The sequence below is a fragment of the Methylobacterium sp. WL69 genome, assembly GCF_008039485.1.
Classification (GTDB): Bacteria; Pseudomonadota; Alphaproteobacteria; order Rhizobiales; family Beijerinckiaceae; genus Methylobacterium.
Window position 1 is genome coordinate 1 of sequence record NZ_VRUZ01000028.1, and the last position, 46,730, is coordinate 46,730.

The 46,730-nt window shown below is 67.7% G+C and carries 46 protein-coding genes, 1 tRNA gene and 2 pseudogenes; 21 read left to right on the plus strand and 28 right to left on the minus strand.

Annotated features, from left to right (window positions below):
- The coding region (locus FV218_RS10200) for a hypothetical protein (RefSeq protein ID WP_147709616.1) at positions 1-620 on the minus strand (620 nt) is incomplete at its 3' end.
- On the minus strand, positions 613-864 hold the full coding sequence (locus tag FV218_RS10205; protein WP_147709617.1) for a hypothetical protein: 252 nt from the start codon (positions 862-864) through the stop codon (positions 613-615). The genes FV218_RS10205 and FV218_RS10200, both read right to left, overlap by 8 nt.
- Before the next feature lie 185 nt (positions 865-1,049).
- Here FV218_RS10205 and FV218_RS10210 point away from each other — a divergent pair, with 185 nt between their 5' ends.
- Entirely contained in the window at positions 1,050-1,316 is a 267-nt protein-coding gene (locus tag FV218_RS10210; RefSeq protein ID WP_147709618.1) for a hypothetical protein, read from the plus strand.
- A 393-nt stretch (positions 1,317-1,709) separates the two neighbouring features.
- Here FV218_RS10210 and FV218_RS10215 read toward each other — a convergent pair whose 3' ends face one another.
- Positions 1,710-3,668 carry a hypothetical protein gene (locus FV218_RS10215; protein ID WP_147709619.1) on the minus strand — a complete coding sequence of 653 codons (1,959 nt, stop codon included), beginning with the start codon at positions 3,666-3,668 and terminating at the stop codon, positions 1,710-1,712.
- Positions 3,669-3,935: 267 nt separating this feature from the next.
- Between FV218_RS10215 and FV218_RS10220 the strand changes: the two genes are divergently transcribed.
- On the plus strand, positions 3,936-4,235 hold the full coding sequence (locus FV218_RS10220) for a hypothetical protein (protein WP_147709620.1): 300 nt from the start codon (positions 3,936-3,938) through the stop codon (positions 4,233-4,235).
- A gap of 977 nt (positions 4,236-5,212) precedes the next feature.
- On the opposite strand, the gene FV218_RS10225 is transcribed toward FV218_RS10220, so the two are convergent.
- Positions 5,213-5,629 carry a DUF1236 domain-containing protein gene (locus tag FV218_RS10225; RefSeq protein ID WP_147709621.1) on the minus strand — a complete coding sequence of 139 codons (417 nt, stop codon included), beginning with the start codon at positions 5,627-5,629 and terminating at the stop codon, positions 5,213-5,215.
- A gap of 238 nt (positions 5,630-5,867) precedes the next feature.
- Entirely contained in the window at positions 5,868-6,311 is a 444-nt protein-coding gene (locus FV218_RS10230) for a hypothetical protein (protein ID WP_246685063.1), read from the minus strand.
- 257 nt (positions 6,312-6,568) lie between these two features.
- Here FV218_RS10230 and FV218_RS10235 point away from each other — a divergent pair, with 257 nt between their 5' ends.
- On the plus strand, positions 6,569-6,838 hold the full coding sequence (locus FV218_RS10235; RefSeq protein WP_147709622.1) for a hypothetical protein: 270 nt from the start codon (positions 6,569-6,571) through the stop codon (positions 6,836-6,838).
- On the opposite strand, the gene FV218_RS10240 is transcribed toward FV218_RS10235, so the two are convergent.
- Positions 6,828-7,229 (minus strand): PRC-barrel domain-containing protein, encoded by a 402-nt coding sequence (locus FV218_RS10240; RefSeq protein WP_147709623.1) that lies wholly within the window; start codon positions 7,227-7,229, stop codon positions 6,828-6,830. The genes FV218_RS10235 and FV218_RS10240 overlap by 11 nt on opposite strands.
- 457 nt (positions 7,230-7,686) lie before the next feature.
- On the opposite strand from FV218_RS10240, the gene FV218_RS10245 reads away from it, so the two are divergent.
- The 7 genes from FV218_RS10245 to FV218_RS10275 all read left to right on the plus strand — a co-directional run bounded on the left by FV218_RS10245 (position 7,687) and on the right by FV218_RS10275 (position 11,861).
- Positions 7,687-8,148 carry a hypothetical protein gene (locus FV218_RS10245; RefSeq protein ID WP_147709624.1) on the plus strand — a complete coding sequence of 154 codons (462 nt, stop codon included), beginning with the start codon at positions 7,687-7,689 and terminating at the stop codon, positions 8,146-8,148.
- A 74-nt stretch (positions 8,149-8,222) separates the two neighbouring features.
- Entirely contained in the window at positions 8,223-8,603 is a 381-nt protein-coding gene (locus FV218_RS10250; RefSeq protein ID WP_147709625.1) for a glycosyl hydrolase, read from the plus strand.
- 7 nt (positions 8,604-8,610) lie between these two features.
- Positions 8,611-9,054, plus strand: a complete 444-nt coding sequence (locus tag FV218_RS10255) for a hypothetical protein (RefSeq protein ID WP_147709626.1) — start codon at positions 8,611-8,613, stop codon at positions 9,052-9,054.
- Between the two features lie 347 nt (positions 9,055-9,401).
- The gene (locus FV218_RS10260) at positions 9,402-9,605 is read left to right on the plus strand and encodes a CsbD family protein (protein WP_147709627.1); all 204 of its coding nucleotides are present in this window, start codon (positions 9,402-9,404) and stop codon (positions 9,603-9,605) included.
- Positions 9,606-9,762: 157 nt separating this feature from the next.
- On the plus strand, positions 9,763-10,464 hold the full coding sequence (locus tag FV218_RS10265) for a sigma-70 family RNA polymerase sigma factor (RefSeq protein WP_147709628.1): 702 nt from the start codon (positions 9,763-9,765) through the stop codon (positions 10,462-10,464).
- A 115-nt stretch (positions 10,465-10,579) separates the two neighbouring features.
- Positions 10,580-10,978 (plus strand): hypothetical protein, encoded by a 399-nt coding sequence (locus tag FV218_RS10270; RefSeq protein WP_147709629.1) that lies wholly within the window; start codon positions 10,580-10,582, stop codon positions 10,976-10,978.
- On the plus strand, positions 10,962-11,861 hold the full coding sequence (locus FV218_RS10275; protein ID WP_147709630.1) for a sigma-70 family RNA polymerase sigma factor: 900 nt from the start codon (positions 10,962-10,964) through the stop codon (positions 11,859-11,861). The genes FV218_RS10270 and FV218_RS10275 overlap by 17 nt, the downstream gene beginning before the upstream one ends.
- Positions 11,862-11,864: 3 nt before the next feature.
- Here the strand turns inward: FV218_RS10275 and FV218_RS10280 are convergent, their stop codons facing one another.
- From FV218_RS10280 to FV218_RS10300, 5 genes are all read right to left on the minus strand, one after another.
- Positions 11,865-12,305, minus strand: coding sequence for a hypothetical protein (locus FV218_RS10280; RefSeq protein WP_147709631.1), 441 nt, complete (start codon positions 12,303-12,305; stop codon positions 11,865-11,867).
- A gap of 12 nt (positions 12,306-12,317) precedes the next feature.
- A complete protein-coding gene (locus FV218_RS10285; RefSeq protein WP_147709632.1) occupies positions 12,318-13,076 on the minus strand; it encodes an SDR family oxidoreductase in 759 nt (252 codons plus the stop codon).
- Between the two features lie 207 nt (positions 13,077-13,283).
- Complete coding sequence (locus tag FV218_RS10290; RefSeq protein ID WP_147709633.1) at positions 13,284-14,231, minus strand: MBL fold metallo-hydrolase; 948 nt, start codon at positions 14,229-14,231, stop codon at positions 13,284-13,286.
- A gap of 238 nt (positions 14,232-14,469) precedes the next feature.
- Positions 14,470-17,607, minus strand: a complete 3,138-nt coding sequence (locus FV218_RS10295) for a CusA/CzcA family heavy metal efflux RND transporter (protein ID WP_147709634.1) — start codon at positions 17,605-17,607, stop codon at positions 14,470-14,472.
- A gap of 7 nt (positions 17,608-17,614) precedes the next feature.
- Positions 17,615-18,874 carry an efflux RND transporter periplasmic adaptor subunit gene (locus FV218_RS10300; RefSeq protein ID WP_246685064.1) on the minus strand — a complete coding sequence of 420 codons (1,260 nt, stop codon included), beginning with the start codon at positions 18,872-18,874 and terminating at the stop codon, positions 17,615-17,617.
- Positions 18,875-19,171: 297 nt separating this feature from the next.
- On the opposite strand from FV218_RS10300, the gene FV218_RS10305 reads away from it, so the two are divergent.
- From FV218_RS10305 to FV218_RS10325, 5 genes are all read left to right on the plus strand, one after another.
- A complete protein-coding gene (locus FV218_RS10305) occupies positions 19,172-19,849 on the plus strand; it encodes a response regulator transcription factor (RefSeq protein WP_147709636.1) in 678 nt (225 codons plus the stop codon).
- Positions 19,842-21,230, plus strand: coding sequence for an ATP-binding protein (locus FV218_RS10310; RefSeq protein ID WP_147709637.1), 1,389 nt, complete (start codon positions 19,842-19,844; stop codon positions 21,228-21,230). The genes FV218_RS10305 and FV218_RS10310 overlap by 8 nt, the downstream gene beginning before the upstream one ends.
- Positions 21,231-21,812: 582 nt before the next feature.
- Positions 21,813-22,616 (plus strand): DNA starvation/stationary phase protection protein, encoded by an 804-nt coding sequence (locus FV218_RS10315; RefSeq protein ID WP_147709638.1) that lies wholly within the window; start codon positions 21,813-21,815, stop codon positions 22,614-22,616.
- Between the two features lie 63 nt (positions 22,617-22,679).
- Positions 22,680-23,234 (plus strand): cytochrome b/b6 domain-containing protein, encoded by a 555-nt coding sequence (locus FV218_RS10320; RefSeq protein WP_147709639.1) that lies wholly within the window; start codon positions 22,680-22,682, stop codon positions 23,232-23,234.
- A 5-nt stretch (positions 23,235-23,239) separates the two neighbouring features.
- Positions 23,240-23,935, plus strand: coding sequence for a VIT family protein (locus FV218_RS10325; protein ID WP_147709640.1), 696 nt, complete (start codon positions 23,240-23,242; stop codon positions 23,933-23,935).
- 23 nt (positions 23,936-23,958) lie between these two features.
- Here the strand turns inward: FV218_RS10325 and FV218_RS10330 are convergent, their stop codons facing one another.
- From FV218_RS10330 to FV218_RS10345, 5 genes are all read right to left on the minus strand, one after another.
- The gene (locus FV218_RS10330; RefSeq protein ID WP_147709641.1) at positions 23,959-24,207 is read right to left on the minus strand and encodes a hypothetical protein; all 249 of its coding nucleotides are present in this window, start codon (positions 24,205-24,207) and stop codon (positions 23,959-23,961) included.
- A gap of 281 nt (positions 24,208-24,488) precedes the next feature.
- The gene (locus FV218_RS10335; RefSeq protein WP_147709642.1) at positions 24,489-24,686 is read right to left on the minus strand and encodes a polyhydroxyalkanoate synthesis regulator DNA-binding domain-containing protein; all 198 of its coding nucleotides are present in this window, start codon (positions 24,684-24,686) and stop codon (positions 24,489-24,491) included.
- 140 nt (positions 24,687-24,826) lie between these two features.
- Positions 24,827-25,447 (minus strand): 2,3-bisphosphoglycerate-dependent phosphoglycerate mutase, encoded by a 621-nt coding sequence (locus FV218_RS10340; protein ID WP_246685068.1) that lies wholly within the window; start codon positions 25,445-25,447, stop codon positions 24,827-24,829.
- A 77-nt stretch (positions 25,448-25,524) separates the two neighbouring features.
- Positions 25,525-25,680 (minus strand): hypothetical protein, encoded by a 156-nt coding sequence (locus tag FV218_RS22730; protein WP_187273019.1) that lies wholly within the window; start codon positions 25,678-25,680, stop codon positions 25,525-25,527.
- 720 nt (positions 25,681-26,400) lie between these two features.
- Positions 26,401-26,640 carry a hypothetical protein gene (locus FV218_RS10345; RefSeq protein WP_147709644.1) on the minus strand — a complete coding sequence of 80 codons (240 nt, stop codon included), beginning with the start codon at positions 26,638-26,640 and terminating at the stop codon, positions 26,401-26,403.
- Between the two features lie 532 nt (positions 26,641-27,172).
- Between FV218_RS10345 and FV218_RS10350 the strand changes: the two genes are divergently transcribed.
- Positions 27,173-27,448 (plus strand): hypothetical protein, encoded by a 276-nt coding sequence (locus FV218_RS10350; protein ID WP_147709645.1) that lies wholly within the window; start codon positions 27,173-27,175, stop codon positions 27,446-27,448.
- Positions 27,449-27,495: 47 nt separating this feature from the next.
- Here the strand turns inward: FV218_RS10350 and FV218_RS10355 are convergent, their stop codons facing one another.
- The 3 genes from FV218_RS10355 to FV218_RS10365 form a co-directional block, all read right to left on the minus strand.
- Positions 27,496-27,936 carry a hypothetical protein gene (locus FV218_RS10355; RefSeq protein WP_147709646.1) on the minus strand — a complete coding sequence of 147 codons (441 nt, stop codon included), beginning with the start codon at positions 27,934-27,936 and terminating at the stop codon, positions 27,496-27,498.
- Between the two features lie 1,105 nt (positions 27,937-29,041).
- The gene (locus FV218_RS10360) at positions 29,042-30,067 is read right to left on the minus strand and encodes a DUF87 domain-containing protein (protein ID WP_246685065.1); all 1,026 of its coding nucleotides are present in this window, start codon (positions 30,065-30,067) and stop codon (positions 29,042-29,044) included.
- A 229-nt stretch (positions 30,068-30,296) separates the two neighbouring features.
- Positions 30,297-31,460 carry a patatin-like phospholipase family protein gene (locus tag FV218_RS10365; RefSeq protein WP_147709647.1) on the minus strand — a complete coding sequence of 388 codons (1,164 nt, stop codon included), beginning with the start codon at positions 31,458-31,460 and terminating at the stop codon, positions 30,297-30,299.
- Positions 31,461-32,071: 611 nt separating this feature from the next.
- On the opposite strand from FV218_RS10365, the gene FV218_RS10370 reads away from it, so the two are divergent.
- The 4 genes from FV218_RS10370 (at position 32,072) to FV218_RS10385 (ending at position 36,518) form a co-directional block, all read left to right on the plus strand.
- A complete protein-coding gene (locus tag FV218_RS10370) occupies positions 32,072-34,702 on the plus strand; it encodes an MBL fold metallo-hydrolase (protein ID WP_147709648.1) in 2,631 nt (876 codons plus the stop codon).
- A gap of 24 nt (positions 34,703-34,726) precedes the next feature.
- Entirely contained in the window at positions 34,727-35,071 is a 345-nt protein-coding gene (locus tag FV218_RS10375) for a hypothetical protein (protein ID WP_187273020.1), read from the plus strand.
- 80 nt (positions 35,072-35,151) lie between these two features.
- The gene (locus FV218_RS10380; RefSeq protein WP_147709650.1) at positions 35,152-36,207 is read left to right on the plus strand and encodes a M4 family metallopeptidase; all 1,056 of its coding nucleotides are present in this window, start codon (positions 35,152-35,154) and stop codon (positions 36,205-36,207) included.
- Positions 36,207-36,518: a protealysin inhibitor emfourin gene (locus FV218_RS10385; protein WP_147709651.1), complete on the plus strand. Its 312-nt coding sequence runs from the start codon at positions 36,207-36,209 to the stop codon at positions 36,516-36,518. The genes FV218_RS10380 and FV218_RS10385 overlap by 1 nt, the downstream gene beginning before the upstream one ends.
- On the opposite strand, the gene FV218_RS10390 is transcribed toward FV218_RS10385, so the two are convergent.
- The 4 genes from FV218_RS10390 to FV218_RS10405 all read right to left on the minus strand — a co-directional run bounded on the left by FV218_RS10390 (position 36,472) and on the right by FV218_RS10405 (position 40,593).
- A complete protein-coding gene (locus FV218_RS10390) occupies positions 36,472-37,935 on the minus strand; it encodes a hypothetical protein (RefSeq protein WP_147709652.1) in 1,464 nt (487 codons plus the stop codon). The genes FV218_RS10385 and FV218_RS10390 overlap by 47 nt on opposite strands.
- Before the next feature lie 145 nt (positions 37,936-38,080).
- Positions 38,081-38,311, minus strand: coding sequence for a hypothetical protein (locus FV218_RS10395; RefSeq protein ID WP_147709653.1), 231 nt, complete (start codon positions 38,309-38,311; stop codon positions 38,081-38,083).
- A 557-nt stretch (positions 38,312-38,868) separates the two neighbouring features.
- Positions 38,869-40,014: an HNH endonuclease gene (locus FV218_RS10400; RefSeq protein ID WP_147709654.1), complete on the minus strand. Its 1,146-nt coding sequence runs from the start codon at positions 40,012-40,014 to the stop codon at positions 38,869-38,871.
- 503 nt (positions 40,015-40,517) lie between these two features.
- Positions 40,518-40,593, minus strand: a tRNA-Ile gene (locus tag FV218_RS10405).
- Between the two features lie 199 nt (positions 40,594-40,792).
- Here FV218_RS10405 and FV218_RS10410 point away from each other — a divergent pair.
- Positions 40,793-40,967: pseudogene (locus FV218_RS10410) on the plus strand (IS256 family transposase); the annotation flags it as partial.
- A gap of 130 nt (positions 40,968-41,097) precedes the next feature.
- Here the strand turns inward: FV218_RS10410 and FV218_RS10415 are convergent.
- The 5 genes and pseudogenes from FV218_RS10415 to FV218_RS10435 all read right to left on the minus strand — a co-directional run.
- Complete coding sequence (locus FV218_RS10415; RefSeq protein WP_246685066.1) at positions 41,098-42,903, minus strand: glycoside hydrolase family 15 protein; 1,806 nt, start codon at positions 42,901-42,903, stop codon at positions 41,098-41,100.
- A 516-nt stretch (positions 42,904-43,419) separates the two neighbouring features.
- Positions 43,420-43,971: a DNA starvation/stationary phase protection protein Dps gene (gene dps, locus FV218_RS10420; RefSeq protein ID WP_056092254.1), complete on the minus strand. Its 552-nt coding sequence runs from the start codon at positions 43,969-43,971 to the stop codon at positions 43,420-43,422.
- Positions 43,972-44,632: 661 nt separating this feature from the next.
- Positions 44,633-45,709 carry a catalase family protein gene (locus FV218_RS10425; RefSeq protein WP_147709657.1) on the minus strand — a complete coding sequence of 359 codons (1,077 nt, stop codon included), beginning with the start codon at positions 45,707-45,709 and terminating at the stop codon, positions 44,633-44,635.
- Between the two features lie 455 nt (positions 45,710-46,164).
- A pseudogene (locus FV218_RS10430) lies at positions 46,165-46,398 on the minus strand (IS21 family transposase); the annotation flags it as partial.
- Positions 46,395-46,730: hypothetical protein (locus FV218_RS10435; RefSeq protein ID WP_246685067.1), on the minus strand; the 336-nt coding region annotated here is incomplete at its 5' end. The gene FV218_RS10435 and the pseudogene FV218_RS10430, both read right to left, overlap by 4 nt.

The window sequence follows — 46,730 nt, forward strand, 5'->3', positions numbered from 1 at the left end:
GGGGTGGCGAACGGCGGTTTGGCGAGAGCTGGAAACACCGCCACGACGGCTGCGCGGGGGTGGTCGGCGAGGAGTTCGGCGAGGTCGGTGGAGGCCTCCGGCAGGACGTACCGGCCGAGGGGCGGCTGCTCGGGGACGAGCCCAAGGGCGAGCTTCAGGACCAGGCGTACGGCCAGCTCGTACTCGGCGATCGACTCCATCTCGGCGGCCGCGGCGGCGTCGCCGTTCCTCGCGGCGACGGACAGGGACACCCGCCGGCCGCGCTCGGCGCCCGATGCCTTCGGCATGTCCGTGAGGCCGCGTTCATGCTCGATGGGCGTCAGGCCGTCCGTGCGAATCCCGGCCGCCCTCTGCCCGGCAGTGCGACCGCCGAGGATGTAGCCGGCCTCGATGCCCACGGCCTCCTGCATGGGCGTGGTGCTGCAGGCTCTTCGGATGACCGGCTCCACCCCCAACTGGGCCCGTCCGGTGCGAGCGAGTGTCCCCAGCGTCCGGGGGTCGATCCACTGCCAGCGGGTCTCCGCGGCCTCGGGGCCGTGGGACGCGAAAAGCTGCGCCACCGCCGTCGGCTCGGGTGTCTTGTAGACGTCGCGGTCGATCGAACCGAGCGTGTCACGCATCGGAGCACTCCCTCGTCAGGACGAGGAGCCTCCCGACGCCGACGGCGCGATAGACTTGAGCCGTCGGCGCCCGGCGGCCGCCGAGTACGGACGACAGCAGGCAGTGGCTGAAGCCCAAGCGGGCCGCGGCGGCTCGTTGCGTTCCGTCGCGCGTGACCACGTCGCGCAGCATGTCGACGACGTCGTTCTCCGTGACTAGCCGCGGGGGATCGGCCGCGCACACGGGTGCGCTCGAAGAACTCATGATGGACCTCGTGAAGGAATTTGAACTTGCGATGTAAGGTTAGCTTGTATTTCAGTGCTGTCCAGTGGCCTAATGCGTTAAAAACTGAGAATTGCGGCGGGATACGGGTGCGTGTCACGTCTAATCGGGGTAAACATCAAGCATAGCACTAAAGCACTTCTTTGGTGCTTTAAGGGGGTCCTTCGATGGCGACACTCTCCTCACCCGTCCCGTTCCTCGACCTCGCCTGGATCCCAGCCGGCGACACGCGCTGGTCCGCCCGGCGCACGCACCTCTGGGACTGCGCTGCAGTCTGCGCACGCCCGGGGCTGGCCAAGGTGGGCCTCGAAGCGTCCGGCGGCCTCGTCTTCTGGGACCTCGCACGCGCCCCCGCCGAGGCCGTCCTGGCGACGAGGCTGGCCACGTACGATTGCCTCGCCCGGTACGAAGCCGCCGCCGTACAGGCTTCGTGAGGGCGCGCCTGTAGGTGAAGGCGCGCCGCATCCAGGGGGTGGGGTTCTGGAAGGCCCCGTCGAGGGCCTCCGTGGCGCGCTGCTTGGCGACCTTGGCGGTCTCCGAAATCGCCCACGCGGACGCCCGCCGGAACCGGTCGAGGCTGGCCTCCAAGAGGAACGCCTGTTTCCAAACGGCGCCGTGGTCGCAAATGTCGGCCACGACGGAGAGGGAGAGGGGCATGGCCCAAGGGTAGGGTCGATGCCGTCACGGGCTCCAGGTCACGGGCCCCGAAACGGGGACGGCCGCCGGACCCGGGGGTCGCGACGGCCGTCGAGATGTGCTGCATCTCGCCCTACGAAGGCAGAGGGATTCTACCGCGCCCCCCGCCTGGAACAAGGGGCGAACGAGCCTCACCGACCGGATGCGATGCGGTAGGACTCGGCCTCGCGCCTGAGATCGTAGGCCACGGTCTGGACGGCCCAGGCGGTGGAAACACGGGCTGACGATGGGCGATGAGCCGCTGCACGGCGGGGGCGGGTGTGGGACGCCATGAGGCGGTCCGACAGGGCTTGGCGGGCATCCTCGGCCAAGGCCACGTCGGCAGGATCCAAGGAAGCGCCGGACGCCCCCTGGACTTCCCAAACCTCGTTCCAGCCGAAGACGGGGAGCTTCGTCGTGATCCACGTCCAGCGGGCCGTTGCGGTCACGACCTCGGCATGGTGGACGGTGTGCTGGACGACCCGAACCTTGCCGGAGGCCGGAACCGAGGGCTCGGAGGCGGAGCGGGAGCCTCGCGAGGCGGAGCCCACAATATAGCGTGACGAACCGTGGACGACCGTCTGAGCCTCGGACACCTCGACGGGGCCCATCGGCTCGGTCGGTCGGGTGAGCTTGGTCGGGCCGTTGACCCGAAGGTCCTCGGCGGCCTCGGCCATTGCGCGAAGCTGGCTCGTGCGGCCGCGTCCGGTCGTGTAGCAGACCTCGGCGATCGTCCACCCCTCGGCCCGCATCCCAAGACCGAACAGGCCGTCTACGATGCGATCCTCGACGGTGTCGGTACGCGCGGAGGCATTGAGGCGGCGCCGGCGGGCTGCCTGCCGCTCGGCTGCGGTCATGGCGACCGCTCCGCCCGGGACGAGGGCCCTGAGGCATGCGGCGTCCGCCTCGTCGACCTGGACGTCGAGCAGGTCGACCATCCGGGCGGCGCTGTAGCCGTACAGGGGAGACCGCTCCGTGCCTTCCCACGTGTCCGTCTCGCCGGCCTCGTTGCGACGCTGGCGCCGGTCGAGGGACCCGAGGGCCGCGAAGGCTTCGCGCTCGGACAGGCCTGCCAGGGGTGCGAGCTCGGCGACCCAGTCCTCCCGGGATCCGCCACGAACCTGCGCGGTCGCGTTGGCCGTCAGGAACAGCCAGGTCTCGCGGCCTCCGACGCGGATCCCGACCCGATGCTCCCGAAGCGCGAGGAGGTCGGAGAGGACGGTCGGCCAGTAGCCCGAGGGGACGCGGCGGACGGCCTTCGGGGCGGCGTTGTGGTTGGCACCGACGGCCTTGGCCGCGATGCGCTCGCGGCGGCGCTCGGTCAGGGCGTGCCGGGCCACGGGAAGGATCGCGTCGGCGAGGGTGTGGAAGCTGAAGCGCGTGGCGTCCGCAAATGCGGCAGGGGCGAGCAGACGGGCCATGCGGCCGGACTTCGGGTGAATGCTGCCAACGAGGCGGACAACGCGGGCGGCATCCGTGCAGACGCGGTCGAGACCGCAGTCCCGGAAGCGGCGCCACAGCGGCAGCATGCGAGCCTCATGGGCGTCGAGCTCGGTGTCCTCGTGGCGCCGGCGCCGAATCGGCAGCCCGTTCAAGGCGAGCACGGGACCGTGGAGGGCGGCGATCGTGGCGCGGACGCGGGGCCATGCCGCCGCCTTGGCCCCGTCGAAGGCGTAGGCTGCCTGAAGGTTCCGGCCCGAGAAGATCCACACTGACGGCTGGGGGAGGCCAGCGGCCTCGAACCCCTCGACGAGGAGGGCCATGACGGCCTCGGGCTCCCAGCCGTCGTAGGGAAGGCCAGGCTGGTTGTAGTCGAAGTCGAGGGGGATCGAGCCGCAGGACTTCAGGTTCTCGCTGCTCCTGCGACGGCCCCAGAACCTATTCGCGGATAGGAGCTGCGCCGTTTCAAAGTGGGGGCTGTTGGGGGCGTCGGCCGGATCGACGGTTTCGCCCTCGAACGTCTCGCGATCGCCCTCGATGAGCTTCCGCCCGATCCAGACGCGTCCGACCGACCCCTTCGGGTTAAGCCACGCGACATGCTCGCGCCGGAGATGGGCGCGGGTCGCAGGGCAAGGGAGGGGCGAGAGGTTGACCATGTTCCGTAGGGTCATCTGAAGTCCGCAGGGCAGCACTCCTGCGAACCCTCAGATGCTACCCGCGTCGCTGGCATTCCGCAAACGGCCGTGGTTGAACCGACCCCCTGGGGGCGGCCCGCCCTGGGGAAGCCACCCCGGCCCCCGGGATTGGGGTGTCCTCGACACCGGATCGGGCGAGAATCGCCGGGGTTCCCGACTGGGATGGGAACGACCTGATTGGGCTGCCCTCGCCGAATCCCGCAGCCCAACGGAGGCTCTCTCCACAACCGCCGGAGAGCTCCCATGCGCGCTGCCCCCGCCTTCGAGACCGTCACCCCGTCGCCCCTGCTGCCCGGGGTCGAACGTAACCACTCCGCGGGTGTGTGTGTGACCCACCATGCTATCCGCCGCTGCGCCGACCGGGAGACGCTGGACGTCTTCAAGATCATCGACGTCCCGCTCCAGGCCATCCGCGACTGGATCGCCTTCTTCGGCGGCGTCGCCGTCCACCGCGGTGCGAAGTACGTCGTCCGGGATGGCATCGGCATGGTGATCGAGAGGGACCGGGTCGTGACGGTCATCTCTCAGCGGGAGGCACGCTGATGTCGCCCAGCCTGGCAGAGATCACCCGCCTGCCCGGAAAGAGCTGGACGCTGGCGGCAATCGCTGCCTTGTTCGGGGTGTCCCGGCCTTGCGTCTCGCAGATCCTGTCCGGGGCCGGGCAACCCCGCTCCCCGCCGTCCCGGCCCGCTAGGCCAGGAACGCCCGCATCATCCGGCACCGAGACGAGGGCCTGTCGAGGGAACTGATCGCGCAGCGGGCCGCGGTCTCTGTGGCGACCGTCTACCATGTCCTGAGATAGGCGCCCGCCAATCGGGGACAGGCTCGGACCGAACGGATCCCGGCTCGGGCGACCAAGTTCGAGTTGCTGCACACGGACATCCTTGACGCGTGGGCCGACTGCCTCGGGCAGTACGATCTCCATCTCTTAACGGGACGGTCCGAGGGGCGATCCGACAGATCCTGCTGCGGGCCCGGCGCCGGGGCGATCCGAGGGCGGTGCTCTTGGACAGCGCCTCTAGTAGTGGAAATCCGACGCTTAGTACCTACTCCCAACATCCGTACCGGGTGGATTACTGCCTGTCTGCTTTCGGCCGGAAAATATGTAAAGCCGACGCTTTCTCGAAGATTGACGAGATGCAAAATATTCAGTGACCGCTGGCGCTCAAGCTCGCCATCAAATTTCTGATTGGAATTGACGATGGCGCATCCAAGATCTCGGGCTTAATGATCCGTTTTCCGGACTAAATTTCCGTTTTATTAAATCTCAGGCATGACGGTGCTGCTTCTTGGGCGGAGCGGCATCGTCTACGTTTAGATCGTCCTTTTTGACGGCTACGCACTCCAGCTTTCCGAGAGTTCCTCGGCGACCCTGCCCCTACCGAAGCGTCGCAGTCTCGCCGGGCTTCAGGTGGCGGTCTGCACCATCCGTGGCGCAAACGAAATGGAGCCCGCCCGGCGATAACCGGGGGGCTCCCAAGGTAGGCGGGTGCGCCGGAACGGGTCCGGCGCGGGGTCGATTAGTCGATGACCTCGACGATGCGGCGGCTGCGGTCCACAAGCACCGGGCGCTCGTTGACGATGGTGTAGCGATAGCCCGGACGGGCCCGGTACTCGCTGGGCACGTCGTAGTAGGTGACCTCGTCGTCAGGCAGCACGGTCCCGACGCTCACCGGGCCACCCCAGCTATACGAACGGACGCCGCGCTCGCGGACGTAGGAACGGAAGCGCGGGCGATCCTCGACGCCGAGGATGCCGCCGACGGTGCCGGTGGCCGCGCCGACCGCGCCGCCAACGATGCCGCCGATGGGACCGGCCGCATCGGCACCGCGCTCGGCGCCCTCGGCGGCACCGCGCAGGGTGCCCTGTGCATGGGCGGTCATCGGGAGGGCGAACAGGCCGGCGGCGGCCATGGCGAGAAGCAGCTTGTTGGACATGGTGTCGTCTCCTTGCGCCGGAAGGACATCGGGGACTGGCGTTCGGCCCTCATGAGGGATGGCGAACCCCTCCCGCCCAACGGCGAGCCGTCGGATTTCCGCCGTAGCAACATCAAGGTCCGGAATCCGTTGCACCGCAATTTCGCGAACCCGACCTCGTCCTTAACGCCCTCGACCAATCCAACGTGGCCGACCGGTTCGGAACTCGGGTCCCTCGTATCGAGCCCGGCCGTCACCGCTAATCGGGGGATGTTTCGCCGCCATCTGGCTCGTCGTTCCCGGTGTCCTGAGGCAGACGCACTTCGGCGCCGTCCTCTGCTGGGCGGACCGGAACAATGGCCTGGGGCGCGGGGGCCGACGGCATCATCGCGGCCCCAGATGCCACCACGCCGGCCATGGCCCGAAGCTCGTCAGGTTGCCGGGGATCCTGGGCTACGCCCTCGGCCTCGGCCTGGAGGCGCAGGTTGCACGCCTTCGACGCCGGTCCGTTGTCGGGCGTGCATTCATCGTGACGGGCGCACGCCGCGTCCAGGGCATCGATGGGCGCGAGCGGGCCGTTGTTGCCCGCCCCGCAGTAGTTGCCGTGCAGGAGTACCTTGGGGGCATCGCCGGCCCGTACGCCGACCGGAGAAGCGAGGACGACCGTGACTAAGGCGTAAGCCGCCAATCGGGACGTGACCATGCACCAGCCTCGGTTCGTTTGCCCTCCAGGGCGAGTCACCTCCCTGAGCGGTCGGTGCGGACCATCGTAATCCCGAGGGCGCCAATACCGTTCCTGCCGCCTCCCCGGACCCACACAACCTCACGGCTCCCCGTCGGCGCACGGATGCCGAGGCATGTCCCTTGCAAATCGCGGATCGGTTTCGCCGCTTGCGGCGTTGTCTCGTCCATGCGAGCAGCCGGGCGAGTAACGGGATAGGTTCGCGGAGGCCGACCACCATGATCGAAGGGCACTTCCGCGTGACGCTCGTGACCCGTGACGAACGGCGCATCCTGGAGGCGAGGTCGGAGCGCGAGATCGCCCTGATGAGCGAAAGCGTCCTTCGTCGATACGACGGCCAGCCCTGGGCCGTCGGCTTCTACGTCGATGGCTGGGACCGCAGGGCCGCGCGCCGCATCGCCCTTTACCTGAACGACGTCACCCTGGAGCTCGAACTCGCCCAGGAAGCGGGAGCGACGAGCGCTCCCGCCCATGGTCTCAGCGCTTAAACTTACCGTCGTACTTGAACTCGGGGGCGGCCTTCAGCGCATCCTTGCTCGCGTTCACGGACGCCTTCCACTTCTTGGCGCCCGTGTCATAGGTCAGGGCGACGGATGACGGGTCGATCACCACGTAGCGCTCGCCCATGCCGAGGAAGCCTCCTACGGACACGATGTAGCCGGCGAGCTTGCCCTTCTCGATGACGATGTCCTTGATCTCGCCGACGTTGCTGTTGGTGCCGTCGACGACGTTCAGGCCGATCAGGTTGTAGCTCAACACCGCGTCCTGCGGGACGGGAGCGAACTTGACGGTGGCCGGAGGCGTGGGGGCTTCGTCCTTGGCGAGGACGGGGCCGGTCAGGGCGGTGACGGCGGCGAGGGCGAGAACGAAGCGACGCATGAATATTCTCCTGAGCCCGGATCGGGTGCCCAGGAATGTGCGGCGACCGCAAACCGTTCCGCCGGGAGTCTCGGGTCTCGGTGGGGCCCATTGGCGACCCCTCCAGGCCCGAACCTGACGCCCGGCTTTTCCCCGCGACAGTCCTGTCCCCCGGCTTCCGGCGACGGGAACGGTCCCGCGAGGATCGCCGTTCCTGGCCGATCTCGCATCCCCCATACGGATCGACCGAGGGATGCGATGGATCAGCCAGGAGCGAACGTCCTGGCAATCGACGGAGCGAAGAACCGTCCGCCGGGCAATGCCCCGACAGTAGATCTATGCCTGAACCAAACATACACACTGTGTTAATCTGCCATTCATTCAGGCAAATTGCTCTTCAATGCTGTATTATTTTGGAACGGTATCTCCGGGGTCTCCGTTTGTTGCTCCGTAACGACCAGCACAACCGGAGAACACCATGTTGAAGCAGCTTCGCGTCGCCGCCCTCGCCACCACCTTCGTCCTCGGCGGCGCCGCCCTGGCGGTCGCGCAGTCGTCCTCCACCGTCGGCACCGGCGGCTCGTCGGCCGGCGGCGGCACCAGCTCTTCCACCGTCGGCACGGGCGGTTCGTCCGCCGGCTCCGGCACCGGTGCGGGCACGTCCTCGACGCTGGGCACCGGCGGTTCGTCGGCGGGCGGCGGCACCAGCTCCTCGACCGTCGGCACCGGCGGCTCGTCGGCCGGTACGGGCGGCGGCTCCAACTCGACCGTGGGTACCGGCGGTTCGTCGGCCGGCAAGGGCACCAGCGGCTCGACCGTCGGCACTGGCGGCTCGTCAGCCGGTATGTCCGACGGCGCCGGGAAGTCGGGTGGCGCGGCCGGCCATGACAAGGGCGGTCACGGCAACTCCGAAAACGCGCCCGGCCACAACAAGCGCTGAGCCGGCGCGCTCCTAAAACCTCGGGCGCGGACCTACGGGACCGCGCCCCTCCCGCTTCCGAGGAGAGTTGCACCATGGCGCGCCTGATCCTGCCGCTTCTCGGCGGCGCCCTCGCCCTTGCCGGGGTCGCCGCGAGCCATGCCCAAACCAGCACCGTCACCGCGGGTCCGAACGGCGTTTCGGTCGGCACGACGGTCAACACCGGCCCCAACGGAAAGCCCTGCAAGGTCGTCCACTCCGACGACGCGAGGAACACCGGGGCGCTATCGAGTTCGGTCACTGCCGGCCCGGACGGCGTGAAGAGTTCCACGACCGGTGGCCCGTCCGTGACCACGCGATCCGCGAATGGCACGACGAGCAGCTCGGCTTCCAGTTCGAGTTCCGGCAACGGCACGACGATGACCACCACGGGCGACGGCGATTGCGTGGTCACCGTTCCCAAGGACAAGAGGTGAGGCTGACATGACGATGACCAGGATCATTCCGGCGTTCGCGGCCCTCGGGCTGCTTCTCGCCCCCGCGATGGCCGAGGCCCAGCCCCGCGGCAGCGCGACCGGCGGCAGCGCCGGCTCGGCCGCCGTCGGCGGCACCTCCGCGTCGACGGTCGGGACCGGCGGCACGTCCACGGGGGCGAACGGCGCCACCGGCTCCTCGCTCGCGACGGGCGGCAGTGCCGCCGGTGCCAAGACCATGGATCGCGCGAAGGTCAACGAGACCGGGAACGGCGGCCTGAACGGGCAGGCCAAGGCGATGGCCCACGACGGCGGCACTTTCTCGAAGTCGCAGACCAAAACCAAGGTACGCGACGGCGAGAGCGTCGAATCCCGCACCAAGACAATGACCCACGAGCCGGGTTCGAAGCCGGTCAAGTCGACCACCTCCACAGGCTCCACTGTCGGCCAATAGGATGAATGGCCCTTCCGAGGGCTTGAAGGGGCAAGGGACTTTCCGTCGAGACGGCACGAACGGGACGGGGCAGCCTGCCATGGAGGCTGTACCTGTCCCGTTTGCGTTGTCGGAGCCATGACGCAGCGTTCTCCGCAACGATCCGATGCGATTTCTGCAAGCCCCTGGCGATGACTTGGATGCAGGGGAAGGCGTGCGGATCCTCGTTTCCCCGAAGATCAGCACGAATAGCCGGATCTCCGAGAGCCATCCGTCGCGCAGCCGTGAACCAAGATCAGGAACGGGATCGATCCGGACGCCGTTCCTGAGCCCCTGGGCCGCTCCGGTCCCGGGTGAGGAGAAGCGCCATGAGCAGCACCACCGACAAGATAAAGGGTCTCGCCAACGAGGCCGTCGGCAACGTGAAGCAGGGCATCGGCAACGTGACCGACAACGACAAGCTCAAGGCCGAGGGCAAGGCGCAGGAACTCAAGGGCGACGCCCAGAAGACGACCGGGGACGTCAAGGACGGCGCCAAGCACGTGGCCGACAAGGTCACCGGCAAGGCCTGAAACATTGGGGTGGGCCGGCGCGGCCGACCCGCCCCCCGCTCCCCCGGCCATAGGCGGGGCCGCAAGGATACATTAAACTCGAATTTAGTATTCAGTTTCGCGAACGTTCAGATTTGAGAGACTCTAAGGAGGCTCGGAATTTGGAGGCGCGAAACCGATGGACGACAGCTTTCCCGCAGCCGAGCCCGATGGCGGCGTAGACGTCGTCGATGTCGGCGCACATGTCCGCAAGCACCTCGGGACCGCTTTGCAGTCCTACTTCGCCCTGCCGGTCGGGACCGAGCTTCCGCAGCGACTTGCATACCTCATCGAACGGTTCGACGCCGCCGTCGGACCGGCGAAGGCCAACCCCGAGAATGCCTTCCGAGATACGTTGATCGGGGCGGTGCCGGCCTTGAGGGGTTTCGCGTTCTCCCTTGCCGGCGACGCGACGCGGGCCGACGATCTCGTGCAGGAAGCCTTGGTGAAGGCTTGGGCCAACCGGCATCGCTTCACGCCGGGTACCAACTTCAACGCCTGGCTCTTCACGATCCTCCGCAACCAGTTCTACACCGAGATGCGCAAGGCCAAGCGCGAGGTCGAGGATGCCGACGGCATCCATGCTGCGACGCTGACCGCCCTCCCGGACCAGGAAGGCGTCGTGAACCTGAGGAAACTGCAGGATCGGCTCGCCGGCATCCCCGAGGCCCAACGGATCGCCCTGCTTATGGTGGGCGCGGAGGGCTACACCTACGAGGAAGCCGCCGAGTTGCTCGAATGTCGGGTCGGAACGGTGAAAAGCCGTGTCAGCCGGGCGCGAGCCTACCTGTCCGGCGTGCTCGGACTGGGCGACTCCTCGACGACGGATGCCCTCGCCTGAGGGGAGCCGTGAAAGGCCGAGGTTCCGGAAGGAGCCCCGGCCAAATCCCCATCGATGTCACATCGGGCGGCCGTGCATCGTCAATCGCGTGACCCAATCACGTGGAGACCGCACGATGCCCAAAGCCATTCCGGTACTCGCCGGCATCCTCGGCGCAGGACTGGCCGGGAACGGCGTCTTCATGCTCGCCGCGCCGGAGGCATGGTACTTTGCGGTACCGGGCGTGACGACGACAGGCCCCTTCAATCAGCACTTCCTGCGCGATATCGGTTTGATCTTCGTGCTGATCGGGTCGGGGTTCGCGTATGGCGCTGCCCGCCCGGGACAGCGCTCGCTTCTCTGGACCCTCGGTGCCGTCTGGCTCTCGGGCCACGCGCTGTTCCACTTCTGGGAGGTTGCGGTGGGCATCTGCGGGCCGGAGGTCCTGCCCCGCGATTTCCCTTCGGTGACGCTTCCTGCGCTTATCGCGCTCGCCCTCAGCGTCTGGTCGTTCCGCCATGCCGACCATCGATGATCCGACCCGCGTCTTCGAAAAGGAACGGGCGCGGCTCGTCCGCCTCGCCTACCGCATGCTCGGGTCCCTCGGCGAGGCCGAGGACGTCGTGCAGGACGCTTGGCTGCGCTGGCGGCAGGTCGACCATGCCGGGGTCGCGTCGGCCGGCGCCTTCCTGTCACGGACGGTGACGCGGCTTTGCCTGGACGTGATGAAGTCCGCCCGGGTCCGGCGTGAGACCTATCTCGGAACCTGGTTGCCCGAGCCCGTTGCCCTGGTCCCGGACGAAGCCCCCGGCGATGACCTCACGCTCACGCTGATGCTCGCCCTGGAGAGGCTCTCGCCGCTGGAGCGGGCCGCGTTCCTCCTGCACGACGTCTTCGCGGTCCCGCTCGACGAGATTGCCGAGACGCTTCGGCGAGAGCCACCGGCGGTCCGTCAACTCGCGGCGAGAGCCAGGAAGCACGTGCAAGCCGCACGTCCGCGTTTCCCCGTCGAGAGGGAAGAGGGCGCGCGCATCGCCAAGGCCTTCTTCGAGGCATCGACGACGGGCGACGTCGCGGCGCTGCGCGGCATGCTCGCCGATGCCGTCGTGGTGCACTCCGACGGAGGCGGAAAGGTGCTCGCCTTCCCGCGGCCGATCATCGGAATCGACAAGGTCACGCGCATGTTCGAGGGGGTCGTGCGCAAGTCGTGGATCCAGGATGCCCGCAAGCTGCGGGACCTCTGGATCGATGGCCTGCCAGGCTATCTCAGCCTGGAGCCGGGCGGGATGCTCCAGACCGTCGCCCTGGACATCCAGGGCGGGATGATCGTCGGCATCTACTTCACCCGCAACCCGGACAAGCTCCAGCGAATGGCGATGTCGTTCGGAGGGGCGGCGGGAGCGCCGCCCCCTCACTGAGCCTCAACGGCGGGCGATTGCCAGCTCCCTCCGGCAGACCGTCGAGAACGCGCAGAGCGGATCGAGGTCGCTGGCGTGGCGGATGTCGGCGAAGGCGGCGAGAACCTTGTTCGGGGCGAAGTAAGTCTCGCCGATGCGCTGCATGACGCGCTCGGCTTCCTGAAGCGTCTCCGGCTCCCCGAAGAGCCGGATCTTATTTACGATGGCATAGAGGCTTACCAGCTTGGCCGGGTCGTCGAGTTCGTGCCGGAAGGCATCGCCGAACAAGGTCGACGCCTCCCTGATGAACTCGCCATACAGCGCTTCCCGTCGCGCCCGGTCCTGCACCAGCAGGGTGGCGCGCTCCTGGCTGTGTTGCGTCAGCCAGGTGGTCGCGAAGGAGGCCATCGCGCCGATGGCCGAACCGGCCAGCGCCGACAGCGCCGGAAGATAGGCTGCATCCATCGGCGGGAGGCCTCAGGCCGTGCGCTTCGGCTGTGCCGCCAGCCAGTCGCCGTAGCGCCGCTGCGAGAGCCACGCGTCACCGGTGGGCGTCAGCCAGGGGCCGCCGAGGACCACCCCGAAATACGGTGCGGTGTCGTCCGTGCGGATGTCGTGCGTCTCGCCGAGGCCCTGGAAATGACGCTTCACCAACCCGACCATCGGCAGCCGCTCGGGCCCGGCGATCTCGACCATGCCGTTTCGCGGTGGCGCCAGCGCAGCCTCGGCGACCTTCGCGGCCACGTCGGCCGACGCGATGGGCTGGATCGACGCGGAGGTCACGCGCGCGACGCCGTCGACGAGCGCGGCTCCCGCGATGGCGGCGACGAACTCGAAGAACTGCGTGGCGCGGACCAACGTCCAGGGCACGCCCGCCGAGGCGATCAGTTCCTCTTGGGCCAGCTTGGCCCGAAAGTACCCGCTGTCGAGCAGGAGTTCGGTCCCGACGACCGAGAGCGCGACGTGGTGGGAGACGCCGGCATCCTTCTCGGCGGCGGCGAGGTTCCGTCCGGCGCGGACGAAGAAATCCATGGCCGCGTCGTCGGCGAACGATGGCGAGTTGGCGACGTCGACCACCACGCCTGCGCCCTTCAACGCTTCCGAGAGGCCTTCGCCCGTGACGGCGTTGACGCCGGTGTTCGGCGAGGCCGCGAGGACCTCGTGGCCGGCAGCCTTCAGGGTGGTGACGACCTGAGAGCCGATCAGCCCCGTGCCGCCGATGACGACGATCTTCATGTGACGCTCCGTCCTGTGTCCGGTCCCGGTGGGGACGTTCGAAACCAAGACGAGAGCGGTCCCACCCGGTGTGACATCGCCTCCGGTGAAATCGATCCGGGCGGGGTCCAACCGCCCTACGGCCAGGAAAGTCCGTCCCGCCGGAGAGGCAACGCCGGAGGACCTCCTCCGGCGCCGCCGCTGCCTTGGCCATTGCTGGGGGCGTGGTCAGTAATCCCAGAACACCGGCACCCAACGGAAGGCGTCGCCATCGACCGCGACCCTGCCGACGGACGGGAACGGCAGGTGCGTGGCCACCAACTGTTCCCTGGTCCCGGCCAATTCCCGCAGAAGACGGATACGGACGCGGGCCGCCTCCTCGGGGTCGTGCTCGAAACCGTTGTGCCAGTCGGGTTGGTCGAATCCGACGGGGAAGATGGCGTCGCCGGCGAACGTGAGGCGCTCTCCGCTGGATGCCAGGCGGACCACGCTGTGCCCGGGGGTGTGCCCACCGGTGCGGTGGACGACCACCCCAGGGGCGACCTCATGCGCTTCCTCGAAGGTTCGCAGGTTGCTGCGGTACAACTCGGAGAATCGTTTGGCCGTGGATCGCAGCGCGTCCGGGAAGCCCGTCGGCATGGAGGTGCGGGAGAAATCGGGAGCCTCCCAGAACGCGACCTCGGCGGCCGCCACGTGTATCCTCAGGTCGGGCCGCAACCGGTCCTTGACCCCTTCGATGAGGAGGCCACCGATATGGTCCATGTGCATGTGCGTCAGCACCACGTCGGTCACGGACGCCAGGTCGATGCCGCCCGCTTCCAGTCGTTTGACCAACTGGCCGGCCCGCGGCAGGGCCAGGTCCGGATCCAACCCGAGCCCGGCGTCGACGAGGATCGTCTGTCCGCCGCTCCGTACCAGGACGGCGTTCAGCGGCCAGTCGAACGCGTCCGGCGCCAGGAACATGTCGTCCAGCCATGCCGCCCGAAGCGCCGGGTCGGCATTGTGGGCGAGCATGGCCGTCGGAAGGGGCAATACCCCGTCGCTGACGATCAGCACGTCGATCTCGCCGATGCGTACCGCGTAGCGCGACGGCGCCAACTCCTCCGTCCCTGGATGCGGGCGGTCGGGATATCCGGGGTCGGTCCGCCCGGTTCGGCCGGTCTCTACGATGTTCATGGCTGTCCCTTTCAGGGGGACGCGCGTGGATGCACCTGGCTCACCGCCATAAAGACTCGCGCGTCATGCCACCGGGACGAGATTGGGGAGGCAGACGTGACATCCGCTTTCACATCCGTGACGCCGCGACGGCTGCAAGGGGTATCAAATCGGATGCGAGCCGGCCCGCGGTCGCCGGGTCGCGCTTCCGATGTGCGCCCGCACGTCGGCGGAGCCGACGTCGGTGCGGAAGAGGCGCCTACCAATCGACGTTCACCCGTTGGTCGTCCTTCGCGCCCAGTCCGGATGGACCCTCATCGCGACGACGCCAGGGAAGCCGGATATGCGCCAGGTACGGATAGACGGCGGGCAGGACCACAAGCGTCAGGAGCGTCGCGGTGACGAGGCCACCGATCACCACCGTGGCGAGCGGACGCTGTACCTCGGCGCCCGCGCTCGTCGAGAGCGCCATCGGCAAAAAACCGAGAGCCGCCACCAGCGCGGTCATCAGGACCGGCCGCAGGCGCATCTCGGCTGCGCGGGTCGCCGCCTCCCGGGCATCGAGGCCGATCCGTTCGAGGTCCCGGATGTAGCTCGTCAGCACCACGCCGTTGAGGATGGCGATGCCGAAGGTGGCGATGAATCCGATTGCCGCCGAGATCGAGAATGGCAGCCCGCGCAGGTACAGGGCGACGATGCCACCGGTCGCGGCCACGGGCACGTTGAGGAAGATCAGCCCGGCGAGGCGGATGTCGCCGAACATGACCACGAGCAGCACCAGGATCGCCGCCATCGCGGCCGGTACCACGACGGAGAGCCGGCTTGTCGCTTCCTGAAGGTTCTGGAACTGCCCGCTCCACTGCAGCGAGTAGCGCGGGGGCAAAGGAACCTGCGCCTGGACCGCGGCCTGCGCGTCGGTCACGAAGCTCTGGACGTCGCGACCACGGACGTTGGCCTGGACCGAGATCCGCCGCTGGAGCTTTTCCCGGCTGATCTGGGCCGGTCCCGTCGCCACGTCGACCGAGGCGACCAGCGAGAGTGGCACCAGCGCCTTGCCATTGCGCCCGACCGGCAGGTCGCGGATGCGCTCGATGTCGCTGCGGTCGGTGGACTTCAACCGGACCACGATGTCAGTGATGGAGTTGTCGTCGCCGTAGATCATGCCGGCGGTTCGCCCGCCGATGCTTTCCACCACGTCGAGGATGTCGCTGACGTTGATGCCGTAGCGAGCGGCCGCGGCCCGGTCGACCTGGATCGAGAGCGCCGGCATGCCCGCCTGCGCCTCGGCCTTCACGTCGGCGGCACCGGTGACGCCGGAGACCGCGCGCACGATGGCGTCGGCCTTGTCCTTCAGCACCTTGAGGTCGTCGCCGTAGAGGCTGATGGCCACGTCGCCGCGCACGCCCTCCAACAGGTCGTCCATTCGCATCTGGATCGGCTGCGAGAACGCGTAGGACACTCCGGGCACCTCCGCGCGCAGACGCTTGTCGATGGCGGCGACGAGCCCTTCCTGGGTGTCCGCCGTCGTCCAGGTCGAGGGGTCGGCCAACGTGATGAAGCTGTCGGTGGATTCCACCCCCATCGGGTCGGTGGGGATCTCGGCGCTGCCGGTCAGCGACACGACCCGCTTGACCTCTGGGAAGCTCTTCAGGGTCCGCTCGATGCGGTTCATGACCTTGAGCGAGGCGTCGAGGTTGATGCCGGGCAGCTTCTCGGAGGTGATGACGATGGAGCCCTCCGAGAGCTTGGGCAGGAACTCGCCCCCGAGCCGGGTCGCGAGCCAGCAACTCCCGGCGAACAGGCCGAACGTCACCAGGACGGTGATCCCCGTGCGGCGCTCGGCCAGCCTCAGCACGGGGGTGTAGGCGCTGCGCGCCCAATGGATGAGGCGGGTCTCGCGCTCGCCGATCCCGGGTCCGGCCAGCACGATGGCGGCGAGCGCCGGCATCAGGGTCATGGTCAGGACCAGCGAGCCGGCGAGCGCCAGGATGACGGTCAGCGCCATCGGCCGGAACATCTTGCCCGCGACCCCTTCGAGGGCGAGGATGGGCAGGTAGACCATGATGATGATGGCCACCGCGAACAGGATCGGGCGGGCCACCTCGACGGTCGCCTTGCGGATGACCTCCTCGGCCGGCCGCTCCGGGTGCTCGCCGCGTGCGCGCAGGACGTTCTCGATCATTACCACGGCGCCGTCGACGATGAGGCCGAAGTCGATGGCGCCGAGGCTCATCAGGTTGCCCGAGAGCCCGAACAGCCGCATCCCGGCAAACGCCATCAGCATGGACAGGGGGATGGCGGCCGCCACCACCAGGCCGGCCCGCAGGTTGCCCAGCAGCAGGAGCAGCACGACGATGACGAGTACCGCCCCCTCCATGAGGTTGTGCTCGACGGTGCGGATGGTCCGCGCCACCAGGGTGCTGCGGTCGTAGTACGGCACGATCTCGACGCCCGGCAGCAGTTGCGGGCGCAGGGCCTCGATGGTCTGCTTCACGGCCACGACCACGGCGCTGGCGTTCTCGCCCTGCTGCATCATGGCGATGCCGACCACGGTCTCCCCGGCCGCATCGTGCGTTACGGCGCCGAGACGGACCTTCGGCGCCTCCACCACCTCGCCCAGGGTCGCGACCGTCACAGGCACGCCGCCGGGGCCCGTGGTCACGACGATATTGGCAAGGTCCTTCGTATCCTTGGCAAGCCCGAGGCCGCGTATTACCTCCTGCTGGTCATTGTGCTCGATGTAGGCGCCGCCCCGTGCGGCGTTGTTCTCGGTGAGCGCCGTGTAGACCTGCCCCATCGTCACGCCGTAGCGATGCAGGCTCTCGGCGGCGATGCGGACCTCGTAGGTCGGCATCTGACCGCCGTAGACGTTCACGTCGGCGATGCCGGGGGTCAGCTTGAGCTTCGGCGCGATGGTCCATTGCAGGATGCGCTTCAGGGCCATCGGCGAGTAGCCCGGGCCCCGCACCTCGAACTGGTAGATCTCGCCCAATCCCGTCGCCATCGGACCCATTTCGGGATCGCCGACGCCGGCCGGCATCATCGTCTTCGCCAAGGGCAGGCGCTGGAACACCTGGGATCTTGCCTCGGTGATCGACATGGAATCGTCGAAGGTCACGTAGACGGCCGAGACGCCGTAGCGCGACGTCGAGCGGATGCCCGACAGGCCCGGCGCCCCGGCCATGGCGTTCTCGACGGGGAAGCTGACGAGGCGCTCGACCTCCAGGGGGCCGAGGCCCGGCGACAGCGTCAGCACCATGACCTGCTTCGGCGAGACGTCGGGCACCGCGTCGATGGACAGGCCTTCGAGGTTGACGATGCCGCCGACCGCGCCGGCGAGCGCCAGGACGAGGACGAGCCAGCGGCGGCGGATGAGGAGGGCGAACCAGGCGTTCATCGCGACCTCAATCTGTCGAGCCGAGCAGGGCGCGCATCAGGATGGCCTTGAGGCCGAAGCTTCCTTGCGTCGCCACCGTCTCCCCAAGCTGGATTCCGGATTTCACCTCGACCCAGTCGGCACGCTGGACTCCGAGCGTGAGGTCTCGTTTCTCGAAACGGTCGTTGCCGGTGCGCACGAAGGCGATGGGGCCGCTCTCGGTCTGCTGGATCGCCGCGGCCGGCACCGTGACGCCCTCACGCCCGAGATCGGCGGCGATCTCCACGGAAACGAACATGTTGGCGCGTAACGTCCCGTCCGGGTTGGCGATCTCGATGCGGGCCGGGGCGGTGTTGGTCATCGGGTCGATGGCGGCGTTGACCGACCGGACCCGGCCCTCGAAGCGGGGATGCGCCGTCACTGGGGCTTCGATGGTCGCCCGGTCGCCGGCCTTCACGGTCGAAATGTCGTGACCGTAGAGGTTGGCCAGGACCTGGATCTGCGAGGGGTCGGCCACCGTGAAGGCGTCGCGATTGGTATCGACCACCTCGCCCAGGGTGATCCCCGCCATCGTCACCACGCCGTCGATGGGCGAGACGATGGCGCTGACGCCTGGAGCCTCTCCGGGCGCCGGGGCGAGGCGCTCGTACTGTGCCCGGTAAAGGTCGACCTGCGACTTGGCGGACAGGGTTGCGGAATGGGCCTTGGCGAGGTCGACCTGGCGCCGGTCGACCTCGGCCTGGGCGACGCCACCCATCTTCACGAGGTCGCTGCCGCGCTTCAGGTTCGTCTCGGCGACCTTCTCCGTGGCCTGCGCCTCTCCGAGGCTGGCCTGGGCGGCTGCAAGGCCGTTACGGGCGTCGAGGACACCTGAGGCATCGAGGGTGGCCAGCGTCTGGCCGGCCTTCACCCGGTCGCCGGGCTGCACCGAGAGGCTGAGAACCCGCCCCGAGGTGCGGGGCTTCAGGCGGGTGACCCTGCGCTCGTCGAAGGCGACCATGCCGGGCGTGCGCACGGGCAGGATGATCCGGCGCGTCTCGGCTTGCCCGAAGGCCAGTCCGAGGCGGCCCTGGCCGTCGGCATCGAGCCAAACGACGTTGTCCTCGGTCGGCTGCTCGGAGGCGGCAGGGGTCGTCGTCGCGGCCTCGGGTGCCGTGGGCGCCAACCCGACCGTCTGGAGAAGCGGTTCGACATAAGGCCGGACGGCGTCGCGATACCACCAGCCAGCCAGCCCGAGCGCGGCCAGGCAAACGGCCAGGGCCCACCACGAACGGGGACCGATCCTCATGGATGCAGGATCGGGTGCCGCGGTGCCAATGGAGATTTCCTTCGTGCCCGATCCGCCGGCAGTCCGAGATGCGCGCACCCCGCCACGGTCGACGATCTCGGCATCGCCGGTCCCGGGCATGTCGGTCTCCGCCTCCCTCAGCACGATATCATCCACGGTTCAGATTAGAGTTGTTCTAAGACCTAGAGCTTGCGACGGTACTCGCCATTAAATTCGCGTTCACACTCGTGGTCCCGGCACCGGTCCCGAACCACATGATGGACCGGGACAGGGGCATGGGCCCGGGAGTGGACCGGGTTGGCCAAGCTTCTGCTGATCGAGGACGATGCCGCGACGGCCGAGGAGATCCTCGCCGACCTGCGTGGGCGCGGGCACGAGGTCGCGTGGGTCGCCACAGGGCCGGAAGGCGCGGATGCGACCCGTTCGGGGACCTGGAACGCCATCATCCTCGACCGGATGCTTCCGGGCCTGGACGGGCTCACCCTGCTGCGCGACCTGCGCGCCACCGGGGACCGGACGCCCGCACTCGTCCTGAGCGCGCTCGGCGACGTCGACGAGCGCATCCGCGGCCTGCGCGCCGGCGGCGACGATTACCTGGGCAAGCCCTTCGTTCTCGGCGAACTCGCGGCCCGCATCGAGGCCCTGTTGCGGCGTCCGACGGACTCCCGCGAGACGGTCCTCAGGGTCGGGACCTTGGAGCTCGACCTGCTCGCCGGGACCGGACGCCGGGGCGTGCGCGACCTCGACCTGCTGCCGCGCGAGCTCAAGCTGCTCGAATACCTCATGCGCCGGCCGGGCCAGGTCGTGACCCGGGCGATGATGTTCGAGGAGGTCTGGAACTACCGGTTCGCACCCAAGTCCAACCTGATCGACGTCCATGTCGGACGCCTGCGCAAGAAGCTTGAGATCGATGGCGAGCCGATCCTCATCCACAATGTCCGCGGAGAGGGCTTCACCCTGACACCCGATGTCTAGGCTGACCCGCTCCTTCGCGTTCCGCTGGGCGCTGGGCATCGCCCTGTGGTCGACCCTGCTGTCGTTGATGCTGTTCGCATTCGTGTACTGGCAGACCGCCGCCTTCATGCAGGACGAGCTCAACCAAGTGCTCCGCCATGAGGTCCGTTATGCCGCCCGGGACCCGGGGCAGGCGGCAAACCGCATCGAGACCTGGATCAGCGAGGACCTGCACAGCGTCCACTTCGCCGGCCTTTTCGGTCCCGATGGGAGAAAGCTCGCGGGTAACCTCGATGCGCGACCGGCCAACCTGCCCCTGGATGGCGAGGTCCGCCGGATCGGCACCGAGGTCGCCATCGCGGGACGGCGCCTGCACGAGGACCTCTGGTCGGCGGCCGTGGACCTGAGCGACGGGACCGTCGTGGTGGTGGCCCACGACACCGACGAGATCGACCGCGCCAAGGCCACGGTGATCCGGGCGCTCGGCCTCGCCCTCGTCCCGACCCTGGCCTTCTCCATCCTCGGCGGCGTGCTCCTCGCCGGACGCGCCAAGCGCCGCCTCGCCTCGACGGAGGCGGCGGTCGCGCGCGTGATGCGTGGGGACCTGCGTCAGCGCCTGCCGGTCGGCGAGGCGGGGGACGAGTTCGACCGCCTTGCGCGGGACGTGAACGGGATGCTCGACGAGATCGAGCGGCTCATGGACGAGGTGCGCGGCGTCGGTGACGCCGTGGCACACGACCTCCGCACGCCCCTGACGCGGCTCCGGCTGCGCCTGGAGCGCGGCCGCGATCAGGCACGGGACATCGACGAACTGCGCGAGGCGGTGGACCAGGGGCTGGTCTGGATCGACCAGACGTTGGAGATGGTGACGGCGGTTCTCCGCATCGGCGAGATCGAGCATGGCCGCCGATGCGCCGCCTTCGGTCCTGTCGACCTTGGGCTCGTGGTGAGCGAGGCGGCGGAACTGTTCGAGCCCCTCGCCGAAGATAAGGGGATCGACCTCAAGACGGCGGTCGACGCGGGTGTCCCGCCCATCGAGGGCGACCGAAGCCTCATTTTCGAGGCGATCTCGAACCTCCTCGACAACGCGATCAAGTTCACGCCGGCCGGGGGCAGCGTCAGGGTCGGTCTCGACCGACGCGACGGCGATGGCGACGCCGTGATATCGGTGGAGGATACGGGCCCCGGAATCGTTTCCGGCGAGCGCGACCTGGTTTTCAAACGGTTCTATCGCGCGGAACGCGCCCGACAGACCCAGGGCAACGGACTTGGCCTCGGCCTCGTCGCCGCAATCGCCAAGCTGCATGGGTTCTCGCTGACCGTGGGCGACGGTCGAGCAGGCGGATGCCGTTTCGAAATGGAATGCCCGGTGGCGGACAGTCGTTCGACCATCACGGATTGACCGGGTGCCCGCGGGCGGACCCATGGAATGATGGTCCACAACACAGTTTGCGTCAGACCACTTCCCGTCAAGGCCGCGACCCGAAAATGAATATAATTTTAGGAATTGTTCCAGGGCGTGCTTCGGTGGGAAGCATATCCGATGAAGTCGAGAAATACGCTTGCAGTGGGGAGGTGGGCCTACGTGGTCATCGCCTTCGCCATGATCAATTCACCGGCAACGGCAGGGCACACACAGGCCCGGAAGTATCCGCCGCTTTCGTTCTCGGAGCCGGTCGGGGTGCCTCACAAGCGCTGAGCGGGCTCGTGCATCAGTCGCGGATCGCTGCAGTGGTATTGCAGGGCGGACCAGACCTGCGACCTCAATTGCTCGACCGCCCCGCCGGGTATGGAATGCCACGGCGGCGGCGGCTGAGGAAATCGATGACCCGTGACCGATGTGCGGGACATCCAAGAGCGTTTCCCGGCATTCGCGGCAATCTTAAATTCGGCGTCATTTTCGAACGCTTCTAAACTGCAGCCGTTTCCAAGGTCCACACCGCCCGTCCGGGCGGTGCACGCTCCAAGGTCAAATCGGCACCTCATGAAGAACGCTCGTTTCCTCTCGGCCCTGCTCCTTGTCGGGACCGCCTTGCCGCTGCCCGTCCTCGCCAACGGCGCGCCGACCGCCGCCCCCTCGGCCCCGAGCGCGATGAAGGTCCTTTCGCGGATCGACCTCGCCCAGGCCGACCAGCCAAGCGCGAAGAGCGTCGACGACGTCCGCGGCTCCTCGCAGACCAAGACCACCAGTCCGCAGCCGGTCGGCGCCTTCCCGACCAACGAGATGTCGGGGATGCCGGTCATCGGACTCGATGGCGGCGCCGACGCGATCAAGAAGGACGTCGCGGCCCTTCAGCAGACCCTCACCGAGCTGCAGCAGCTCCAGCTCCAGACCAAGCAGGCCCACTGGAACGCCTCCGGCACCCTGTACTACCCGCTGCACCTGCTGCTTCAGGAGCACTACGAGGGCCTGTCCAAGTACGCCGACACCATCGCCGAGCGCCTGCTCGCGGTCGGGGCCTCGGCTGACGGGCGCGCCAACACCATCGTGAGGACCTCGGGCGTCCCCGAGATCCCCGGGGGCTTCCTCGACGACGCCCAGATCCTGGTCTGGTTCACCAACGCCTACAAGCGGGTCGGCGAGGAGGTGAACGCCGCCATCAAGGCGACCGAGCAGGTCGACCCGACCACCTCCAACCTCCTGCAGGAGGTCGAGCACGGCATCGCCAAGTACCAGTGGCAGATGCGTGCCCAGCTTCAGCGCACGAAGACCGACCCGAACACGGGCTGGGACCTCAACGACAACAAGCCCGTCGACCTCGCGCCCCAGGCGCCGTCGAAGCCCTGATGCACTCCGGTCACGCATGCGCCCCCCACGGCGCGGGCGTGACCCACTTCGACGGGACATGACATGCCGATTCAACAAGCCGCCTACGACCGCACCACCATCGCCCTGCACTGGATGATGGCCGGGCTGGTGCTGATCCTCTGGCTGGTCGGCACCTTGCTCGAAGATCTCGTTCCGAAGGGCGCGCTTCGGTCAGGAATTTGGTCGGCCCACTTCGTCCTGGGCTTCGCCTTCACCGGCGTCATCGTCGCGTTGCTGGTTTGGCGGCATACGAAGGGCCGCCAGTTGCCGGTCGAGGATCAGGGTCCCCTCCATGTCCTCGCCAAGACGACCCATGCCGCCCTGTTCCTGCTGCTCTTCGCCATCGCCGGGCTCGGCATCGCCAACGCCTTCGTGCGCGGCGCCACCCTGATCGGACCGATTGCCCTGCCGCAATTCGGTGATCCGGAATGGCGCAAGCCGCTGACCCAGTGGCACGGTCTTGCTGCCAACATCCTGATGGCGGTCGCCGCCTTCCATGCAGCGGCCGCGCTCGTCCACCATTACCTGTGGCACGACGCCGTGCTGCGTCGCATCCTGCCGGGACGTGTTCCTTCCGCCCCATACGAAAGATCCTGAGAACGATGCGCGCGACCCATAAGGAGAACCATCTGATCGACCGCGTCGGCTGGCTGAGGGCCGCGGTACTCGGCGCCAACGACGGCCTCGTCTCGACGGCCAGCCTCATCGTCGGCGTCGCCGCGTCCTCCGCCGCATCCGGGGAGATCCTCGTCGCCGGGACGGCCGGACTCGTGGCCGGCGCGATGTCGATGGCGGCCGGCGAGTACGTCTCGGTCAGTTCCCAGTCGGACACCGAGCAGGCCGACCTCGCCCGTGAGCGACGCGAACTCGAAGAGGACCCGGCCGCCGAGCGGGAGGAACTGGCGGGGATCTACGTCGCGCGCGGCCTCGACCAAGACCTGGCGCTGAAGGTGGCGGACCAACTCATGGCTAAGGATGCACTCGGCGCTCACGCCAGAGATGAGCTCGGCATCTCCGAGTTCACCACGGCGCGTCCGATCCAGGCGGCGTTGACGTCGGCGGCGACGTTCTCCGCCGGGGCGGCCCTCCCCTTGCTCGTTGCCGCGCTTTCACCGGCGAACGTCGTGGTCTACGCAGTGTCGGGCTCCTCCCTGCTGTTCCTGGCCGTACTCGGCGCGCTCGGGGCCAAGGCAGGGGGCGCCGCTATTCCGCGAGCGACCACGCGGGTGGCGTTCTGGGGCGCGGCGGCGATGGCCGTTACGGCCGGCATCGGAAATCTCGTCGGAAAGGCCGTCTGAGCGACCGGTCGTTGGTCGCGGCCTCAAGGCACCTGCTGGACGATGCCAAGCAGGAGAGCTCCGGCCGCGATGAACCCGATGCAGCTTGCCCCGAGAAGCAACCGTCCGGCGACGATGAGGGCCATGCCGACGCCTGCCGTCAGAGGTCGTTCGACGGCCTTGCGGTTATCGTTCGCGGGAATTCCGATGCGGGAGTCGCGACGTGCCGTCGTCACCCCGGCACGGATCAAGGGCATCCGATCCTCGTTCGGCAGATGACGGATCGCTCTCATGGCAGCATCCCCTGCGGCGAGCCACGATGGCACGACCATGCGACCCGCGACGAACGGAGCCGCTAGGCTTCCCATGACGGCCGACGGCACCGAGACCCTGGTTGAGGCCGCTGTCACCGCTTCCTGGGGACATGGCGAGGAGGATTCGGTTATTCCAGGGCCGGGTCGGCCACCACCGATCCGATTCCGTTGGCCATGATGGTAGGCTTGGCGGATCGGCGTCGGCCCCGGATTTCGCGGAAACGCTCCAACCAAGCCTGAGACATGGCATCGTTCCCGGGTCAGTGCATCCGTCGGTCCATGCAAGCGGCGGTGACGTCCTGCCCGGTCTCGACGTCCCGGACGAAAATGCGATGCCCCTCCGCCCTGAACCGTTCGAGGTCCTCGGCCGAGACGTAGGTCTTGCTCCCGGGATCGTACAGGCGGGAGCCGGCGTAGCGCCTGAGCTGCAGGATGGGTTGCGGTCTCTTCTTCGGCATCGCTTCCATGGGGCTGGCGTCGCCGACGGCTCGGCACGATCCTTACCTTGGAACGATTACAGTCTACGATGGGGGCGTGCAATGATCGACCGGCGCTCGTGGCCCGAACCCCTGCCCCATCCGCGAGATACCGAGGGACCTCAGCCGATGATCCTTCGAGAGGCGATGGTGGTGTCCGGGGCGAACTCGTAGATCCGTATCGACCCGGTCGCGAGTTCAAGGCACTCGACCTCGCCCGGGCCGAGGCCTTCGAGCGCCATCACCATGGCCCGCAGCGCGTTGCCGTGCCCGACGACGAGGGTCGGACCGCGCATCGTCGCCGGCTGGATGTGCCTCAGGTGGAAAGGCAAGACCCGTGCGACGGTGTCCCTGAGGCTTTCGCCGTTCGGCGGCCGGCCCTCGTACGACCGACGCCAGTCCTCGACCTGCTCCGCTCCGAAACGCTTGTGTGAGGTCGCCTTGTCGAGACCGCCGAGGTCGCCGTAATCGCGCTCGTCCAGCGCCGCGTCCTGACGGGGGACGAGTTCCGCCTGTCCGAGCGCACCGAGTGCCAGCGACATGGTCGTGACGGCCCGCGTCATGGTGGAGGTGAAAGCCGCCTCGAAGCGATGCCCCTCGTTCCTCAGGGTCGTCCCAACCGCGCATGCCTCACGCCGGCCGTTCTCGGTCAGAGGAGGATCGAGCCTGCCGGTGAAAAGGCCATCAGCGTTGGCTTGGCTCTCCCCATGCCGGACCAGGACAAGGCGTCGCGACGGGGGCATGGTCGACAATCCTGTTCCATCCTCCATCTATGGAGCCTCGGAGGTGGTCTGCCTGATAGCCGACCCATTGATGCGCTTCAAAGCATCACAATTCCGGGCTGAAGCAACCTCGTGTCGACAGCTTCCGCCATGCGCAGGCGCTCCCTCACCATGATCGCCGCGGCCTCGGCCTCCGCCGCCTTCTTCAAGGCCACGCCGGCCTTCGGCAGGCCTGTCTCGACCGCCTCCGGCAAGCCCGCAAACTCGGTGACTAGGCTGCAAGCACGCTCCCGAGTCCAGTCCGCCAGGTGCTCGCCGACGCTTTGGTTGTTTCAGGCCACACCCGCGTCCAGCTTGACCCGTGCCCACACGCTCTTTGCCCTCGGCCCAAATTTGGTCTGCAGGTCGGAAGTTCTCCCGGGTATCTTCACTCAGCGGAGGAACGGCTTTTCTTTTGATGCAGTAATCGAAAAGCGGTTGGGCGGTGCTCCGTTGGTCCTACCCCGACAGCGGGCTGCAGAACAACGTCCGCTTACAGGCAGCCGCTGAAACGCGATGAGCGGCCGGGTTGGGTCGAAAGCGGACGGCACTAAGCGTTGGGTTTCGACCACTAGGGCAGAGGCCGCGCGGGCTCGCTCGGAAGCGGGCCAGCGCGATCCTGCGCCTCGTCGGCGACGGCCTCGATGCCGGCCCTGCACCGAACCGCGACCCCGCTGTCATCAGGGCGGCCTTCGAGGCCACGATCGCGGCCGCTTGCCGGGGCTGAGACCTCCGCACTTCTGAGGAGCTTCGAAGCGAAGCAAAGACGCGGGGAACGGAGGTCATGCCTCACCGAAGCGGAATGCCCCAAATATCCGTCAGCCCGTAGAGGGCCGCCGCCCTATCCCGCTCGTAAGCCGCCTCCGCCTCGCCGCGTTCGACTGCATGGCGTGCCCGAGCGAGCGCCCGATCGTACCCGCGCATGTCAAAGGCGCTCAGGCGGCGGCGGAGGACGGCGCCTCTAATGGGCGGGAGAGCCCGGAGACGTGCGAGCGCAGCAGCGCCACGCTCTGGGCAGTGTCCGACACCGCCACCGTGAGTTCGACCAACGCCGACAGAAGGTCGTCGAAGCCCGAGGTCTCCTCCTCGGGGTCCTGCGGCGCCAGGGCCGCCACGATCGCATGCAGCAGCCGGTCCTGGGCGTCGAGCCGATGCAGGATTTCCGTCTCGTCCATCTTCCATTCCTCTCAGCTGAAGTCCAACAAGCCGGGCACTCACCGCCGCGGCAGGAATTCGATCGCCATCGAACCGGCGCGCCGCCGCACCGAGGAGGCGGGTCGCAAGGTGCGGCATGCCGCTCGCGTCGACGACGACGGGCCCTGATCGGCCCGCCCGTAGAGCTAGACCGCGCTCGGCCAGCGCCGCCTCGAATCCCGCGGCATCCTCGCTCGCTCGCCACGCATCGAGGGCCGCCCGGCGCACGCCGTCGAGCGGGATCCCCGTGCGCTCCTGGACGAGCCTCTCGACAGGCGAGAGCGCCGCCACCGGCCGTTCCGATTCGGTCGTCCCGGAGGCCTCCATCCAGTTGGCGACGTCTGCGCGGCCTGCCTCACGCAGGGCCCTCACGATCGCCCGCGCGTGTTTCGAGGGTGTGGGGATCGCCAGCCCGAACTCGAACTCGACGACGCGCGCGCACCGCTCGCGCCGAAGGAAGTCCCACGACAGGTCCACGACCGCCCCGTTGTGCCGCACCAACGAGTAGACCCGGTGTTCGTGCCGGCGACCGTGCTTGACGTGGACGGCTCCGCAGTAGGGCTGCGCGCGCAACCCGAACTCGTTCTCGAACAGAGCCCAGAACCGGGATCGGGCGCCGTCGTTGTCCGCGATCTCCAGGTCCGGATCCGCATGCACGTGGTAGAGGCTCCGATCCGTCCGCCCGCCGCTCGAAATCGCAACGAGCTCGCGGACCTGGCGGACGAGGTCCTCGCTGCCGAGCCAGCGCGGGGCGATGACCTCGACGCTATCGTTCTCCTGCTTCAGTAGGTGGAGGGCGAGGGCATCCCCGCCGCGCCCTCGCATCGCTCCCGAGATCACCGGGCGGGGCCCCTGGCAACGAGCGGCAGAAGGAACTCCCGGACGGTGGTCAGGCTGGCCTTCGCCGCAGGGACGTCCCTGCACGACACCGCATTCCCCACGAACACCAGCTCCCGGAGCGCCGCGACGAGGGCCACCGTGTCCTCGGCTGGCCGGTGGACGGGTCGGCCGCTCCTGTGGTCGAGTGACGACCGCAGGGCAAGCCGTTCCATTATCAGCCGGCGGACCCACGCGCCGGCGGTCAAGCCGTCGGCACGTGCAGCCTCCGCGACAGCGGTCCCGAGGTCGCGTGACATCCTCGTCACGAAGCGGAGGTCCAAGCCCGCCGTCTTTTGGGGTCCACGGGGCGGAGCCTCTGGCAGCACAGTCTCCGTAGGGGACTGGTAGAGATGAGCGCCGTCGCAGGCGGGGATTACCTCTATGGCTGGCTTTTCCATTCCTGAACTTCCTTTCGCTTAGACTTGTAATCCTGGAACCGGCACCCCCGTCGCTACCTCAGCGGTTCCGGCGGCGGCGGCTCCGGCGCTTCGCCCGGGATATTCGTAGGCACGGCGCCGCCGTCCGCCCCGCCCCGCTTGGCTCGCTGCTGGGCTCGCGCCAGGGCTGCCGCGCGACGGGCTTCCAGGGCTGCTGCGACGTCGTGGGGGAGATGCAGGGGCTCGTCAGGCTGTTGGCACAGGACGATCGCGAGGGAGGTCCGGCGGTCGAGGTTTCGTAGCGCGGCTTCCCACCTGTCGAGCTCGGCCATCCACTGCCGCCGGACGAGTGCCCTGGCCGTGGTCTCCGTCAGGCTCTCCGCGGCGCGCCACGGGGTCCCGCTGGTGAGGCGAAGGACCCGTTGCCACGATGTCAGGTCCCGCCCCATGACGAAGCAGATCTGATCCCGGTCAGCCTGACGCATGAAATCCCACGATCCGCCATCGATGGCCCTGCTGTAGCGAACACAGGCTGTGTGGAGCCCGAACCCAGGCTCTTGGACGATCCTGCGTCGCGTCTCGGGCGGGACCTGCGCCGGGGATGCCGCAGCCTTCGGGACTCGCGTGGAGGCTGCCGGTTTCCGTCTTGGCTGAACCGGCGGTTGGGGCGGGACGAAGCCTCCGAACCTCAAAACCCTTGCGACGATCCCTGCCAGCATGGCGCCCCTCCCGGCGGGCCGCATGCCCGCCATGGATTGCAGGATCCCACACCGGCGGTGCGCATGCCTGGGCGAGGGCCGAAATCGCAGTCGGGAATGGTGATTTCGCGTTTTAGGATGCCATCCTTCGGCCTGGCATCCCCGCCTGCAGCGGTGGGACGGCCGGCGGGGACAGCGAAACGGCGGTCATCCCTCGCCTACGCGCGAATCGGTCAATTGGCATCCCAACGGGGGATTACACGTGCGCCCGACGTGCGCCTGGGCTTCGCATCCGGGGATGACCCGGACACCCTGATGCGGGAAGCCGCCGTCGTGATCGAGCGGGCGACCCGAGGGGCGAAGGCCGTCCCAGATCCGTGACGGTCCCACAGGGACGCGGAAGCCCCGCCGTCCATGGCAGGTGCGTGCTAGCCCTTCTGCCAGCTCACGACCTTACGGGATCCCTCCTCGCCACGGAGCTTGATCACGCACTGGCCGGTCGGCAGCTTGGACAGGGCGACGCCCTTGCCGAAGATGCGGTTGACGGCGTTCGGCTTGGCGTTCGAGCCGAACGCACCGACGAGCCCCATCTCGCTCAGGAACTCGTCCTTCTCGCCGGAGAAGTCGTCCGGCGACTGCGAGATCAGCATCACCGCGCCGCCCTTCGAGCGGCTCATCCGGATGAGGCTGGAGAGCGACGGGAGCTTGCTCCCCAGGATCCGGTGCGCCTCGTCGATGACGCACAGGGACCGCAGCGATCGATGCTGGCCATCCTCCATCGGGGCGTCGGGCAGGCTGTTCAGATAGTTGTCGAGGGCATCGAGCATTAGGTTCACGATGATGCCCCGGCTGACCTCTGGCACCTCCTGGGGCAACCGGATGATCCAGCTCTGCGAGAAGAACTCCGCCGGCGACAGGGTCGGGGCGAACAGCGGGAATCGACAGATATCCTCCAGGGCGGCGGACGCGCCGTCCTCGGTCATGTTGCGCTGGGCGTAGACCTGCCGGAGCATGTCGCGCACGTGGTAGAGCTCGCAAGGCTCGTTGGCCCGCAGCGCCGTCTCGACCGCGTCGGTGAGCGCCGACTTCTGCTTGGCCTCGAGGGTCGACCCCTTGAGGCGGGCGAAGGACTCACGGAAGCGAACCGCGCTCTCGGTGATGGTGATGTCATCGCTGGATTTTAGGGCCAGGACGTTCAGCGGGATGGCCGCGCGGGGTGGCTGGATCACGGTAGCCCCGAACACCTTGTCGAGGCCGTACCCCTTGCCCTCGCCGTCGGTGCCGAGGTCGCCCTTGAAGTCGAAGGCGAGGAAAGGGACCGCAGCCCGTGACCGGATCGCTTTCAGCATCGCGACGGCCGTGCGCGTCTTCCCGGATCCAACGCCGCCCATGATGGCCGAGTGCGGGCTCCCGCCCGATCCGTTGATGACCCATTCGACCGCGGCCTTCGTCATCGCATCGGTCGAGATCTCTCCGATCGGGACGGGGATCGGGCCCGACGCCATCATGAGCTCGACCCGGCCAAGGGCCCCACCGATGCGGCTCCCGCCGTTGAGCGGAAGCCCCGCGACCTCGACGAGGCGACGGATGAAGGCGGGTAGCTGACCCTCGGAAAGGCGCCATTCGTCGTCGAGCAGCGTCAGGCCCCGTGCCCTCGCCCGGGTCCGGCGAGCAACTGAGGACCTACGGACGGCGGGACTGGTCCAGCGGCAGACCCTTCGGTTCAGGCAGGAGGAAATCGTAGAAGCTGCGCAGGTTGGCGTCGGCGGAGAGGTAACCCCAGTTTACGAGGTCGACGGCATCCCTCTCCCCGGTACCACGCAGGCGGGTTCCGATGGCGGCAAGCTCCATCTGCCGCCGCCTGTCGAACGCGATGGGTCGGGAAGCGGGCAACGGCCTGACGTCCGACGTCAGCGACCAGTAAGCGCCGCACAGGGCGGTTTGCTCGCGCAACTCGTGCGACGGGCCGAGGCCTGCGCTGTCGGCCAAGGCACTTGCCTTAAATCGGCCGATCAGGTCGCGCCTTCTTAAGGCACGGACTTGGTTGTCGGTCGTGTAAGCGACCCGCTTGATTTGCGTGTACCAATTCCCAAAGCCGGCCGGTGACACGCCCCAGGGCGCGCCGCCATCGCTTACCAGCACCGTTCTGCAGCGTTTGATCAAGGGTTCCAGACCGTGATTGTCGTAGACCCCGCCATCGGTGAGGACGGCGCGCGACCGGAGACGCCGGAACTCGTGCGCCAGTGGCGGCGTACACTCGAAGGTCATCCCGCGCAGGTCGAGCCGCAGCGGCGAGAGGGGTGGCGGGAACGCTGACGACGCGGCGACCGCCGTCGCTAGCGGGATGCGCGGCTCATAGACTCTGCCGAGCCTGTAATCGGCCAGGTAGCGCTTGGAGAAGCGGAACAGGGAACCAGTGCTGAGATTGCTCGCGCAGAAGACGAAGCGCGGCTTGTCAGGAAGATCCTGCAGCGTTGCCCCATGGAACAGCTGCCGATCGTAAGTCCGCGCCACGTGGTCGGCCACGCTCGAACTGGGCGACAGGAGACCCTTCGCGATGCAAGGGGCGTCCACGACGCCACGGCAAAACTCAAGCACTACGTTCAGGAAGGTGTCCTCGAAGTTGATTGCGACATCGTCCTCGAACGAGAGCGCCCCCCAGCGGCTGGCCAGGATCCCCGCCGCTATCGACCCACCGGAGACGGAAGAGACGAAGTCGAGGGCGGGGAGCACCGCCAGCTCATTGAGCCGCACGAGGGCACCCGCGTGGAAGAGCGTGGCCCTGAAGCCACCGCCCGACATGCAAAGACCTAGGCCCCTCCGCTTCTTCTTTCCATTGACCTTCATCCTCTACCTCCGGCGCGACAGGTGATCCAAATTGGACAACGCGATCGATCTCGGTCGGGCCCAAACGTCGTTCCAGTCGGCTAGTCGCGGCATCGAGGGTTGGACGCTCCGTGCGGCTCGGTCAGACTTCGCCCAGTCCCGCCTAGGGAGCTTGGCTGCCACTACAGGATTCACCGCTGGAAGGGCTTCGAGAAGGGACGACCTCTTCGAAGAAGCCCGTGGGAAAGGCATCGATCGCGTTGACGGATGCCCGGGTCCGCCGGTGGAATCGTAATCGAAGCTGCCGACCGATCCTGATCAGGTCTGACGCGCCGCGAGCGGGATCGCCGATCCGATCGTCTCGATGCAGGCTAAAGGCTTCATGTTATAGAGGATGCCGGGGCACACGCTGTGGACGCGGACGTCGTCTAATTAACGGTCTCGCTTGATTTGTGTGGGGCGCCACGGCAGGCATGCAGACCACGGGTCCGTGGCGCTGCGCCTTGAAGCAGGATACCACGGCCGGACCCGCAATTTCGCCTTTTCGGCGGTGCGGCCTCTCGCTGGTTCCGTCGGCACGCCATGTGCCGTCGCTTGCCCGACCGATACGCCGGATACCGTAGGTTCCCTCGATGAAAGTCCATCTGCTCGATATGGGCGAGGAACGGTACGGTGATGCCGTACTGGTCACGGAGGCGGAGCGCATCATACTCGTAGACGGCGGCCATCCGGGCGATTGGAAGTCACGCGGCGAGACGCGCTCCATACCCGAGCAGTTGGCGGCCATCCTCGGTCACCCGCCGCCGTTCGACCTTTCCTTGCTGGTGGTGACGCACTGTCACGCGGACCACATCGGCTGCCTGCCCCGCCTAGTCAGCGAAGGAACCTTGACGGCTCGCTGGGCGCTGGTCCCCGACGAGGCGCTGGCCTTTCCCCCCACCCCGGCGTCGGATGCGGATCCAGTCGTCGACGCGGTGTTGGCGGGGTTGCGCGAGGAGCCCCGACCTGACCTCACGGGCGCCGAGCTCAACGAGTTCCTCGCCGATGCCGTCACCCTGCGGGCTCGCTACGAGACCATGCTGGCCGACCTCACCGTGGCGGGGACGCGCTTGGTCCGCTTCAGGGGCGGCCGCTCGAAGGACGTTCTCGACCTACAACGAGAGTTCCAGGACCTGGACCTGCGCGTGCTCGGTCCGACCGCGGAACACCTTAAGATCTGCGCAGGCCGCCTCGCTGCGGTGTCCCGGGCGACAAGGTCCGCCATCGTCACGGCGAGGCAGAAGGGCGTAGACGGCGCGGCGGACGCCGCTTGGCTGTACAGGCGGTTCATCCGCTCGCACCTGCCGCTCGACCTGGGCGTCGACACGGACCTGCAGGGCGTCCTGGACGGCGCGGGCAAGGGCGCGGCCCTCAACAACCAGAGCGTGATCCTGCGGATCGGGCTGGGCAAGGATACGGCGTTGCTCACCGGGGACATGCAACTCGCCGCGGCTGAGACGCCTGGGTTGGACGGGCACATGGAAGGGCTGGTCAAGGCCATCGCGCGGGCCGGCCCGTACGGCTTCGTCAAGCTACCCCACCACGGCTCATACAACGGCTTCGACGACACGGTTTTGCAGGCACTGCATGGTACGACCGCGTTCGGGATCAGCACCGGCCGAGCTGGGGCGGATCACCCCAACCCAGACGTGCTCGATTTATTAGCCGCGAACGATGGCCTGCTCTCCTGGGCGCGCACCGACGTGAACGGCCTAGTCGAGGTGACCTTGCAAGGAGGCGAGGTGGATCTGAGCTTAGCGCGGGGCGACCTGGATGATGCCACCGTCGGCACGTCGGACGGCTCGGGCACGGCCGGCGCACCTACCGCGGAGCCCGACGAGCCGAGCACGGGGACCGCGAGCGAGGCGCCAGCCCCTCCGCGCGCCGCCGGCCAGCCGCAAGCCATCTACGGACACTCCCACGAATCCCCCTTAGTGCCCGTGACGCCTCGGCTACCAACCCCGCCGACGCCCCCCGCGCTGGGCGGCATCGATTCGCCGGTCGAGATTTACGTCAAAGTACCCCACGTCTCGACGCGGGTGACGCTCACCATCGACGTGCAGCCTGCCGATGCTGCTTCATCCCAACCGCGCCCGTCCAGCGACGAGCGTCAATCGGCTCCCCCGCCACGGCCCAGCCGCCTTGCGGGCGGCCGTTCCCTGCCACCACTTCTGTTCGTGACCGACTCCGCCCGCCTCTCCGCCGCCGTTGGAGCCGAGCACGCAGCGCACTCGCTGACCATGGTTCGAAATGCCGGGGTGGACCTGATCGACTTGTCCGCCGTCCCCGCCTCCCCCGACGCGATCCGCAGCGCGGCGACGGCCGTCCGGGGATTGCGCGGCGTGGTCATCCTCGGCGGGTACGGAGTGGTTCCGGCCGAACGGTACGACGTCCTCCCACCGGACCTGCGGTTGCGATTGGGGCGTCAGGCCAACGACGACCCCGACAACTTCGTCGTCTGGAGCGACCAGGCATACGGCGACCTTAATGGCGACGGATTGGGTGACGTCGCCGTGTCGCGCATCCCCGACGGCGGTTGCGGCGTCCTCCTGAACGCGGCCCTGACGACGACGCCGCACCGAGACGCACGTGCACGTTTCGGCATCCGCAACTCCGCGCGGCCCTTCGCCGACGCGGTCTTCCGAACCGCGATGGGTGCAGACTTCGACATGCATCGCTCGGAGCCGGCGGCGTTCGCCGGCTTGCCGATTGCGGAGGCGAACGCGGAGCGGGTATACCTGATGCTGCACGGCTCCGAGACGGATGCCTCGTCGTTCAGCGGGGAGAACCGCGGTCAATTGGTCGAGGCCTTCTCCGCGGCCAGCATCCCTGAGGCGTTCGGCGGCGTCGTATTCGCGGGGTGTTGCTGGGGGGCGCTCACCACGACGCTCCTCGCATGCGAGGCCGGTACAAAGTGGGACGCGCCCTCCCGGTCGCCAGCGGGATCAATCGCTCTGGCGTTCCTGAAGCGCGGTGCCAGGGCGTTTGTGGGGTGCACGGGCGCACACTACTCACCCATCGGCGCACGCCCTGACGCCTTTGGTGCCCCTCTGCACGTCTCGTTCTGGAAGCGCTCGCTAGCGGGAGCCCCGCCCGCCGAAGCACTCTTCGATGCGAAGGTGGATTACGTCGCCGATATGCCGCATGGTGGGCGGACGTACGAGGAGCAGGCCGTTGAGTTCAAGACGCTCCGGCAATTCACGTGCCTTGGTTTGGGCTGGTGAGGTATTATCTAGACAACGATGGAGATGGATATGGCTGACGCGGCGGACGAGGATCGTGCGGGCACGGCTCTAGGGTGGCGTTTCGAAGAGGTCGGGAGCGGCGCCGCTGCCGCTATGGACGCGACGTCGACGCGGCCTTCTGCGGACCGCGTCGGCGTGGACGCTGCCGAACTGAAGCGCACCTACCGTGTCAGGAAGGCCGACGGCGCACCGGTCAAGCAAGCTTTGGCTGATTCGGCGCGCGTGGATGCGCTCACCGAGGGGCACGCCGCTTTCCGTACCGCGAAGGAAGCCCCGGGCACCAGCCACGAGCCGGGGCGGAAGGTGTTCCTGCAGGCACGTGGTCGCTTCGTGGCTGCGCAGGGCTAGCACAGCTCTAATTCCCGATCGTACCTACGGCCGGCCCGTTGATCCGGGCCGGTTTTTTGGCGTTACAACGAGGCTGCAACTTGTCCGGCGTCTCCCTACGCACCAGCGGCTTCGTCTCGCCTGGGCAACTGAAACGGCTGTCCCGCTCCCAGGACGAGCGCCTCCGCGACATCGCTTTCGAGACCGTGCAGTCATGCGCCGTCGAGGCGCACCGCCGCGAGACGGAAGCGAACCACATCGCGGGGGCTGGGCCGAACAGGCGCCCAGGTAAAGCGCGGTGCGTTTACGACATGGAGGGCGGAACCCGCGGCCTACCCGGTCGTCTCGCGCGCGACGAGCGGGGAAACGTCGGCACGGACGAGATCGTCGAGCGAACGTTCGCGAACATGGGCCTCGCGTACGACTTCCTTTCCTCGACGTTCGGGCCCCAGGCAGTAACCGGATGGGCTTCGCCGATGGTCTGCAGCGTCCATTACGGCAACGCCGTCGCGAACGCGTTCTGGACAGGCCGGCAAGCTGTATTTGGGGACGGCGACGGGCACTACTTCCTGCCGTTCTCCCGCGCCCTGGACGTCGTGACCCACGAGCTGTGCCACGGCGTCGTCCGGTTCAGCTCGAATTTGGAGTACGCAGGCGAGCCCGGGGCGTTGAACGAGAGCTTCTGCGACGTCATGGGCGCCCTCGCGCGACAATGGCACCTGGGACATGCCGCCGACGCCGCCGATTGGCTGTTGGGGGGCGACATCGTTGGGCCCGGCCTCGCCGTCGCGGCCTTGCGCAGCTTCCGAGAAACACCCGTGTACCAAGGTCATCCTGCGCTCGGCGACGACGACCAACCGAAGCACATGAACGATTTCGTAACCACGGTCGATGACCATGGTGGCGTCCACGAGAACGTGGGCATTCCCAACCGCGCCTTCCATGAAGCTGCCATGGCGATTGGGGGGCGGGCGTGGGAATCAGCGGGACGGGTTTGGTACGAGGCGTTCACTGGCCTGCCCTCGCGGTCCAATTTCGCTGCCGCGGCGGCGGCCACGGTCGCGACGGCGAGCCGGCTGTTCAGCGGCAGCAGCCGCGAGGCGGACGCGTTTCGACACGCTTGGAACGAGGTTGGCATCGATCCGGGGGGCACGTGATGCGGGTTTCGTTGCGGCAGTCCGGCGGCTGGGGCGGTCTACGCCTCTGCTGCTCCCTCGACACCAAGACGCTGTCGGCCGAGGAGCGGCTCATCGTCGAGCGGACGGTGCGGACGCCGGCCTTGTTCAAGCCTTCGAACCGCCTAGTTGGCGGGGCGGACGTCGCGCATTTTGAGGTCGAGTTCAGGGACGAGGACGGCACTCACCTCATGGGTAGGTTCAAGGAGACTGACGACCTGCCGGCGGCGCAGACCCTCCTGCGCATCATGCGCCCGCACCTCCGTCCCCAGCCGCGGGCGCGGCAGCGCTGAGCTCGGCGGCGCGCGCCGGGAAGCAGGCGGCGGGAGGCCTATGGAGCGGCCCGTGCGAGTCCAGGCCAGTTCGCGTCAAGGCGAAACAGTCGTCATCGGCACGCCATGCGAGGATGGTCGGCAGTCGAAACGCGAGCACGTTCGCGTCGTTGTCGGTCTCGTCGGCGGCAAGCTCCTTGATGCTGACCAGCACCTCGCCGAGCTTGGCCCGGTTTCCGACGTATACCTGCGGCAGCGACACTTCGCATAGCCAGAACATAGACGGGAGGGTGGCCGACATCGCACCAAGGTTCTCCTTGTGGAAGGCCTCCCCGGCTGGGTCCAGTCGGCGCAGGTGGGCCATGTATTCCGCCTTGCTCGCCAGGGTGGTCCTGAGAACCAGCTGAGCGCCCGCGCCTGCTAGCCGCGAGAGCCAGACAGCCTCGCCCCGCACCTTGACGAGCCGGCTGAGCCATCGATCCAGCACCTCGGCGGCGATCTTCTCCGCGACTACCGACGAAAGTTCGATCTTCGTGGGCAGCAACCCGATCATCGATTTCGGCTTGAGGCCCCGGTGCGGAGCCCCATCGAGGATCGTGGCCCGCGACAGGTGATAGGCGGGACCGAGCAAGTCGTCGTTGATCACCAGTCGGTCGATCCAGGCGCTACTCGATATTGCGTCTGAGCCCCCCCTTTGCCTGTACAGGTTCGCGGCGACCGGGATCCAGGCATCGGGATCGACGGCGTAGCCGATAACGGGGACGACGTGGTCGATCGGGCTGGCCGTCGAGAAGACCAAAAGCACTGGGTACCCGGACTCTACGAGGCAGCAGATGAGTTCCCAGGTGATCTCGTCCTGCGGTCGCGGGTGCGATGCGCCGGGCAGCTCGCTGAGGTCGTAGGACACCGCCTCGAATCCGAGACCAGCGACGGCGACATTCAGCTGGCTCGGCAAAATACTCCGGGGATTGGCGCCGGCATTGAGAAGCACGTTCAGGGCATCGGACCCAATGTCCGGTCCGCCCATCGAGCGGCAGGTGCTGCCCAGGGCCGCATGCGTGCAAACTGTCGTCGACCCGTTCTGCTGGCGGAACGACGTCCCGCGAACCGTGATGCGGACGCCAAGCGTTTCGACGTCGATGTTGCTCGCGATCCGGACACGGCAACCATCGGCGGCCATGTCTCCGGCTCCGGACGGCACCTGAACCGTCGCCTCCATCACGTAGCTGCGGGGACCGTCGGGGGTCGGATAGGTCACGACGACAGCTTGGCAGATGACATCATCGGCCGAGAGGTCGCTTCGACGCCGCGGCAGACGGCGTAGGAAGGTCATGGCGACGGCGCGCACTTCGCCATCGCCCCCATTCCCGGCAGCCTCAAGGCTAGCGATTTCCGCGGCGACCCGCTCCCGGTCTAGTGCGTCCTCGACAACCACCAAGCGTGCGTCCGCCCGCCGAGCGAGACTGCACATGCGGTGTAGGGGGCCGGCCGAGATCTCGTTCGGACCGCCCGCCCAATGGCGGCTGATTAGGTCGCTGTAGAAAGAGTAGGGTTGGGCACACGGGATCCGCCGGGCGGGGATCCTAGCTTTTAACCACAACGGGGTCGCTGCTCCCGGCGATTGCGACCTGGCATCGTGTCGACGATGCAAGGTCGCGCTCCAGATTGCGGACACGCCTGATCCGGCGCGCCTGGACCTTGGTCAGGCGAGGCAGCTTAATCAGAGTCAAGCGATTGTCGGCTTGGGCAGCCGACACCGAAGCGTGGCCGCGCTGATCGTTCTTCGTCATTTTGTCTTTTGGATCGCCCGCCATCGAGCCGCTCCATCCCGCCCTAGCGGAATGCGTACACCGGTAAGCTGAAAGGGTTCCAAAACCCCGCACCCCGGCTATCAGCCGCGTACCATTGGCGCGACTTCGACGCAATCGCGAACAGACACTCAGCCCAACGCTCCGGGACGCCTAGCCTAGCCCCGGACGGCCCAAGTTCGCCAGGACAAACCCGCCGGTCTCATGCTTCAAGTGAGGCGCCGTCCCTCTCATCGTGCCACCGGAACGCATGGAACGGCTCGCCCGCCTCCGACAGACGGGGGCGGCGACGGAGGATGAGTGCTTCCGACGGCCGTGACATCCCTGCCGGGACGCTGAGAACGCCTTGATCTTGTTGGGTGAACGACGCGGGAAGCGTGCCCCAAGGCGAGGAACACGACTCCGCGAGCGTTTACCGGCTGGCGCAATCCGCCACCCTACATGCGGGCGGCACCGGTTCTAGACGGGTGAGTTTTTCACCGAGGCGGAGGAGGCCGAGTGGCGTTCGACAACATGCACCGCCGCATCATTGAAGAACTGCCCGCGGCGCCCCGCCAATCTGGTCAGCGTGCCGAGTTTGAGGCGCCCATCCGCCAACGAGCTTCCTGCAAGATGAACCTCCGGTGCGGATCGCGTCGATGAGCGGCGATCTCGTCCTCCGTGACCGGGTACCGGAAGAATCCGCCGCCGGGTTCGAGGATGGTCGAAAAGAAGTTGCCCTCACTGTCCAGGATCTCGGCTGGATCCTGAGAGAGCACGCGTCCGAGATAGCGCGCAAGGCGACGCGGGTCGTGGTTTGCCATCATGTACGGATCGAACGAGCGCGGCGTCTCGTTGACGGCCACCACAGAGGCGAGGGCTGGGCTCCAGAACGTCTGAAACCCGCGGGCTTGTTCGTGCATCACTGTCCCGTCGTAGAAGATCAGCCCGGCCGTCTCGGCGAACTGAACGGGATGATGACTCTCACTCTCCAGGTACGGGAAGTGCATAGCTCGGAAATCGCGGTGCAGCCCGCCGTCGAAGAGGCAGATCAGGCCGAGGGTGCCCAGGCGGATGGCGGCGCCGAGCACAAAAGGGTCATCCACAAAGTCGAACGCTTCGGCGGCTGTGTCTCGCACGTCGATCTTGACGCGGTACAACGAGAATGGTGGTTCATAGAACTCCGTGTCCGCCGGATCGTCGATGTAGCAGGCCATCATGTCACGGCCGGTCGCGAAGGCTCGTTGGAACAGTCCGAGATAAGCCGCCCCAGGCATGAGGGACCCGGGTATGACCATGTCCGGCACCGGGTCGCGCCTTGTCCGAAAGTCCGGGTCCGCGTTGTGCTTTCTGAGAAGCAGCCAGAAGATCTTGCCTAGCCAAACGGCCAACTCCCGGTCGCTGGCCGCCGCGGCTGCCTCGTAGGGATCGTCGGAGGTCAGCATCGGAGCCAGCCTAGCTTCCAGGCGGCTGTACGTTTCGTTGTTGCAGGTCCGGCAGATGCCGACCTTCACGGATTTGTAGTGCCTATCCACGGCGTTCGGAATGTTGAGGCGACGGCCTCGGATGCCATAACCGTCCTGCAGCCATCGCGGGAAAATGTGCTCGTCGGTCGCCGGACATACGTCGAAGCCACGCCCGCACAAGGGGCAGTGCGTGCTCAAGTCCTTAGGCGACAGCGCGTCATTGATCATATCGACCGACATGCGGGACCTGCTACCGATGGTCATAAACCCTGGACTTGGGGCACGTGCGACGGGCGCACAAGCGGGCGGGTCGCGGATCGACAGGAGCAACGAGTTCATCCGTCCCAGGATTGTACCGAGCACCGTGTCCAGTCGAGCTGGCCACCCGCCGATCTGCCCGGCCGTAGGGCGCCCTGCCTCATACTAGGGACGCGCCACGGGAGGCGGTCCTTCGCCGTGGCTCTTCCCTCGGCCGTTGGGACCCGCAGGCCGACGTCGCCGAGGTTCTCAAAGCGTAGATCCGTTGCGATGGAGCCGCGATCCGCTGAAGCGAGCGAGGTTTCAACAGGGAGCTTGGAGCTGTCGTCGCGGGGGACGACACTCTCCCCGCGGCCGTCAGGGACGGGCCCTGAGCTTCGGATCCCGCGTCGCCGACAACCCCACCCGCCCCTGTCAAAGTGGGGTCGAAACGCACGTATCTGTCCCCATAACTGTCCCCCTGGTTTGAGGGCGGGCGCGCAGTAGGGAGGTTTCAAAGGCGAAAAAGGTGGTGGGCCCGGCAGGACTCGAACCTGCAACCAGACCGTTATGAGCGGTCGGCTCTAACCATTGAGCTACAGGCCCCACGCCCATTTTCGTAGAGGGAAAGCCACCCATTCGTCCAGTGGGTCGTGTCCCTGATGGTGGTGGAGCTTGACGGTGGCGAGGGATCCCGCTTGTGCGCGCCTCACGGCACTGTCGCAGGGGGGATTTTTCACGGGGTGGTCCTCGGCGAGGGCCGGGTCGGGTTGCGACGACCAACCCCGAACCCGAGAGGCCCCCGATGACCGACGAGACGAGGCGCCTTCGTGGCGTACTGGGAAGAGACGAACGCCGATCCGATGCGTGAGATGATCTGCTTTGCCGCCGGGCGGCTGGTGGAGCTGGAGGTTGGCGGGATGACCGGCGCGGCCCATGGCGAGAACAGCGCCGAGCGACTGGCTCGGCCCAACGCCTACGCGTGGCCCCGGTCGATGCCAAAGGCCGCGTTTGGCGCTCGCTGACATGCCGGCCACCGTTCAGGATCGCGACCTGCCCCGGGATCAATCATCTAAATCGCCTCGGAAAGCCGACATTCGCCGCACAAGCTCACAGTTCCTGACCCGACAAGGTCGCGGCCGCCTGGATCAGGGCGAGATGGGTCAAGCCCTGGGGTAGGTTGCCGAGGAACGCGCCCGTGTCGGGGTCGGCCATCTCCGAGTAGGTGCCGGAGTTGCGGTCGAGCGCCTCGACCAAGGCCTCGAACGTTCGCGCGGCCTCGTCCGTCCGGCCCAGCAAGGCCATGGCTTCCACCAGCCAGAAGGTGCAGGCGAGGAAACACCCCTCCTCGGCATCCGCCCCGGTGTAGCGGTAATGGTACGGACCGCGACCGAGTTCGCGGTCGATGGCCTTGCAGGTGGCGGTTAGGCGGTCGGCCCTGCCGAAGCGGTAGCGAACCGCCAGGGCCAACGACGCGTCGAGCCTGTCGCATCCCGGATGCATCACGTAGGCCTGCTTCGCCTCCGACCAGCAATGCTCCTCGATCCAGTCCGCGATGCGGTCCCGGGTGCGGGCCCAACGGTCCTTGCACGCGCCGGGCAGATGGCCGTTCTCGGCCATCTCGACGGCACGGCTGAGCGCCTGCCAGCAGCTGATCTTCGATCCGGTGTAGTGCTGCTGTTCCGGCAGTTCCCAGATCCCGGCATCCTTCAGCTTCCACTTCTCGGCGCACTCGTCGGCGAGGCGGGCCAGCAGGGCGCCGCTGCGCAGATCGAGCATGCCGCCGCCGGTGACGAAGCGCGCCGCCGTCTCGAAGATGTCGCCGTAGATGCCGTGCTGATGCTGCCCGGAGGCGGCATTTCCCGTCCTGACCGGACGAGACTCGCGGTAGCCGGGAAGCTCGAGTTCCTCCACCGCGGACACGATCTCGCCGTTCAGGGTGTAGAGGACTTGGGCGCCATGCTCTTCGAGGCGACGCAGGAGCCACGTCAGCGCCGCACTGGCTTCGGCGTGCGCCCCGAGCCGGAGGAAGGCCTTGATGACGTAGCCGGCATCGCGGATCCAGGCGTAGCGGTAGTCGTAGTTCTTCTCCCCGCCGATGCCTTCGGGCAGCGAGGTGGTCGCCGCCGCCGCGATGGCCCCGGTGGGCGAGTAGAGCAGGAGCTTCAACGCCAGGGCGCTGCGCTCGACCTGCCTCCGGTACCGGCCCCCGTAGCCGAGGCGTTCGGTCCAGTTGCGCCAGGCCTCGCAGGACACCTCGATGCGTCGGTCGATGTCCGCGACCGGCACGACGACCAGGGGCTCGTGCTCGCCGGCGACGATGGCGACGAGTTCGCTCTTGCCGGGGGTCACCTCCACGTGCGCCGTGATCGCATGGTCGTCCGCGGCGTCGAGGCGGACGCCGGCGCTGTATCGGAACAGTCCCATCAGGCCGGCGACATGGAAGGCGTGGCCGCTCGCATTCGCGGACAGGAACGGGCCGACCGTGTCGCCGCGGGTTCCGAAGACCAAATCGATCCGGAAGCGGACACGCCCCTCCAATCCCTCGATGCGGCGGGCGAGCTCGGCCCACGGCAGGCGACCGGCGGGACCGCTGTTCAGGCTCTCGGTCAGACGGGCCTTGCCCGTCGCTGTGCTGAAGACCGTCTCATGCACGTTGCTGCCGTCGCGATAGCCGATCTCGACGGTGAACGGCGCATCGGGGGTCACGGCGAAGTAGCCACCCCCGTGCGGAGACAGCAGGCGGTCGAACAGCGGCGGGGAATCGAGGTTCGGGCAGCACCACCAGTCGATGGACCCGTCGGCCCCCGACAGCGCCACCGAGCGCCCTTCACCGAGGGCCGCATAGGCTTCCAGGGGAAGATAGCCGTTCTGGCGTTCAACGGACCCGCCGGTGCGGGGAAAGGGCTTCGACACGCGCAACGACTCCTGGAGAACGGAACGGATTTCCCGTGTGGTCGGCCGGGCCCGAATTTCGGGCGGGATGCGGACGACCGATACCGTGTCGTTCCGGACCGCCCGAAGCGGGCGTGCCGCCAGGCTCGACATCGACCAAGCCCGACAGCGATAGGCTTGGGTCGATTCGTAACCATCGCGGTCGGCGAGACGGTCGCTTCAGGGGCAACACCGGCAACGACGACGCGGCCGATGCCGGCGGACCGCACGGAGGGCCGTGCGCTTCAACGTGATCCGCGACGGTTCGTTGCCGCCCATCGCAACCCGCGGCGGGCGAAGCGCCCAGACGGCCATGCCCGGGGGCGAGCCCAGCTCCAAACGTTCTCCGAGGCGACCGTCAAGGTTTCGGCGCCCCGCGCCGCTGCAGCAGGAATAGGGTGGGTTCGCTCACATCCGCGCGTGTCGGGCGGTGGCGTTCGGGCGGGGAGGCGCCGAAACACGGCGCCTCCCCGCCCTGATCGGAGGGCTCAGTCCCGCTCAGCGCTTCCCGGCGTGGTCGCCGTCGCGCATCGCGCCGGTCGGCTCCTGGACATGGGCTTCGAGGAACCAGAGCTGCTTGTCGACGCCGCGCGAGACCTCGGTGAAGAGATCCGCCGTGCCAGCGTCGCCGGCCTCGTCGGTGTCGTCGATGTTCTGGCGCACGGCGTTCGCATAGACGGCGTAGCGGTCGATCAACGCCGCGAGATGGTCGGCGATGGCGTAGGCGTCGAGCGGGTACGGCGCCAGCTGCGATGCGGCGGCGACCGCCGTCGCCGTGCCGCGCGCGGTTCCGCCGAGCTGCGTGATGCGCTCGGCCACCTTGTCGTTGTAGTCGTCGAGTTCGTCGCGGAAGCCGTCCAGCATCAGGTGGACGCCGATGAACTGTGGGCCCTTCAGGTTCCAGTGCGCCTGCTTGACCGCCAGAGCCAGATCGATCCCGTCCGAGAGGCGCGCGTTGAGCGCGTCGGTGGAGACCTTCTTCGCGTTGGACTTGGTGTCGTTCTGGGTCTCGTGGAGCCGCTGTCCCGAGGTGGAGTTCGTGTTCGCCATGATGGGGTTCCCGTTGTGTCGACGGAGGGCCGAGACGCCCTCCCGCCGCGTGATGCGTTCGATGTCGTGATCCGCCTGGGGCCATCCGAGACGATCCCGTCGCGGACACGGCCCTGCCGGTGATGGACATCGCCTGTGCGCCGATCCCGCGCGGCGGCCTCGACGGTGCCGTAGGGAATCGACGCGAGACGTCCTCGCTCCATTCAAGACCGCCATGGCGCGCCGGTTCCTCCGCACCGGTCGAACGCACCGACGATGATCATCCGCGCCTGCCGATCCGGCGGAGTCGTGAGGCACAAGCCTGCGTCCGGCCATCCGGGACGGCGCCCGCGATCCGGGGTGAGGTTTCGCCGACCGCGCTCGGCGCCACGGTGACGAAATCCCCTTGGGGAAGGCGGCTTCGCGTCGTCCCGGGAGCCCTGGATCTTCGAAGGGCCGGGCCGACCGCCTCTGATGGTCCTCGGCCCATCGGATGGATCGGGTGACCTCGTCGACGGGCCTCTCGATGTCGGACAGGCTGCCGTGCGGTCTTGCGGTGGGTTTATGCATGCCCGCCGGTCCCCGGCGTCGCCTCAGCGCGCTTCGACCTTCGTGCAGGTGAAGGCGACGGGAAGCGTCCTGCCCCCCTCCGCGATGACGCTTCGCATCGTCGTCTACAGCCTCAACGTCCCGCACCCGGCTCGTGGATCGGGCAGCCGTTGAAGCGCTGGCGGAACTCGGCCGAGTGCTTGTAGGGCGCGTTGCGGGCGCGGTTGATGTTCCCCAGCGGCCGGTGGGCGGCGAGCCCGGTCCAGATGCTGAAGCGCATCTCCTCGTCGACCGCCTGAACCCGGGCCGCGTCCCAGCTGTCCTGCGGCTTGGCGGTGATCAGGCCGACCCGCTGGAACGGCGCCTCGTCCTGCTTCCACTCCACCGTCGGGTCCTCGACGGGCTGGCGTTCGAGGTCGCGGCAGAGTTGCACCCGGAACTCCCACACGCCCTCGATGCCCGCCATCTCGGACTGCACCGTCTCGCGGATCGCGTTCGGGCGACCGGAGGCGTCGATTTCGGTGCCGTTCAGCGCGGTCAGCCCCGGCGCGACGGGCGCGATCGAGAACTTGGCGATGTAATCGCCGTACCGGAACGGGGTGACGCTGTAGTAGGTCTCGCCGAGCGGATCGACATTGGGCGCACCGCCGAGGGATCCGATGGTCGGGCTCTCGATCCCGACCATCCCGAGCACGGTGTTGACGTTGCGCAGCACCGCCGAGGCGGCGACCTTCACACCCTCCATCCGGTCGGTGGTCTTGGCGAGCAGCTTGAGGCTGCCCAGGAACTTCTTGGTGTCCGGCGCCTGGAACACGGTCCCGTTGACCATGATGAAGTTTTGGGTCGTGCCCTCGGCGCCGGGCAGGCGCTCGCCGTCCACGTCGAGGACCTTCAGGGCGAGGCCGCGGGGCAGCGAGACGGCATCCGGCAGGATGTCGCCGGCGTTGGTCGACAGCCTCATGAAGACCTTGTGCTCGCCGGCCTTCGCGAACAGCCCCTGGGCCAGTTCCGGCGGGAGGCTCGGGTCGATCCGGAGGATGCCCTCAAGGATCCCGTGCGACTTGGCGTGCACGGACCTCACGGCGTGGCCCGAATCGTCGGCGACCGTCTGCAGGATGGTATCGAAGGTCTGGTTCAGCCCCTCGATGGTCTGATCTTCATCGGGTTTCACCACCTCGACGTCGGGGCTGTAGCGGACAGGCGCTTGCAAGATGCCGAACTCCAGAATTTTTCCTGACAGCGAAAAAACCGCGCTCGCCTCCGTCCGTTCCTCGTTCGCACGCGCTTCAATCAGACGTGAACGGTCGTCCGGAACGCCCGAACCCAGGGGGCGCTTGCCAGTCCGACGCCGGCTTTGAGGCCCAGAGCATCCACCGCCCGGCCGGTCGAACGGATCGCGCCGACAAGGCAACCTCGCCGGCGCGGGCAGGTCCAACTTGTCAGCGTTTGTCACCGAGACCATCGTCCGCCGAACGCGCGAATTCGCGACCACGACGGGATCGAAGCCCCGGCAGCCGGCGAGACCATCGCCACCATGACACGCGAGCGCGCAACACGAGGCCCTGCAGAACTCAGCCGACGTCGCCCTGCCGCTCGGGACCTCGCTGCCGTCAGGGCTTGGCGCAACGAAGTCAGTGCGAGCACATCTGCGCGGCACTTGTCGGCGCGTTCGCGCTTCCAGGTCTTGGCATGGCGCCGAACGGCATCGCAGCCGAGCCCGCGCAGCGCCTCGTAGATCCGGATCGGCGTCATCCGCCCGCCGGTGGACTTACCAGCGTGGCTTGCGAGCAGCCGATCGAGATCGTCGCGTGATGGCGCGAGCTCGGGCAACGGCTGCACTTCGCGCTCCCAGGCGAAGGCGGTGGCCCCCGATCGGCTGACCTTCCGGACCCTGGTCAGGCCGGCTGCTCGAACAGGAAGCCGTCGACGGCCGGAATCGTCACGGCGAGGCTGGCGCCGTAACTCGCCTTCGTGACGCGCCAGGGACGCTCGGGTCGGGCGCGGATGGCTTCGGAGGGACGCAGGCGCCGGAGCGCGCCGTCCGCGTCGATCTCCTCGATGGTCAGGAAGCCGTAGACCTGGAGGCGGGCGGCGATGAGCTTAGTCTCGCGGTCGCCGGCGGCCACCGCCAGGGTGCCGGTGGCGTAGACCGCATCCATCACCGCGCGCTGGTCGCCGCGGCGCGTGGCGTTGGTGGCCTTGCGCGGGGGGCTCGCCCCACGGGGCTGGGC

Bases quoted from the DNA above. Each gene is read 5' to 3' on its own strand.
- FV218_RS10205 (WP_147709617.1), bottom strand. From the start codon at position 864: ATGAGTTCTTCGAGCGCACCCGTGTGCGCGGCCGATCCCCCGCGGCTA.
- FV218_RS10210 (WP_147709618.1), top strand. From the start codon at position 1,050: ATGGCGACACTCTCCTCACCCGTCCCGTTCCTCGACCTCGCCTGGATC.
- FV218_RS10215 (WP_147709619.1), bottom strand. From the start codon at position 3,668: ATGACCCTACGGAACATGGTCAACCTCTCGCCCCTCCCTTGCCCTGCG.
- FV218_RS10220 (WP_147709620.1), top strand. From the start codon at position 3,936: ATGCGCGCTGCCCCCGCCTTCGAGACCGTCACCCCGTCGCCCCTGCTG.
- FV218_RS10225 (WP_147709621.1), bottom strand. From the start codon at position 5,629: ATGTCCAACAAGCTGCTTCTCGCCATGGCCGCCGCCGGCCTGTTCGCC.
- FV218_RS10230 (WP_246685063.1), bottom strand. From the start codon at position 6,311: ATGGTCACGTCCCGATTGGCGGCTTACGCCTTAGTCACGGTCGTCCTC.
- FV218_RS10235 (WP_147709622.1), top strand. From the start codon at position 6,569: ATGATCGAAGGGCACTTCCGCGTGACGCTCGTGACCCGTGACGAACGG.
- FV218_RS10240 (WP_147709623.1), bottom strand. From the start codon at position 7,229: ATGCGTCGCTTCGTTCTCGCCCTCGCCGCCGTCACCGCCCTGACCGGC.
- FV218_RS10245 (WP_147709624.1), top strand. From the start codon at position 7,687: ATGTTGAAGCAGCTTCGCGTCGCCGCCCTCGCCACCACCTTCGTCCTC.
- FV218_RS10250 (WP_147709625.1), top strand. From the start codon at position 8,223: ATGGCGCGCCTGATCCTGCCGCTTCTCGGCGGCGCCCTCGCCCTTGCC.
- FV218_RS10255 (WP_147709626.1), top strand. From the start codon at position 8,611: ATGACGATGACCAGGATCATTCCGGCGTTCGCGGCCCTCGGGCTGCTT.
- FV218_RS10260 (WP_147709627.1), top strand. From the start codon at position 9,402: ATGAGCAGCACCACCGACAAGATAAAGGGTCTCGCCAACGAGGCCGTC.
- FV218_RS10265 (WP_147709628.1), top strand. From the start codon at position 9,763: ATGGACGACAGCTTTCCCGCAGCCGAGCCCGATGGCGGCGTAGACGTC.
- FV218_RS10270 (WP_147709629.1), top strand. From the start codon at position 10,580: ATGCCCAAAGCCATTCCGGTACTCGCCGGCATCCTCGGCGCAGGACTG.
- FV218_RS10275 (WP_147709630.1), top strand. From the start codon at position 10,962: ATGCCGACCATCGATGATCCGACCCGCGTCTTCGAAAAGGAACGGGCG.
- FV218_RS10280 (WP_147709631.1), bottom strand. From the start codon at position 12,305: ATGGATGCAGCCTATCTTCCGGCGCTGTCGGCGCTGGCCGGTTCGGCC.
- FV218_RS10285 (WP_147709632.1), bottom strand. From the start codon at position 13,076: ATGAAGATCGTCGTCATCGGCGGCACGGGGCTGATCGGCTCTCAGGTC.
- FV218_RS10290 (WP_147709633.1), bottom strand. From the start codon at position 14,231: ATGAACATCGTAGAGACCGGCCGAACCGGGCGGACCGACCCCGGATAT.
- FV218_RS10295 (WP_147709634.1), bottom strand. From the start codon at position 17,607: ATGAACGCCTGGTTCGCCCTCCTCATCCGCCGCCGCTGGCTCGTCCTC.
- FV218_RS10300 (WP_246685064.1), bottom strand. From the start codon at position 18,874: ATGAGGATCGGTCCCCGTTCGTGGTGGGCCCTGGCCGTTTGCCTGGCC.
- FV218_RS10310 (WP_147709637.1), top strand. From the start codon at position 19,842: ATGTCTAGGCTGACCCGCTCCTTCGCGTTCCGCTGGGCGCTGGGCATC.
- FV218_RS10315 (WP_147709638.1), top strand. From the start codon at position 21,813: ATGAAGAACGCTCGTTTCCTCTCGGCCCTGCTCCTTGTCGGGACCGCC.
- FV218_RS10320 (WP_147709639.1), top strand. From the start codon at position 22,680: ATGCCGATTCAACAAGCCGCCTACGACCGCACCACCATCGCCCTGCAC.
- FV218_RS10325 (WP_147709640.1), top strand. From the start codon at position 23,240: ATGCGCGCGACCCATAAGGAGAACCATCTGATCGACCGCGTCGGCTGG.
- FV218_RS10330 (WP_147709641.1), bottom strand. From the start codon at position 24,207: ATGAGAGCGATCCGTCATCTGCCGAACGAGGATCGGATGCCCTTGATC.
- FV218_RS10335 (WP_147709642.1), bottom strand. From the start codon at position 24,686: ATGCCGAAGAAGAGACCGCAACCCATCCTGCAGCTCAGGCGCTACGCC.
- FV218_RS10340 (WP_246685068.1), bottom strand. From the start codon at position 25,447: ATGCCCCCGTCGCGACGCCTTGTCCTGGTCCGGCATGGGGAGAGCCAA.
- FV218_RS10345 (WP_147709644.1), bottom strand. From the start codon at position 26,640: ATGGACGAGACGGAAATCCTGCATCGGCTCGACGCCCAGGACCGGCTG.
- FV218_RS10355 (WP_147709646.1), bottom strand. From the start codon at position 27,936: ATGGAAAAGCCAGCCATAGAGGTAATCCCCGCCTGCGACGGCGCTCAT.
- FV218_RS10360 (WP_246685065.1), bottom strand. From the start codon at position 30,067: ATGACGAAGGCCGCGGTCGAATGGGTCATCAACGGATCGGGCGGGAGC.
- FV218_RS10365 (WP_147709647.1), bottom strand. From the start codon at position 31,460: ATGAAGGTCAATGGAAAGAAGAAGCGGAGGGGCCTAGGTCTTTGCATG.
- FV218_RS10370 (WP_147709648.1), top strand. From the start codon at position 32,072: ATGAAAGTCCATCTGCTCGATATGGGCGAGGAACGGTACGGTGATGCC.
- FV218_RS10375 (WP_187273020.1), top strand. From the start codon at position 34,727: ATGGATATGGCTGACGCGGCGGACGAGGATCGTGCGGGCACGGCTCTA.
- FV218_RS10385 (WP_147709651.1), top strand. From the start codon at position 36,207: ATGCGGGTTTCGTTGCGGCAGTCCGGCGGCTGGGGCGGTCTACGCCTC.
- FV218_RS10395 (WP_147709653.1), bottom strand. From the start codon at position 38,311: ATGGCGGGCGATCCAAAAGACAAAATGACGAAGAACGATCAGCGCGGC.
- FV218_RS10400 (WP_147709654.1), bottom strand. From the start codon at position 40,014: ATGACCATCGGTAGCAGGTCCCGCATGTCGGTCGATATGATCAATGAC.
- dps (WP_056092254.1), bottom strand. From the start codon at position 43,971: ATGGCGAACACGAACTCCACCTCGGGACAGCGGCTCCACGAGACCCAG.